49 protein-coding genes, 12 tRNA genes, 1 pseudogene and 1 other annotated feature (1 of these 63 running past the window's edge) are annotated in these 57,671 nt (G+C 58.5%); of the genes and pseudogenes, 47 read left to right on the top strand and 15 right to left on the bottom strand.

Annotation, left to right across the window (positions count from 1 at the left end; genetic code table 11):
• From trpCF to ABD827_RS03270, 4 genes and pseudogenes are all read right to left on the bottom strand, one after another.
• Positions 1–1,109, bottom strand: the 5' portion of a protein-coding gene (gene trpCF, locus ABD827_RS03285; protein ID WP_344962284.1) for a bifunctional indole-3-glycerol-phosphate synthase TrpC/phosphoribosylanthranilate isomerase TrpF. It extends 280 nt beyond the left edge of the window; the window shows 1,109 of its 1,389 coding nt (coding positions 1–1,109); its start codon is at positions 1,107–1,109; the stop codon falls past the left edge of the window.
• Positions 1,103–2,098 (bottom strand): anthranilate phosphoribosyltransferase, encoded by a 996-nt coding sequence (gene trpD, locus ABD827_RS03280; protein ID WP_344962316.1) that lies wholly within the window; start codon positions 2,096–2,098, stop codon positions 1,103–1,105. The genes trpCF and trpD overlap by 7 nt, the downstream gene beginning before the upstream one ends.
• A 9-nt stretch (positions 2,099–2,107) precedes the next feature.
• Positions 2,108–2,716 (bottom strand): annotated as a pseudogene (locus tag ABD827_RS03275) (aminodeoxychorismate/anthranilate synthase component II); the annotation flags it as partial.
• Positions 2,709–4,259: an anthranilate synthase component 1 gene (locus ABD827_RS03270; RefSeq protein ID WP_344962282.1), complete on the bottom strand. Its 1,551-nt coding sequence runs from the start codon at positions 4,257–4,259 to the stop codon at positions 2,709–2,711. The pseudogene ABD827_RS03275 and the gene ABD827_RS03270, both read right to left, overlap by 8 nt.
• A 177-nt stretch (positions 4,260–4,436) precedes the next feature.
• Positions 4,437–4,539: a sequence feature (Trp leader region), on the bottom strand.
• Between the two features lie 112 nt (positions 4,540–4,651).
• Here ABD827_RS03270 and rnm point away from each other — a divergent pair.
• From rnm to rluB, 3 genes are read left to right on the top strand one after another with little or no spacing between them, the layout of a single operon-like run.
• Positions 4,652–5,476 (top strand): RNase RNM, encoded by an 825-nt coding sequence (gene rnm, locus ABD827_RS03265; protein ID WP_344962280.1) that lies wholly within the window; start codon positions 4,652–4,654, stop codon positions 5,474–5,476.
• 18 nt (positions 5,477–5,494) lie between these two features.
• Positions 5,495–6,115: an L-threonylcarbamoyladenylate synthase gene (locus tag ABD827_RS03260; protein ID WP_344962278.1), complete on the top strand. Its 621-nt coding sequence runs from the start codon at positions 5,495–5,497 to the stop codon at positions 6,113–6,115.
• Positions 6,116–6,124: 9 nt separating this feature from the next.
• Positions 6,125–7,054 (top strand): 23S rRNA pseudouridine(2605) synthase RluB, encoded by a 930-nt coding sequence (rluB, locus tag ABD827_RS03255; protein ID WP_344962275.1) that lies wholly within the window; start codon positions 6,125–6,127, stop codon positions 7,052–7,054.
• A gap of 443 nt (positions 7,055–7,497) precedes the next feature.
• Here rluB and ABD827_RS03250 read toward each other — a convergent pair whose 3' ends face one another.
• The 6 genes from ABD827_RS03250 to ABD827_RS03225 all read right to left on the bottom strand — a co-directional run bounded on the left by ABD827_RS03250 (position 7,498) and on the right by ABD827_RS03225 (position 13,727).
• Positions 7,498–8,472 (bottom strand): alpha-L-glutamate ligase-like protein, encoded by a 975-nt coding sequence (locus ABD827_RS03250; protein ID WP_344962273.1) that lies wholly within the window; start codon positions 8,470–8,472, stop codon positions 7,498–7,500.
• On the bottom strand, positions 8,469–10,019 hold the full coding sequence (locus ABD827_RS03245) for an inactive transglutaminase family protein (RefSeq protein ID WP_344962271.1): 1,551 nt from the start codon (positions 10,017–10,019) through the stop codon (positions 8,469–8,471). The genes ABD827_RS03250 and ABD827_RS03245 overlap by 4 nt, the downstream gene beginning before the upstream one ends.
• A 5-nt stretch (positions 10,020–10,024) precedes the next feature.
• Positions 10,025–10,792, bottom strand: a complete 768-nt coding sequence (locus tag ABD827_RS03240; RefSeq protein ID WP_298723438.1) for an ATP-dependent zinc protease family protein — start codon at positions 10,790–10,792, stop codon at positions 10,025–10,027.
• The gene (gene cmoB, locus ABD827_RS03235) at positions 10,785–11,795 is read right to left on the bottom strand and encodes a tRNA 5-methoxyuridine(34)/uridine 5-oxyacetic acid(34) synthase CmoB (protein WP_344962269.1); all 1,011 of its coding nucleotides are present in this window, start codon (positions 11,793–11,795) and stop codon (positions 10,785–10,787) included. Before cmoB ends, ABD827_RS03240 begins: the two co-directional genes overlap by 8 nt.
• Entirely contained in the window at positions 11,792–12,520 is a 729-nt protein-coding gene (cmoA, locus tag ABD827_RS03230) for a carboxy-S-adenosyl-L-methionine synthase CmoA (protein ID WP_344962268.1), read from the bottom strand. Before cmoA ends, cmoB begins: the two co-directional genes overlap by 4 nt.
• Before the next feature lie 364 nt (positions 12,521–12,884).
• A complete protein-coding gene (locus ABD827_RS03225) occupies positions 12,885–13,727 on the bottom strand; it encodes a DUF72 domain-containing protein (RefSeq protein ID WP_344962266.1) in 843 nt (280 codons plus the stop codon).
• A 226-nt stretch (positions 13,728–13,953) separates the two neighbouring features.
• On the opposite strand from ABD827_RS03225, the gene aspS reads away from it, so the two are divergent.
• The 25 genes from aspS to nadA all read left to right on the top strand — a co-directional run bounded on the left by aspS (position 13,954) and on the right by nadA (position 27,651).
• Entirely contained in the window at positions 13,954–15,759 is a 1,806-nt protein-coding gene (aspS, locus tag ABD827_RS03220; RefSeq protein ID WP_344962264.1) for an aspartate--tRNA ligase, read from the top strand.
• Between the two features lie 3 nt (positions 15,760–15,762).
• Positions 15,763–16,248 carry a dihydroneopterin triphosphate diphosphatase gene (gene nudB, locus ABD827_RS03215; protein WP_344962262.1) on the top strand — a complete coding sequence of 162 codons (486 nt, stop codon included), beginning with the start codon at positions 15,763–15,765 and terminating at the stop codon, positions 16,246–16,248.
• Positions 16,235–16,975 carry a YebC/PmpR family DNA-binding transcriptional regulator gene (locus tag ABD827_RS03210; RefSeq protein ID WP_344962260.1) on the top strand — a complete coding sequence of 247 codons (741 nt, stop codon included), beginning with the start codon at positions 16,235–16,237 and terminating at the stop codon, positions 16,973–16,975. The genes nudB and ABD827_RS03210 overlap by 14 nt, the downstream gene beginning before the upstream one ends.
• Before the next feature lie 354 nt (positions 16,976–17,329).
• Positions 17,330–17,851, top strand: a complete 522-nt coding sequence (gene ruvC / locus ABD827_RS03205; RefSeq protein WP_298723460.1) for a crossover junction endodeoxyribonuclease RuvC — start codon at positions 17,330–17,332, stop codon at positions 17,849–17,851.
• Between the two features lie 166 nt (positions 17,852–18,017).
• On the top strand, positions 18,018–18,626 hold the full coding sequence (ruvA, locus tag ABD827_RS03200) for a Holliday junction branch migration protein RuvA (protein ID WP_298723463.1): 609 nt from the start codon (positions 18,018–18,020) through the stop codon (positions 18,624–18,626).
• Between the two features lie 3 nt (positions 18,627–18,629).
• Entirely contained in the window at positions 18,630–19,649 is a 1,020-nt protein-coding gene (gene ruvB, locus ABD827_RS03195) for a Holliday junction branch migration DNA helicase RuvB (RefSeq protein ID WP_344962257.1), read from the top strand.
• 267 nt (positions 19,650–19,916) lie between these two features.
• Positions 19,917–20,330 (top strand): tol-pal system-associated acyl-CoA thioesterase, encoded by a 414-nt coding sequence (gene ybgC / locus ABD827_RS03190; RefSeq protein WP_298723469.1) that lies wholly within the window; start codon positions 19,917–19,919, stop codon positions 20,328–20,330.
• On the top strand, positions 20,320–21,000 hold the full coding sequence (gene tolQ, locus ABD827_RS03185) for a protein TolQ (protein ID WP_344962255.1): 681 nt from the start codon (positions 20,320–20,322) through the stop codon (positions 20,998–21,000). Before ybgC ends, tolQ begins: the two co-directional genes overlap by 11 nt.
• Entirely contained in the window at positions 21,000–21,425 is a 426-nt protein-coding gene (gene tolR / locus ABD827_RS03180) for a protein TolR (protein WP_298723472.1), read from the top strand. Before tolQ ends, tolR begins: the two co-directional genes overlap by 1 nt.
• A 7-nt stretch (positions 21,426–21,432) precedes the next feature.
• Positions 21,433–22,545, top strand: a complete 1,113-nt coding sequence (gene tolA / locus ABD827_RS03175; protein ID WP_344962252.1) for a cell envelope integrity protein TolA — start codon at positions 21,433–21,435, stop codon at positions 22,543–22,545.
• A 2-nt stretch (positions 22,546–22,547) separates the two neighbouring features.
• On the top strand, positions 22,548–23,846 hold the full coding sequence (gene tolB / locus ABD827_RS03170; RefSeq protein WP_344962250.1) for a Tol-Pal system beta propeller repeat protein TolB: 1,299 nt from the start codon (positions 22,548–22,550) through the stop codon (positions 23,844–23,846).
• Between the two features lie 26 nt (positions 23,847–23,872).
• Positions 23,873–24,400 carry a peptidoglycan-associated lipoprotein Pal gene (gene pal / locus ABD827_RS03165; RefSeq protein WP_298723482.1) on the top strand — a complete coding sequence of 176 codons (528 nt, stop codon included), beginning with the start codon at positions 23,873–23,875 and terminating at the stop codon, positions 24,398–24,400.
• 16 nt (positions 24,401–24,416) lie between these two features.
• Positions 24,417–25,172 (top strand): tol-pal system protein YbgF, encoded by a 756-nt coding sequence (ybgF, locus tag ABD827_RS03160; protein ID WP_344962246.1) that lies wholly within the window; start codon positions 24,417–24,419, stop codon positions 25,170–25,172.
• A 145-nt stretch (positions 25,173–25,317) separates the two neighbouring features.
• Positions 25,318–25,393 (top strand) — tRNA-Lys (locus tag ABD827_RS03155).
• A gap of 20 nt (positions 25,394–25,413) precedes the next feature.
• Positions 25,414–25,489 (top strand) — tRNA-Val (locus ABD827_RS03150).
• A gap of 23 nt (positions 25,490–25,512) precedes the next feature.
• Positions 25,513–25,588, top strand: a tRNA-Val gene (locus tag ABD827_RS03145).
• A 23-nt stretch (positions 25,589–25,611) separates the two neighbouring features.
• Positions 25,612–25,687, top strand: a tRNA-Val gene (locus ABD827_RS03140).
• A gap of 36 nt (positions 25,688–25,723) precedes the next feature.
• Positions 25,724–25,799, top strand: a tRNA-Lys gene (locus ABD827_RS03135).
• 23 nt (positions 25,800–25,822) lie between these two features.
• Positions 25,823–25,898: transfer RNA gene (locus ABD827_RS03130), tRNA-Val, on the top strand.
• 36 nt (positions 25,899–25,934) lie between these two features.
• A tRNA-Lys gene (locus ABD827_RS03125) sits at positions 25,935–26,010 on the top strand.
• A 24-nt stretch (positions 26,011–26,034) separates the two neighbouring features.
• Positions 26,035–26,110: transfer RNA gene (locus tag ABD827_RS03120), tRNA-Val, on the top strand.
• Positions 26,111–26,144: 34 nt separating this feature from the next.
• Positions 26,145–26,220 (top strand) — tRNA-Lys (locus ABD827_RS03115).
• Between the two features lie 22 nt (positions 26,221–26,242).
• A tRNA-Val gene (locus tag ABD827_RS03110) sits at positions 26,243–26,318 on the top strand.
• 35 nt (positions 26,319–26,353) lie between these two features.
• Positions 26,354–26,429 (top strand) — tRNA-Lys (locus ABD827_RS03105).
• A 160-nt stretch (positions 26,430–26,589) separates the two neighbouring features.
• Complete coding sequence (gene nadA, locus ABD827_RS03100; protein ID WP_344962244.1) at positions 26,590–27,651, top strand: quinolinate synthase NadA; 1,062 nt, start codon at positions 26,590–26,592, stop codon at positions 27,649–27,651.
• 438 nt (positions 27,652–28,089) lie between these two features.
• Here the strand turns inward: nadA and rdgC are convergent, their stop codons facing one another.
• A complete protein-coding gene (rdgC, locus tag ABD827_RS03095) occupies positions 28,090–28,998 on the bottom strand; it encodes a recombination-associated protein RdgC (protein ID WP_298723174.1) in 909 nt (302 codons plus the stop codon).
• Positions 28,999–29,222: 224 nt separating this feature from the next.
• Between rdgC and ABD827_RS03090 the strand changes: the two genes are divergently transcribed.
• From ABD827_RS03090 to ABD827_RS03060, 7 genes are all read left to right on the top strand, one after another.
• Positions 29,223–29,681: an N-acetyltransferase gene (locus ABD827_RS03090; protein WP_344962242.1), complete on the top strand. Its 459-nt coding sequence runs from the start codon at positions 29,223–29,225 to the stop codon at positions 29,679–29,681.
• Between the two features lie 88 nt (positions 29,682–29,769).
• Positions 29,770–30,459 (top strand): phosphate regulon transcriptional regulator PhoB, encoded by a 690-nt coding sequence (gene phoB / locus ABD827_RS03085; protein ID WP_298723180.1) that lies wholly within the window; start codon positions 29,770–29,772, stop codon positions 30,457–30,459.
• Positions 30,460–30,466: 7 nt separating this feature from the next.
• Entirely contained in the window at positions 30,467–31,783 is a 1,317-nt protein-coding gene (gene phoR, locus ABD827_RS03080) for a phosphate regulon sensor histidine kinase PhoR (protein WP_344962240.1), read from the top strand.
• 131 nt (positions 31,784–31,914) lie between these two features.
• Positions 31,915–32,886, top strand: a complete 972-nt coding sequence (locus ABD827_RS03075) for a PstS family phosphate ABC transporter substrate-binding protein (protein ID WP_344962239.1) — start codon at positions 31,915–31,917, stop codon at positions 32,884–32,886.
• A 345-nt stretch (positions 32,887–33,231) separates the two neighbouring features.
• The gene (locus ABD827_RS03070; RefSeq protein ID WP_344962236.1) at positions 33,232–34,245 is read left to right on the top strand and encodes an ArsJ-associated glyceraldehyde-3-phosphate dehydrogenase; all 1,014 of its coding nucleotides are present in this window, start codon (positions 33,232–33,234) and stop codon (positions 34,243–34,245) included.
• Positions 34,245–35,486 carry an organoarsenical effux MFS transporter ArsJ gene (arsJ, locus tag ABD827_RS03065; RefSeq protein WP_344962234.1) on the top strand — a complete coding sequence of 414 codons (1,242 nt, stop codon included), beginning with the start codon at positions 34,245–34,247 and terminating at the stop codon, positions 35,484–35,486. The genes ABD827_RS03070 and arsJ overlap by 1 nt, the downstream gene beginning before the upstream one ends.
• 119 nt (positions 35,487–35,605) lie before the next feature.
• Positions 35,606–36,067 (top strand): GNAT family N-acetyltransferase, encoded by a 462-nt coding sequence (locus tag ABD827_RS03060; RefSeq protein ID WP_298723195.1) that lies wholly within the window; start codon positions 35,606–35,608, stop codon positions 36,065–36,067.
• 81 nt (positions 36,068–36,148) lie between these two features.
• On the opposite strand, the gene ABD827_RS03055 is transcribed toward ABD827_RS03060, so the two are convergent.
• Positions 36,149–36,225 (bottom strand) — tRNA-Pro (locus ABD827_RS03055).
• A 203-nt stretch (positions 36,226–36,428) separates the two neighbouring features.
• Between ABD827_RS03055 and tadA the strand changes: the two genes are divergently transcribed.
• Positions 36,429–36,917, top strand: a complete 489-nt coding sequence (gene tadA, locus ABD827_RS03050) for a tRNA adenosine(34) deaminase TadA (RefSeq protein WP_344962231.1) — start codon at positions 36,429–36,431, stop codon at positions 36,915–36,917.
• 6 nt (positions 36,918–36,923) lie between these two features.
• Here tadA and ppx read toward each other — a convergent pair whose 3' ends face one another.
• The 3 genes from ppx to ABD827_RS03035 form a co-directional block, all read right to left on the bottom strand.
• Complete coding sequence (gene ppx, locus ABD827_RS03045) at positions 36,924–38,411, bottom strand: exopolyphosphatase (RefSeq protein WP_344962229.1); 1,488 nt, start codon at positions 38,409–38,411, stop codon at positions 36,924–36,926.
• Positions 38,412–38,418: 7 nt separating this feature from the next.
• Positions 38,419–40,473, bottom strand: a complete 2,055-nt coding sequence (gene ppk1, locus ABD827_RS03040; protein WP_344962227.1) for a polyphosphate kinase 1 — start codon at positions 40,471–40,473, stop codon at positions 38,419–38,421.
• Between the two features lie 76 nt (positions 40,474–40,549).
• The gene (locus ABD827_RS03035) at positions 40,550–41,050 is read right to left on the bottom strand and encodes a glycine cleavage system transcriptional repressor (RefSeq protein ID WP_344962226.1); all 501 of its coding nucleotides are present in this window, start codon (positions 41,048–41,050) and stop codon (positions 40,550–40,552) included.
• Positions 41,051–41,216: 166 nt separating this feature from the next.
• Here ABD827_RS03035 and ABD827_RS03030 point away from each other — a divergent pair, with 166 nt between their 5' ends.
• The 11 genes from ABD827_RS03030 to ABD827_RS02980 all read left to right on the top strand — a co-directional run.
• Positions 41,217–43,448 carry an ABC transporter permease subunit gene (locus ABD827_RS03030; RefSeq protein ID WP_344962224.1) on the top strand — a complete coding sequence of 744 codons (2,232 nt, stop codon included), beginning with the start codon at positions 41,217–41,219 and terminating at the stop codon, positions 43,446–43,448.
• 14 nt (positions 43,449–43,462) lie between these two features.
• Positions 43,463–45,112, top strand: coding sequence for a phosphate ABC transporter permease PstA (gene pstA / locus ABD827_RS03025; RefSeq protein ID WP_344962222.1), 1,650 nt, complete (start codon positions 43,463–43,465; stop codon positions 45,110–45,112).
• 33 nt (positions 45,113–45,145) lie between these two features.
• Positions 45,146–45,964 carry a phosphate ABC transporter ATP-binding protein PstB gene (gene pstB / locus ABD827_RS03020; RefSeq protein ID WP_344962220.1) on the top strand — a complete coding sequence of 273 codons (819 nt, stop codon included), beginning with the start codon at positions 45,146–45,148 and terminating at the stop codon, positions 45,962–45,964.
• A 14-nt stretch (positions 45,965–45,978) separates the two neighbouring features.
• Positions 45,979–46,683: a phosphate signaling complex protein PhoU gene (phoU, locus tag ABD827_RS03015; protein WP_344962314.1), complete on the top strand. Its 705-nt coding sequence runs from the start codon at positions 45,979–45,981 to the stop codon at positions 46,681–46,683.
• Positions 46,684–47,047: 364 nt separating this feature from the next.
• Entirely contained in the window at positions 47,048–49,225 is a 2,178-nt protein-coding gene (locus ABD827_RS03010; RefSeq protein ID WP_344962218.1) for a malate synthase G, read from the top strand.
• A gap of 208 nt (positions 49,226–49,433) precedes the next feature.
• On the top strand, positions 49,434–50,819 hold the full coding sequence (locus ABD827_RS03005; RefSeq protein ID WP_344962215.1) for an MFS transporter: 1,386 nt from the start codon (positions 49,434–49,436) through the stop codon (positions 50,817–50,819).
• A gap of 118 nt (positions 50,820–50,937) precedes the next feature.
• Positions 50,938–51,096 carry a hypothetical protein gene (locus ABD827_RS03000; protein WP_344962213.1) on the top strand — a complete coding sequence of 53 codons (159 nt, stop codon included), beginning with the start codon at positions 50,938–50,940 and terminating at the stop codon, positions 51,094–51,096.
• Between the two features lie 176 nt (positions 51,097–51,272).
• Positions 51,273–52,292, top strand: coding sequence for an erythrose-4-phosphate dehydrogenase (gene epd, locus ABD827_RS02995; RefSeq protein ID WP_298723227.1), 1,020 nt, complete (start codon positions 51,273–51,275; stop codon positions 52,290–52,292).
• Between the two features lie 32 nt (positions 52,293–52,324).
• Entirely contained in the window at positions 52,325–53,488 is a 1,164-nt protein-coding gene (gene pgk / locus ABD827_RS02990; RefSeq protein ID WP_344962210.1) for a phosphoglycerate kinase, read from the top strand.
• A gap of 68 nt (positions 53,489–53,556) precedes the next feature.
• Entirely contained in the window at positions 53,557–54,636 is a 1,080-nt protein-coding gene (fbaA, locus tag ABD827_RS02985; RefSeq protein ID WP_344962208.1) for a class II fructose-bisphosphate aldolase, read from the top strand.
• A gap of 214 nt (positions 54,637–54,850) precedes the next feature.
• On the top strand, positions 54,851–57,671 hold a 2,821-nt coding region (locus ABD827_RS02980; protein WP_344962206.1), incomplete at its 3' end, for a retention module-containing protein.

Genomic DNA, 57,671 nt, shown 5'->3' with positions numbered 1-57,671 from the left:
TGCGGCAAGGCGGGCAGGCTGTCGCTTACCGGCACCGCCTTCCATACCGCCACGCCGGGCAGCTGTTGCTTCAGCTCGGTGATATAGGCGTCGTCTTCTTCGCCGTGCAGTTGCACCGCGCTCAGGCCCAGCTCGCGGGCGATGGCGGCCACCTCGGTCTGAGGCTGGTTCCGGAACACGCCCACATAGTGGAGCGGGGCGGCGGCCATGACGATTCTGGCTTGTTCCAGGTCCACACAGCGCGGGCTCTTGGCCACGAAGATCAGGCCGCCGAACACGGCACCGGCCTGGTGAGCGGCGGCGGCATCCTGCGGGCGGGTCAGGCCGCACACCTTGTTGTCACCCAAAATCAAGCGGCGCACGGCCAGCTCCAGATCGTCCTCGGCCATCAGCGAGCTGCCGACCAAAAAGCCGTCGGCGTGGGCCGACAGGGCCTTTACCTGGCTGTGCCGATGAATGCCGGACTCGGAGATCACGATGCGATCGTCCGGAATAAGGGCGGACAGCACCCGGGTACGGTCGAGATCGATACTCAGATCGCGCAGGTCCCGGTTGTTGATGCCGATAACCTGAGCGTCCAGCGCAAGGGCGCGCGCTACTTCTTCACGGCTTATCACTTCGGTCAGCACGCCCATGTTCAGGGACCGGGCCACCGCGGCCAGTTCGCGATACTGCTCGTCATCCAGCACCGACAGCATCAGCAGTATGGCGTCGGCCTGATGATGGCGCGCCAGTTTGATCTGGTAGGGATCGATGATGAAGTCTTTGCAGATCACCGGCTGGCTCACCTGACCGCGCACCCGGGTCACGAATTCGAATTTGCCCTGAAAGTACTTTTCGTCGGTCAGCACCGAAATGGCCGAGGCATGGCGGCCGTAAACGGCGGCGATGGCATCCAGGTCGAAGTGTTCGCGGATCAGCCCCTTTGAAGGCGAGGCTTTCTTGCATTCGAGTATAAAGGCCGGCTTGCCGGCGCTCAGCGCCGCCTCAAAGGGGCGGTCGCTCGGCGTCAGCTCGGCTTCAAAACTGCTCAGGGGCTGGCTCTGCTTGCGTTCGGCGACCCAGATTTTCTTGTCGGCAACAATCTTGCCGAGAACGGTACTTAACATTGGCTCAACTCCGCCAGTTTATTGGCTACTTCCATGGCTTTGCCCGACTTTAACACAGCCAATACCTGGGCTACCGCTTCTTTTAGGGTCTCGGCCTGGCCGCTCATCACCAGTAACGGCGCCACGTTCATGGCAATAACGCCTTGCTGGGCCGGGGTACCACCGCCTTGCAGCAGGCTTAAGGTAATGGCTTTGTTTTCACTGGGCTCGCCGCCGGCAATGGCGCTGATATCAAAGCGCTCCAGGCCCAGCTCTTCGGGGGTGATGCTGTATTCGCTGATCACGCCGTGGTTGATTTCCGCCACCGTGGTGGGGCCATGAATGGCAATTTCATCCAGACCGCTGCCATGCACCACCATGCCGCGTTTGAGGCCCATGGCCACCAGGGTGTCGGCAATGGGCCGTACCAGCTGCTCGGAATACACGCCCAGCAAAATAAAGTCGGGTCGGGCCGGGTTAACCAGCGGGCCCAGTACGTTGAAGATGGTGCGGGTTTTCAGGGCCTGGCGTACCGGCATGGCATTGCGCATGCCGCCGTGATAGTTGGGCGCAAACAAAAAGCAGGCGTTCACTTCGTCCAGGCAGCGGCGGGCGCGATCCGGGCTCATGTTCAGGTCGATACCCAGTTGTTCCAGCAGGTCGGAAGAGCCGGACTTGGAAGACACGCCGCGGTTGCCGTGCTTGGCTACCTTGATGCCGCAGGCGGCGGCCACCAGGGCCGAGGTGGTCGACACATTGATGGTGTTCATGCCGTCGCCACCGGTGCCGACGATGTCGCAGAAGGCATATTCGGGCCGGGGGAAGGGGGAGGCGGCTTCCAGCAAGGCCTGAGCGGCACCGGCAATTTCATCCGGCGTTTCGCCTTTCATCTTCAGCACGGTCAGCAAAGAGGCCATGGTCATTTGATCCATGTCGCCCTTGATCAGCTCACCAAACAAGGCCTGTGCCTGGCTGCGGCTGATGTGCTCGCCACGATACAGCTGGTCCATGGCCTTGGTTTCCGGTGCGCTTAAAAAGTCCAGACCTTGTGCCAGCAATTGTGCACCCTCCGTGGTCATGATGGATTCGGGATGAAACTGAAAACCCAGTACGCGCTTGGCGGTATCCTGCACCGCCATGGTCATGCCCTGATAGTCGGCAATGACCGGCAGGGTACTGGGGATTTTGGTGCCCACCAGCGAGTGATAACGGGCCACCGGCAGCGGGTTGGACAGGTTGACAAACACCCCCTGGCCGTTATGGCTGATAAGCGAGGTCTTGCCGTGCCTGATTTCGCCGGCGCTTTCTACCGTGCCGCCGTAGTGCTCCACCAGGGCCTGATGGCCCAGGCAAATACCCAGGATGGGGAAGCGACCGATGCAGGCGCGGATCAAGGCCGGCATGTTACCGGCTTCGCTGGGAATGCCGGGGCCTGGCGAGAGTACCAGAATGGGGCGCTGGCCTTGCTGCTCACCCTGCTCCATGGCGGCGACCAGTTGTGCCACCGGTACCGTGTTGCGATACACCTTGACGGTGGCGCCCAGGGTACGGAACTGGTCCACCAGGTTGTAGGTGAAGGAGTCGTAGTTATCGAGCAGGAAAATGGTATTAACTGAAGTGTTAGTCATGGCTCACCTCCGCCAGTGTGGTGCCGTGGGCCAGGGCGATGGCATTGAGTACCGCCGCGGCCTTGTTGCGGGTTTCGTCGGCTTCCGACTGGGGGTGCGAGTCATACACCACACCGGCGCCGGCCTGCACATGGGCCACGCCATCGTTAACGAAGGCGGAGCGGATCACGATGCAGGTGTCCATGTCGCCCAGGCCGTTGATGTAGCCCACGGCGCCGCCGTAGCTGCCCCGGCGCTGCTGTTCTACCTGGCGGATCAGTTCGCTGGCGCTGATTTTGGGGGCGCCGGTCAGGGTGCCCATGTTCATGCAGGCCTGATAGCCGTGCAGGGCGTCCAGATCGTGGCGCAGGGTGCCGACCACGCGCGACACCAGGTGCATCACGTGGCTGTAGCGGTCTACGCTCAGCAGGTCTTTCACGTAGCGGCTGCCGGGCTCGCTGATGCGGGCGATGTCGTTGCGGGCCAGATCCACCAGCATCATGTGTTCGGCGGTTTCCTTGGCGTCCTGGCGCAGGTCCAGCTCGATGCGACCGTCCAGATCCAGGTTGATGCTGCCGTCCGGGTTGAAGCCGCGCTTGCGGGTACCGGCAATGGGGTACATTTCAACCACGCGGCTGTGGTGGTCAAACTTGACCGAGCTTTCTGGGCTGGCGCCGAACAGGGTGAAGTCCTGATCGTTCACATAGAACAGATAGGGGCTGGGGTTGGTCTGCTTGAGCTTGCGATAGGCGGCCAGCGGATGCGGGCAGGGCAGGCTGAAGCTGCGCGACGGCACCACCTGAAAAATATCGCCCGCCAGAATGTGCTCTTTCAGGTTGACCACGTCGGCCCTGAATTCGGCATCGCTCTTGCTGGCCTGTATCTTGCCTTCGAGTCGCTCGCCGGCCCTGGGCTCGGGGTGAACCTGGCCACAGGCGCCGGCCAGTTGATCCAGCCGGGCCTGCAGGCGGGGCTGCTCGGCCGGGTCGAAGACGCTGGCAGACAGGCGACCGGTTTCCTGCTTGTGATCCAGGGTTACCAGGGTTTCGGCTAGATAGAAGCAGAAGTCGGGGCAATTGTTGATGCCCTCGGCAACCTCGGGCAACTGCTCGAAGGAGGCGATGAGATCGTAAGAGAAGGTGCCGGCCATAAACAGGTGCTGCTGGCCCTGGCTGGCGGTAAAGCGAGTCAGGATAAGGCGCAGGGTGTGCAGCACGGACGGCGCCTTGAGGCGGCTGTCTTCGTCCAGATTGTCATCGGCCTGGGGCAGGGTCACCAGCAGCTGGTGCCCGGTACGCTCGCCGCCCAGTTCCTGCTCAACCAGGTCAAGAGCGGGCAGGCCGTTGGCGTTGAGCGCGGTCAGGGTCACCTGATGGTGCCGGCATACCAGGCGCACACAGGCGTCCAGCATCAGCAGGCTCTGGGTTCCGGCCTTGGTGTCGATTTCGGCAGACTCCAGCAGCATGCTGTTGTCGCCCGGTTGGGTGAGGGCTGCGAATAACGCGAGCGGATCGTCGGTATAGGGTGCATCTTGCAATAACACGTGGAGCTGACCATGCGCCATCTTGTTTTCCTTTTTTAGTTAGTCGCGGTCATCAGGTATTTGCCTGATCACCTGGCTGGCAATGTCGTCATCGGTAATGGACACGAATGCCGTTGGTAGCGGCGTAAAACCCGGCCCGGCTTGCCATCGCCAAAAAACTCTTCTGCTCGGTTTCATCGCATCACCTTTTGCTGGATAATAAAAAAGCCCGCAAGGTTGCGGGCTTTTATGTTCGCTGAGACTTTAAGACGAATACAGCAAATCACACCACCCGAGATTAGGGAGTGTGCCACCACCAAATAATGCGTAGAGTGGAATTTTGCTGAAACATCGCGCTCTTCTCGTTAATCAGAAACTGGATACAGTTAAACGATAATCGGGGGTGCAAGTCAACCCTGAACACAGGATTTTTTATGCGAATCGATCTGCACAGTCATTCCACCGCCTCCGATGGCCAGCTGACGCCGACCGAGTTGATGGCTCGGGCCGCCGAAAAAGAGGTGGATGTGCTGGCGCTGACCGACCACGACACCCTGGCCGGGCTGGAAGAAGCGGCCCAGGCGGCCGAGGCCCATGGGGTGCGCCTGATCAACGGGGTGGAGATCTCCTGCCTGTGGCAGGCGCTGGAAGTACACGTGGTGGGGCTGAACATCGAGCGGCACCATGCAGGGCTGAATGCGCTTTTGGCCGAGCAGCAGGAACGGCGCGAACAGCGTGCCCGGTTGATGGCCGAGCGGCTGGAAAAGGCGCGTTTTCCCGGTGCCTATGAAGGCGCCCGGGCGCTGGCCGGTGATGCGCCCATTACCCGTACTCACATGGCCAAATGGCTGCTGAGCCAGGGGGCGGCGGATTCGATTCCCAAGATCTTCAAGAAATATCTGAGCCGGGGCAATACCGGCTATGCGCCGCCCAACTGGTGTTCGCTGAACGAGGCGATTGGCGCCATTCAGCAGGCCGGTGGGGTGGCGGTGCTGGCGCACCCGACCCGCTACGAGTTATCCAACAAGTGGGTCAAGAAAATGCTGGCGGCCTTTGCCGAGGCGGGCGGCGATGCGATGGAGGTTTCCATGGCACAGCAGAGCCCGCAAGAACGTGCTACGTTGGGGCAATGGAGCAAGGATCATCAGCTGGAAGCCTCGGTGGGCTCCGACTTTCACTACCCCAGCCAGTGGCGGGAGCTGGGTCGGCAGCTGTGGTTGCCGAAGGAAGCCACACCCGTATGGACACGCTTTATCTAAATCATTCCGGGAGGAATTATGAGTCAATATTTTGAACTGCACCCCGACAATCCACAGGCTCGTCTGATCAATCAGGCGGTGGCCATTGTGCGTCAGGGCGGGGTGCTGGTGTATCCCACCGACTCCGGTTATGCCATCGGCTGCCTGGTGGGCGACAAGAGCGCCATGGAGCGTATCTGTCGCATTCGTAAAATCGAAAAGGATCACAATTTTACCCTGGTGTGTCGGGATCTCTCCGAGCTGTCTTTCTACGCCCGGGTCGACAATGGCGCCTTTCGGTTGATGAAAAACAACACCCCCGGCGCCTATACCTTTATTCTGCAGGCCACCAAGGAAGTGCCCAAGCGGCTGCAAAACCCCAAGCGCAAGACCATAGGCCTGCGGGTGCCCGATAACGCCATCAGCCTGGCGCTGCTGGAGGCGCTGGGCGAACCCCTGATGTCCTGCAGCCTGATCCTGCCCGGTGAAACCGAGGCGGAATACGATCCGCATCTGATCCGTGAAAAGCTGGAAAAACTGGTCGATCTCATCATCGACGGTGGCGTGCTGGATCCCAGACCCACTACCGTGGTGGAGCTGTATGATAATACCCCTGTTATTGCCCGCGAAGGCGCCGGCGATATCCGTCCCTTTGAATAAGTGAATGACATGACTGAAAAACTGCAAAAAGTGCTGGCCCGAGCCGGCAAGGGCTCACGCCGCGAAATTGAAACGCTGATAAGCCAGGGACGGGTCAGCGTAAACGGCGATGTGGCCCATCTGGGTGACAGGGTCACCGGCAAGGAGCAAATCCGGGTCGACGGTCACATGGTGGAAACCCAGCCCGAAGGTGAAATCATCTGCCGCGTGCTGGCCTATCACAAGCCGGAAGGCGAGGTGAGCACCCGCAAGGATCCGGAAGGTCGCCCTACTGTATTCGACCGGCTGCCCAAGCTGCAGGGCTCGCGCTGGGTGGCGGTAGGCCGACTGGACGTGAATACCTCGGGTTTGCTGCTGTTCACCACAGACGGCGAGCTGGCCAACCGCCTGATGCACCCGCGTCACGAAATCGACCGGGAATATGCGGTGCGGGTATTCGGTGAAGTGAACGAAGCCATGCTGCAACGGCTGCGCAAGGGCGTGATGCTGGAAGACGGCATGGCCAAATTCGACACCATCAAGTACAACGGTGGCGAAGGCATGAACCACTGGTTCCACGTTACCCTGAAAGAAGGCCGTAACCGGGAAGTGCGTCGCCTGTGGGAGTCGCAGGAGATGCAGGTCAGCCGGTTGATCCGGGTGCGCTACGGCAAGATTGAACTGCCCCGCAACCTGCCGCGTGGCGGCTGGGCCGAAATGCCGCTGGACCAAGTGAACTACCTGCGTAATGAAGTCGGCCTGACCAACGAAGAGCAGAGCAAGGTCGACGTACACGCCACCGAGCGCTACAAGCAGGTGGCGCAAATCCGCAAGGCCGTGCGCAAGCATAACTCCCGCGTGAAAGGCGAGGGCGCAGGCGCCGGAGCGGCGGCCAAAAAGCCGGCCCCGGCTCGCGCGCGCAGCACCGGCCAGCGCCAGAAGCGCAAGACCCGGCTGTAAGGGCAGCGGTAAGCTTTAAGCGGTAAGAAAAACGGCGCCGGGGGCAAACCCCGGCGCCGTTTTTTTGGCCTTGTTCCCTCCCCTTTGGCTCGGCTTGTCGGAATGACAACGGGGTGCAAGGCAAGGGGAGGGTTGGGGAGGGGTTACGGCACCCGGTCAAAAGTGACACCCCCTCCCAGCCTCCCCCTGGAGAATATCTTCTGTTATGTCTGTGACTCCGCTGCCAAGGGGGAGGGGCTTTTAGCTCCCTCCCCTTGAACCCGTGATCTACAGGATGACAGCGGAGTGCAACGCAAGGGGAGGGGTGGGGAGGGGTTACGGCACCTAGTCAAAGTGACACCCCCACCCAGCCTCCCCCTGGCGAGAAGCCGCTGTGATACCTGTAACGCCGCTGCCAAGGGGGAGGGGCCGCTCGGCGCCGTTTGCGGGCGCACGCCTCACCTTCACACCACTTCGGTCGCAAACTCCTTGCGCGAGAAGGTAACCCGCTCTTCCGGCGCCATGGTGAACTTCTTGCCCAGCTTTTCGATTTTGTGCAGTCGCGGCACCAGTCCGGCGCCGTTGGCGGTTTGAATGGCCAGGCCGGGGCGGGCGTTCAGCTCCAGCAGCATGGGGCCTTTTTGCTTGTCCAGCACCATGTCGGTACCGATATAGCCCAGGCCGGACATTTCGTAGCAGGACGACGACAGGCTCAGCAGTTGTTCCCAGTAGGGGACTTTCAGCTCCAGCAGGTCGCGACCGGTGTCCGGGTGATAGCGAATGGGCAGGTTGAACTGCACCGCCCGAATGGCACGGCCGGTGTTGATGTCCAGCCCCACGCCCACGGCGCCCTGGTGCAGGTTGGCCTTGCCGTCCGAGGCCTCGGTCGACAGCCGCATCATCGCCATCACCGGAAAGCCCTTGAACACAATCACCCGAGTATCGGGTACGCCTTCGTAAGAGAAGCCGTCGAACACGTCATCGAAGTTGATCAGCGCTTCTATCAGTGCCACGTCCGGCTTGCCGCCGAGCGAGAACAGTCCGGCCAGAATGTTGGATACGTGTCGTTCCAGGTCATCGATGGTTTCGGTCTTGCCGCTGGGCTTGACGAAGTTTTTCTGATCGTGATTGACGATCACCGTTATGCCCTTGCCGCCGGAGCCCTTGGCCGGCTTGATACAAAAGCCCGGCCAGTCCTTGATCATGTCCCACAGGTGTGAAACCTGATGCTGAAACTCGATCACCCCAACCAGATCGGGCACGGTGACGCCGGCATCCAGCGCAATTTTCTTGGTTTGCAGCTTGTCGTCCACCAGCGGATAGAGCCGGCGCGGATTATAGCGGCTGATATAGGAAATATTGCGCCGGTTCATGCCCATGATGCCCATCTTGTCGAGGGCAAAGGGCGAGGCGTATTGTGCAAGCCAACGCTTAATCATTTCTTCTGCCCGTCAACTTTTTGTTCATCAAGTTTCTGTTCATCAACCAGGGGCTTGAACCGCTTGAGTTCGGTCAGGCGATAACCGGTGTAGTTACCCAGCAGCAGTACCACGGCCATCACGATCAGCTGCAGGCCGAGGAAGTTGAAGGTGAGGTGACGAACCAGCTCGCTGTTCATCGCCAGAAACGCGACCACGGCCACCATCAGCGAACCGCCGCCCTGCTTGACCACTTCCTTGGGGCCTTCTTCTTCCCACAGAATCGACATCCGCTCTATGGTCCAGGCCAGGATGATCATCGGGAAGAAGGTGATCTTCATGCCCTCGGTCAGGCCCAGCTGATAGGCGACGATGCTGAAGAAGCCGATCATGCCGATCACCATGATGATCACCGCCGATATTCGCGCCACCAGCAGCAGGTTGAGGTGCGACAGGTAGGATCGCAATACCAGACCGGTACCCACGATAATCAAAAAACCCACCAGGCCGGTAAGCAGGCTGGTCTGAATAAAGGCCATGGCAATCAACACCGGCATGAAGGTGCCCGAGGTCTTGATGCCGACGATAATGCGCAGAAACACCACCACCAGCACCCCGATGGGGATCAGCAGTATGCCCTTGAACAGGGCCTGTTCTTCCAGCGGCAGGTTGTAGAGCGAGACGTTAATCCAGTGCGGCTGATCGAATTTATTCGCCAGCGCCACGTTGACCGGTTGCTCTTGCTCCAGCATGGTAAATGTGACCCGGGAATTGCTGCCGCCCACCAGATCCAGCACCGGGGCGGAGTGATATTCCCACAGCAGCAACTGCTCTTGCCGACCCTGATCACCGGTAACCGGGTTGAAAATTTCGTACTGCCCGTTCTGTTCACCGCTGTACACCTGCACTATGTTGATCAGCGGCTGACGACGACGGCCATCTTCCAGCTCCAGTCCCTTGAGCAGTCGCGCCGGTACATTGGCGCGGTGCAACAGCTCCACCAGCAGCGGGCCCGGGGCCTTGTATTGAGCCAGCAATTCGGCGTTCTGGCCGCGGTTGTTCAGCTCTTTCAGCAGTTCCCGGGTCAGGGTAATGCCATCGGCAGAGCGTTCTTCGGCCAGTGACAGCACCTGATCCATGGCGGTGGCATAGGGCTCGGCCACGTCGGCCTGCATCATGGTCGGGATCTGGGTCGACAGCGGGCCCCTGGCGAAGGGATCCAGCATCATGTCGACCTTGTAATACAGCTCCTGCGGACCCGAGGCGTTGCGAATCGACCACTCGGCGCGGCTGGTGCCGTTGGCTTCGATAAACGAGAGGCCATAGCCCGGAGAGGCGGCGGACTCGTTCATCAGGGTAAAGCCGGGCTGACTGCCGGGAATGGCCAGCGAGGCCTTCACCGGTTTGCCGTTGGCTTCAAATTCCACCTTGGCCTCGATGGACCAGATCTGGCGTTTTTCGCCCGGCAGCCAGGGCACCTCGTACACAAAGTAGCGGTGCAGCATCAGGGCCAGGCCGACCAGAAACAGCGCGGCCACAATCAGATAAAACGGCTTGCGTGAGTACATGACGTTTACTCGCTGGCAGGAGTCGGACGCTTGGGCTTGCCCTGCACGTTCTGGCGGGCAATATCGACCACAGCGATGTCTTTCAGGAATTCACGGCCCAGCAGCACCGGATAGGTCATCTGGCTACGGTCGGTGAGGGTAAATTCGGTTTTTTCGGACAAGCGGCCCAGACGCATGGTCAGTGCCACCACCGGGCGACGCTCGACGCTGTCGGCCGACGCCTGGCGAATGCGCACATAGCGAACCAGCGGCGTTTCGACCGACAGTTTTTCATCCACGCCCTCGTGGGCCAGGTTGAAGCTGACCCAGGGCTTGCCATCTCGCTCGAACACCGTGATGTCCTGTGCGCTGAGCGAAGAGGTGGTGGCACCGGTGTCGATACGGGCGGGGAAGCTGTCGTTGACCGCATCCAGCCAGACGGTTTCGGTTTCGCCGACGACCAGTTTGCCGTCCCGGGTTTCATTTTCCGGGTAGTCGGCCGTTTCGGCCGGCTGCGCTATGGGCTGTGCGGCGGGAGCGGGGGCGGGGATCTGCTTTTTCAAATTTCGAATATCCTGTTGCAAGGCTTTCATGAAGGCGTGATGGTTGCTGTTGAGCTGCGCATTTTGCCGGACCATGGTGTCGGTCAGCCGGGATTCCAGGCTTGAAAGGGTAGCATCGAGCCTGGCCTCGGTAACAGGCTGCGGCTCGGGCTGCGCGTCCATCGGTGACGTCTGACTGACACAGGCGGTCAGTAACAGCGGTAATACCAGTGATGTCGCGACCTTATTCATAGCTTCCCTCTTGTTGTTGGTATTGCGGGTCTATCGGCTTGTTGGCGATGATTATCGTCCGTTTGGGTGCCGGATAGCCCTCGATGGTTTTAGTGGGGTCTTTCGGATCCAGAAAGTCCGCCAGTGATTCGTTGCGCATCCAGTCGGTGCGTCTTTGTTCCTGCAGTGTGGTCGCACTTTCGTCCACCACCCGTATGTTTTCGAACCCGCATTTGTTCAGCCAGCCGACCAGCGCGGCGGAGCTGGGAATAAACCAGACGTTGCGCATCTTGCCGTAACGTTCGCCCGGTACCAGTACCTGATGCTCGTCACCGTCGATGACCAGGGTTTCCAGTACCAGCTCGCCGCCGCCGCGTAACTGCGCCTTGAGCTGCAGCAGATGATCGATGGGCGAGCGACGATGATAAAGCACGCCCATGGAGAAGACGGTATCGAACGCCCGCAATTCGGGCAGCTCTTCTATTCCCAAGGGTAATACCTGGATCCCGTTATAACCATTGGCGAAGTGTTTTATCGCCTCAAACTGGCATAAAAACAGCTGTGAAGGATCGATACCCACCGCCATTTTGGCGCCGGCACCCATCATGCGCCACAGGTGGTAGCCGCTGCCGCAACCCACATCCAGCACATAGCGGTGTTTCAGCGGGCTGATGTGCGGCACCAGGCGATCCCACTTCCAGTCGGAACGCCATTCGGTGTCGATGCTGATACCGTGCACTTCAAACGGCCCCTTGCGCCAGGGATGAAACTGGCCGAGCAGGCTGGCAATTTTTTTGGTCTCGCCGGAGCTTATCTCGCCGGGGCGACCGATGCTGACGCTGTTGGTCAGCTCGACTCGCTCGGTACTGATCTTCGGCAGCTTGTGCAGCGCCCGAACCCAGCGTGCCAGATCACCGTGCAAATGGGTTTTCTGCCAGTCGTGCAACTGACCGGGCAGGCAGTGCAACCAGTGGCTGAGGCGGTTTTTGGCTATCTGCTGATAGAAGTCGCTGAAGTCGATCATTTGATGGCCACCATGGATCCGAAGTTGAAACACTGAAACCACAGATCCACATGCTGGAAGCCGACCCGTTTCAGTCGTGTCTTGTGCAGCTCCGGGGTATCCGGGCGCATCACGTTTTCCAGCGCGGTGCGTTTCTGGCTGATTTCCAGTTCGCTGTAACCGTTGGCTCGCTTGAAGTCGTGATGCAGATCGATCAGCAGTTCGTTGACGGTGTCATCGGCACTGACGAACTTTTCGCTCAATATCAGCACGCCACCCGGTTTCAGCCCCCGGTAAATCTTGTTTAGCAGGGCTTCGCGCTTGTCGGGGTCGATAAACTGCAGGGTGAAGTTCAGCACCACCACGGAGGCGTTGTCGATCTCGATATCGCAGAGATCCGCTTCGGTCAGGGTGACCGGCACCTCCGACTTGAACGCGGCCAGGTGACTGGCGGCTCGCTCCAGCATGGCGGCAGAATTGTCCACGGCGATAATGCGACAACCCGGTTGCGTCAGGTTGCGGCGCATTTCCTGGGTGGCGGCACCAAGCGAACAGCCCAGATCATAGAGCCGGCTGTCGGGCTGGGCGAAGCGGGTGGTCATCATGCCGATGGCGGAGATGATATTGGAATAACCGGGCACGGATCGTTTGATCATGTCCGGAAACACCTCGGCGACATTCTGATCGAAACAGAAGTCACCGAGCTGGGCGATGGGGGTGGCGAAGATATGATCTTTTGATTGCATGGCTTTAGTAATGACGACCCTGGCTTACGGCAGCAGGTGGCTGCAGACAATGGGCGCCATTGTAAAATAAGCACCGGGTCTTGTCTTGCAGGCGGCAAGGGGCGACGAAAATATATTTTGGCTGGAAGAGCGGTGAGGGGTGAGGAGTGAGGGGTGAGGGGGGCGAACTCCCTCCCCTGAACTCGTGATCAGCAGAACTGCTGCGGGGTGCAACGTAAGGGGAGGGTTGGGGAGGGGTTACTGCACCCGGTCAAAAGTGACACCCCCACCCAGCCTCCCCCTGGCGAAACTTCGTAGCCATGCCTGTGACTCCGCTGCCAAGGGTGAGGGGCAAACAGCCCCTCACCCCTCACGTCTCACAGGTTTAAAATAACGAGCCCTGAGGGCCGGGAGCCAGACCGGGAAAGTCGGGCAGCGGCTGCTGCAGAGCCGTCGCTATTTCTGCCGCCAGCAGCGGGGCCAGTTGGTTGTCGGCGGTATGCACGAACAGGTACACCGACTTGCCCTCATCCAGCCAGGCGTTGATACGCGGCACCCAGGGCTGCCAGAAGGGTTTGTTCACCTCCGGATCGGGATGGCCGATGAAGCGAATCACCGGCGCCGGGCCCGTGCTGATGATATGCACCGGGACCCTGGGTTTTTTCTGCTGGGCATCCGCCAGCGCCGGGGTAGATGGCGGGCAGGAAAACACCGGGCGCGAGTCCATGATGATGCGATTGGCGCCCCGCTCCAGCAGCAGTCGGTTGAGCTGGCGTTCGGCCTCGCCCTTGGCGAAGAAGGCGGGATGGCGTACCTCTACCCCGTATTGAAACCGATCCGGCAGGGCAGCCAGCAGTTGTGCCAGGCCGTCCAGTTGCTCGGGGCCGCAGACGGCGGGCAGTTGCAGCATCAGCATGCCCAGCTTGTGCTGCAACGGGTCCAGCTGTTCGATAAAGTCCAGAGCGGCCCTGATGTTGTCGGCCAGCCGGCCCTGATGACTGACGGCGGCGGGAAACTTGAAGGTGAAGCGAAAGTCGTCAGGGGTCTGGCTGGCCCAGCGCTGCAGGCTGTTGGCGTCTGGCACGCCATAGAAGCTGGTGTTGCCTTCCACCGAGTTGAATACCCGGCCGTAGTCGAGCAGATGCTCGGTGGTTTTGAGCTCACGCCCCAGCAACTGCCCGGGCCAGGCGGGGTGGGACCATTGGCTGAGGCCCAGATATAACGACATATTTTTCCTTTTTACAAAGGGATTAGGGACTGGGGAATGGGGAATAGGAGCCAGGAGAATGCGGGATTTGCCTTTGCCAGTCCCTATTCCCTAATCCCTATTCCCGCCTTTTAAAGACATGATTTTACGGCCCTTCGGGTTTTCCATTATACTAGCGCGCTATTTACTGACAAATTCATGACTCGCGGCCGCCGGTCGCGTGGCAACATCATCAAAGGAAGACTCCATGCGCACTCATTATTGCGGGCAGGTTGACGCCGCCCTGGTTGGCCAGAGCGTAACCCTAAGTGGCTGGGTACATCGTCGTCGTGATCTGGGCGGTCTGATCTTCATCGACATGCGCGATCGGGAAGGCATAGTGCAGGTGTTCTTCGATCCGGACAAGGCCGAAGCCTATGACAAGGCGTCTGCACTGCGTGCCGAGTTCTGTATCCAGATGACCGGTGTAGTACGTGCCCGTCCCGAGTCTCAGGTGAACAAGGACATGGCCACCGGTGCGGTGGAAATCTTCGCCCACGAACTGACCATCATCAACAAGGCCGATCCGCTGCCGCTCGACTTCAACCAGAACAACTCGGAAGAACAGCGCCTCAAGTATCGCTATCTGGATCTGCGTCGTCCCGAGCAGGCCCGTTACCTGAAAACCCGCGCCAGGGTCACCAGCCGGGTGCGTCGTTTCATGGACGATCAGGGCTTCATGGACATCGAAACCCCGATGCTGACCAAGGCCACGCCGGAAGGCGCGCGCGATTATCTGGTGCCGAGCCGGGTGCACAAGGGTTATTTCTACGCGCTGCCCCAGTCACCCCAGCTGTTCAAGCAGTTGCTGATGATGAGCGGCTTCGACCGTTACTACCAAATCGTCAAATGCTTCCGCGACGAAGACTTGCGTGCCGACCGTCAGCCCGAATTCACCCAGATCGATGTGGAAACCTCTTTCATGAGCGCCGAACAGGTGCGGGAAGTGATGGAACAACTGGTACAGGATCTGTGGCAGGACGTGGCGGGCGTGGATCTGGGCACCTTCCCGGTGATGAGCTACGCCGACGCCATGCGTCGTTACGGCTCCGACAAGCCGGATCTGCGTATTGCCATGGAGCTGGTCGACATTGCCGATCTGGTGAAGAACGTCGACTTTCAGGTGTTTGCCGGCCCGGCCAACGACGCCAAGGGCCGCGTGGCCGCGCTTCGAGTACCCGGTGGTGCCGCCCTGTCTCGCAAGCAAATCGATGAATACGGCAAGTTCGTCGGCATCTACGGCGCCAAGGGCCTGGCCTGGCTGAAGGTGAACGACGTGACCAAGGGCCTGGAGGGCGTGCAATCGCCGGTCGCCAAGTTCCTGAGCGAAGACATCGTCACCGAACTGCTGGCCCGTACCGGTGCCCAGGACGGTGATGCCATCTTCTTCGGCGCTTCTTCCGCCAAGGTAGTCTGCGATGCCATGGGCGCCCTGCGTCTGAAGCTGGGCAAGGATCTGGATCTGATCGAAAACAGCTGGAAGCCGCTGTGGGTGGTCGACTTCCCGATGTTCGAAGAAGAAGACGATCGCCTGTATGCCATGCACCATCCCTTTACCGCTGCCAAGGACATCAGTGCCGAAGCGCTGGAAGCCGACCCGACCGCGGCCGTGGCCAATGCCTACGACATGGTGATCAACGGTTACGAAGTGGGCGGTGGCTCGGTGCGTATCCACAACAACGAGATGCAGCAAACCGTGTTCTGTCTGCTCGGCATCAACGCCGAAGAGCAGCAGGAAAAGTTCGGCTTCCTGCTCGACGCGCTGAAGTACGGTACGCCGCCGCACGCCGGTCTGGCTTTTGGCCTGGATCGTCTGGTGATGCTGCTGACCGGCACCGACAATATTCGGGACGTGATTGCCTTCCCCAAAACCACCACCGCTTCCTGTCTGCTGACCGATGCGCCCAGCCTCGCCAACCCGGATTCACTGACGGAGCTGGCCATTCGTACCGAACTGCCGGCAGCCAAGGCAGGCCAATCCACAGCTCAATCCGCAGATAAGGCAGACAGCTAAGACATGGCTCACAAGCATCCGGAATCGGTGCTGATCCTCATTCATACCGAGGATCAGGTACTGTTACTGCAACGTCAGGACAACCCGGACTTCTGGCAGTCGGTCACCGGCAGCCTGGAAGTGGGCGAAACCCGCTATCAGGCGGCGGTGCGCGAACTGGAAGAAGAAACCGGACTGCGGCTGAATAACGGCCTGCAGCTGGTGGAAACCGGACACCGGGTGCGCTTTGAAATCTACCCCCGCTGGCGGCATCGTTACCGCCCGGGGGTGACCCACAACTGGGAATACGAATTTCACTTGCAGCTGTCGAGCCCGCAGGAGGTGTACCTCACCGAGCACCTTTCCCAGCGCTGGATGCCGTTGGCAGAGGCCCGGGAACAAGCCAGTTCCTGGACCAACAAGCTGGCCATCGACCGGCTGATACAGCGCAAGAATCAAGACAAGAATTTATGCAGGGACAAAGGAGACGAGACTGATGGCAGGTCATAGTAAATGGGCCAATATCAAGCATCGCAAGGCGGCACAGGATGCCAAACGCGGTAAAATCTTCACCAAACTGATCCGCGAACTGACCACCGCCGCCCGCGAAGGCGGCTCGGATCCGACGGCCAACCCGCGGCTGCGGGCGGCCATCGACAAGGCGCTGTCCAACAACATGACCCGCGACACCGTCGATCGGGCGGTGAAGCGTGGCGCCGGCGAGCTGGACGGTCAGGTGCTGGAAACCATTATCTACGAAGGCTACGGCCCGGGCGGCACCGCGGTGATGGTGGAATGCATGACCGATAACCGTAACCGCACCGTATCCGATGTGCGCCATGCCTTTTCCAAGAATGGCGGCAACCTGGGTACCGATGGCTCGGTTGCTTACCTGTTCGAGAAGAAGGGCGTGATCAGCTATGCGGGCGTCGACGAAGAGACGGTGATGGAGGCGGCACTCGAAGCTGGTGCCGACGATGTGGTGGTGAACGACGACGGCTCCATCGACGTGTATACCCAGTGGGACGAATTCGGCAGCGTCAAGGATGCACTCGATGCCGATGGTCTGGAGGCCGAGAACGCCGAAGTGACCATGATCCCCTCGACCAGCGCCGAACTGGACGAAGACACGGCACCCAGGTTCATGCGCCTCATCGACATGCTGGAAGATGCCGACGACGTGCAGGAGGTTTACCACAACGGCGAGATCTCCGACGAACTGGCGGAAAAGCTGTAAACGAGGCCCTTCGGGCAGCCGTAAGCGATAAGCTGTCAGCGTTAAGTGATGCTGCTTTGTAGGCCCGGCTTTAGCCGGGCAAGGGTGCAGCAGGTGGCATGGTTTGCCCGAATAAATTCGGGCCTACAGACATTCGTCTTGATCTGCGGTGAGGCCGTAGGCGCCACTTTAGTCGGCGCAATGTTACAAACGGCCGCATATTCAAGGCCAGCTTCGCAGGCCCTGCCGGCTAAAGCGGCAGCTACAGGCCGGAGTCCTGTCTGCAGGCGACAGAACCCTTTAATTTTAATAATTTACTTTCAGCCGGCTCGATCAGCTTACCGCTGATAGCTTACGGCTGATAGCTGGTTTTTTATGTCCATTATTCTAGGTATCGATCCCGGCTCGCGCATTACCGGCTACGGCGTGGTGCGCCAGAGCGGCAATAAAATGGAATATCTGGGCTCGGGCTGTATTCGCATGACCGACGACGAGCTGGCGCCACGACTGAAGAAAATCTACGACGGTGTCAGCGAGATCATCCTGCAATTCCGGCCAGACCTGTTCGCCATCGAGCAGGTGTTTATGGCCCGCAACCCGGACTCGGCGCTCAAACTGGGTCAGGCCCGGGGCGCGGCGATTGTGGCCGCCGCCAATGGCGGCTTGGAGGTGGCGGAGTATTCCGCCCGCCAGATCAAGCAGGCGGTAGTGGGGCAGGGCGGCGCCGACAAGTCCCAGGTGCAGCACATGGTGGTGAAGCTGCTGAGCCTGCCCGGCACGCCTCAGGCCGACGCCGCCGATGCCCTGGCGGTGGCCCTGTGCCACGGCCACACCCGCCAGAGTCTGGTCAGCATGGCCGGCCAGGTTCGAGGCACGGTACGAGGGCGGCTGCGTTGAAATCGAGGATTTGGGACTGGGGATTCGGGATTGGAATACAGGAGTCCCAGCCTACCGCGGTTCGAGTCCCCATTCCCTGTTCCCGAGTCCCGGTATTGATACATGGATATTTATCCAGTTATTCATTATTCTTGGTGCAACTCAGATTGGTTAGCGGGGATCCCCAGTGATAGGTCGGTTGAAAGGTATTATCAGCGAAAAACAGGCACCGGACATTCTGCTGGATGTCGGTGGTGTCGGTTATGAAGTGACGCTGCCGATGAGCTGTTTTTACGAGTTGCCCAATATCGGCGAGGCGGCGACCTTGCTGATCCATTTTGTGGTGCGTGAAGACGCTCAGCTGTTGTTCGGCTTTAATACCAAAACCGAGCGTGCGCTGTTTCGCGAGCTGATCAAGACCAACGGCGTGGGCCCCAAGCTGGCGCTGGCCATTCTGTCCGGCATGACCGCCGATCAGTTTATCTATAACGTCGAGCAGGGCGAAATCGGCGCCCTGGTCAAGTTGCCCGGCGTGGGCAAGAAAACCGCCGAGCGGCTGATCGTGGAAATGCGCGACCGGCTCAAGGGCTTTGGCGGTTATGACCTGTTCAACCCGGCCCCCGAAGGCATGGGCTCTGTCGCCTCGGTGGCCGACGGTGCGCGTGACGAGGCCATTGCCGCCCTGCAGGCGCTGGGTTACAAGGCCAATCAGGCCGAGCAAATCGTCAAGAAAATTGCCAAGCCGGGGCTGGATGCGGAACAGCTGATCCGTGAAGCCCTGCGCAGCATGGTGTAAGGCATGATTGAAGCGGACCGTTTTATCAATCCCGCGCCCCAGCGGGAAGAAGAAGTCATCGACCGGGCCATACGGCCCAAGGCCTTGTCCGATTATCGTGGTCAGGATCATGTGCGCAGCCAGATGGAAATTTTCATCGAGGCGGCCCGTCGCCGGGAAGAAGCGCTCGATCACCTGCTGATCTTCGGCCCGCCGGGGCTGGGCAAGACCACCCTGGCCAACATCGTCGCCAATGAAATGGGTGTCAGCATCAAGACCACCTCGGGCCCGGTGCTGGAAAAGGCCGGCGATCTGGCGGCCATGCTCACAAATCTTGAGCCGGGAGATGTGCTCTTTATCGATGAAATTCATCGTCTGAGCCCGGTGGTGGAAGAAATTCTCTATCCGGCGATGGAAGACTATCAGCTCGACATCATGATTGGCGAGGGGCCGGCTGCGCGCTCCATCAAGCTGGAGTTGCCGCCCTTTACCCTGGTGGGTGCAACCACCCGGGCCGGCTCGCTGACCTCGCCGTTGCGTGATCGCTTCGGCATCGTGCAGCGGCTTGAGTTCTATCAGGTTGGGGATCTGGCCCACATCATCAGCCGCAGCGCCGACAAACTGGGCCTGACCATCAACGACGACGGTGCCTTCGAGATGGCGCGCCGGGCTCGGGGTACGCCGCGTATTGCCAACCGCCTGTTGCGCCGGGTGCGGGACTTCGCGGAGGTGAAGGGCAGCGGCGATATCGATGCCTCCATTGCCGCCCAGGCGCTGGACATGCTGGATGTCGACAAGCAGGGCTTCGACTACATGGACCGCAAGCTGTTGACCGCGGTACTCGACAAGTTCATGGGCGGCCCGGTGGGGCTGGATAATCTGGCGGCGGCCATCGGCGAAGAGAAGGAAACCATCGAGGATGTGATAGAGCCCTACCTTATTCAACAGGGCTTTCTGCAGCGTACCCCCCGTGGCCGCATCGCTACCCCCAGGGCCTATCTGCATTTCGGCTTCGATCTGCCGGAGTCAAGACTGGGGGAATAGGGAATGGGGAATGGGGAATAGGGACTGGGTCTCTAATCCCCAATCACTCTTTGGTCGAATAAATTCGACCCTACACTTTGCCGCTTCACGCTTCACGCTTCACGCTTCACGCTTCACGCCTCACGCCTCACGCCTCACGCCTCACGCCTCACGCCTCACTCCTCACTCCTCACGCCCTTTCCTGTCGTGCGCTAAAAGCGTTCTCTTCTTTCCTAAATTTGACTCAGGTATAGTAATGCCATCTTTTTAGCCCCTATGGCTGAGCGAATGACGTCTGACACAAGCTTTGACTGGCCGGTGCGTATCTATTACGAAGATACCGATGCCGGTGGTATTGTTTATAACGCTAATTACTTGAAATTCATGGAAAGAGCACGCACCGAATGGTTGCGCAGCCTGGGGGTTGAGCAGGACACTCTGCTCGAACAGGGGGTGGCCTTCGTGGTGCGGCGGGTAGAGCTGGATTTTCAAAGGCCCGCCCGTTTCAATGATGCATTAACTGTCACCGTGACGGTGAAAAAGCTGAAACGTGCCTCTATTGTATTTGAACAGGAAATTCTGGATGATGCCGGCCTTTCGCTGGTTCGGGGAATGGTGCAGATTGCTTGCGTCAAAATTCCTCACATGAAACCCTTTGCCATTCCTGAGCCGCTGATGGGAGTATTGTCAGGTGCACGCTGAAATATCGTTTTTAGGTCTGTTTTTACAAGCCAGCTTGCTGGTGAAACTGGTGATGCTGCTGCTGATGGGCATGTCTATTCTGTCCTGGGCGATGATCCTCAACCGGCGCAAAATACTGACCACAGCCCGGAATGACTCGGCGCAGTTTGAAGACAAGTTCTGGTCCGGTGCCGATCTGAGTCGCCTGTATCACGAGAGCAATGCCCGCCGTGACAACCTGGCCGGCATGGAGCAGATTTTTTACGCCGGCTTCAAGGAGTTTGTGCGGCTGCAAAAACAGGGCCGCTCGCAGGAGAGCATGCTCGAGGGCACCTATCGCACCATGCGCGTGGCGCTGTCGCGGGAAGTGGATCGCCTCGAGACCAACCTGTCGATGCTGGCGACCATCGGTTCCATCAGCCCTTATATCGGTCTGTTTGGTACCGTTTGGGGCATCATGAATGCCTTTATCGCCCTGGCGGAAGTGCAACAGGCCACGCTGTCGATGGTGGCACCGGGTATTGCCGAGGCGCTTATCGCCACGGCACTGGGCCTGTTTGCGGCCATTCCGGCGGTGATTGCCTATAACCGGTTCAGCTATCAGGTTGAGCGCCAGGAAAACCACCTGGCCAACTTCATGGATGAGTTTTCTACCATTCTCAACCGCCAGGTGGCGGCGGGTGGCAACTGATGCACGGCTATCAACGCAGACGTCGTAAACGCGTTGCCGAGATTAACGTGGTGCCTTATATCGATGTGATGCTGGTGCTGCTGATTATTTTCATGGCGACTGCGCCGGTGATCACTCAGGGCGTCAAGGTGGACTTGCCGCAGGCCGAAGCTGAAATGATGCCGGAAGACAGCGACAAGCCGCTGGTGGCGTCCGTCGATGCCGAAGGACGTTACTTTCTCGACATCGGCGAAAACCGGGACGAGGCGGTAGATTTGCTGGCGCTGGCGAATATGGTGCAGGCTCAGCTAAAAACCACCCCCAAGGCACCGGTGGTGGTGAAAGGCGACGCCAACGTACGTTATGACGCCGTCATTCAGTTGATGGCCACGCTGAAGGCGGCCGGCGTGCCGACCGTTGGCCTCATGACGCAACCGGAGCAGTAGCGGACTCATGACGGAGCAAGGCGGTATTCGCAAATCGTTATTGATTTCGCTGGCGTTACATCTGCTGATTGGCGTGGTGTTACTGGTCGGAATCGATTTTAGTGCGCCCAAGCGGCCTGCTCAGGCGGTGTCGATCATCGAAGCCACCATGATCGATGATGGCATGGTGGCGGCTCAGGCCGAGCGCCTGGCCGAAATGCAGGCGCAGCAGGAGCGCGCGAGGGCCGCAGAGCAGGCCAGCGCCGAGGCAGAGCAGAAAGCGGCAAAAGAGGCCGAGCGTTTGGCTGAGCAGCAGCGAGCAGCCGAAGAGGCCAAGCGTGTAGCCGAACAGCAGCAGGCCCTGGCTGCCCAGCAGGCCAAGGCCGAAAATGAACGGCAACAGGTGATAGAACAAGAGCGCAAGGCTCAGGAAGCGGCACAAGCGAAGAAACAGGCGGAAGCCGAAGCGGCTCAAAAGGCGGCCGAGGCCAAGGCACTGGCGGCCAAAAAGCAGGCAGAAGCCGAGGCCAGGAAAGCCGAAGAGGCGAAGAAACAGGCCGAGGCCAAGGCGGCGGAGGCGAAGAAACAGGCCGAGGCCAAGGCGGCGGAAGCGAAGAAGCAGGCCGAAGCCAAGGCGGCGGAGGCGAAGAAACAGGCCGAGGCCAAGGCGGCGGAGGCAAAGAAACAGGCCGAGGCCAAGGCGGCGGAAGCGAAGAAGCAGGCCGAAGCCAAGGCGGCGGAAGCGAAGAAGCAGGCCGAGGCCAAGGCGGCAGAGGCGAAGAAGAAAGCCGAAGCCGAGCAGGCGCTGAAGGATCTGGAAGCCCTGATGGGGGCGGATGGTGGCGGTAGTTCACGACCGGCCTCGGCGGCGGAAGTAAACAAGTATACCGGCATGATCGTGGCCGCCATTCGGCGTAACTGGCTGGTAGGGCCTACCATGGTAGGCAAGCAGTGCGTGATTAATATTCGGGTAGCGACAGACGGCTTGATCCTGAACATAGGGGAGGGTCAGGGAGATTCGGAGGTGTGTCGTTCGGCCCGGCTGGCGATTCGCAAGACCGGTACTCTGCCGATGCCCAAGGATCCTGAAGTGAACAAGCAATTACAAAATCTGAATCTGACGCTGATACCGAGGCTCTAGTGATGACAAAACGATGGATATGGTTATGGTTGCCGCTGCTGTTGCTGGCAGGTCGGGCACAGGCGGCACTGGATATCGTGATTACCGGCGGCATCGACAGTGCCCGCCCGGTGGCGGTTGTGCCCTTTAAATGGACCGGCGGCGGTGCGGCCCCGCAGGATCTGGCCGAGGTGATTGGCAACGACTTGCGCAACAGTGGCATGTTCCGCCCGCTGGATCGCAGTCGCCTGCCCCAGCAGGTGGCCAGCGCCGCCGAGCTGAATGCGACTCTGTGGAGTCCGCACCAGGTCGAGGCCGTGCTGGTGGGCTCCATCGAGCCGGCCGGTGGCAACCAGTACCGTATCAGCTTCGAGCTGGCGGATGTATTGGGTAAAAACGGGGCTCAGTTGCTGGAAAGCCGCAGTGCCACCGTACCCGCGGCCCAGCTGCGCCAGTATGCGCATCGAATGGCCGATATCGTGTTTGAAAAGCTGACCGGCATCAAGGGCGCCTTTCTGACCCGCATCGCCTACGTCAACGTGCAGCATGGTGCCCAGTATCCGTTTCAGCTGATGATTGCCGACTACGACGGCTTCAATGAGCAGGTGCTGTTACGTTCGCGCGAGCCCTTGATGTCACCGGCCTGGTCGCCGGACGGACGCAAGCTGGCCTATGTATCGTTCGAGAACAAGAAAGCCGAAATCGTGGTGCAGGATATTTACAGCCAGCAGCGTCAGGTGGTCAGCTCTCAGCCGGGTATCAACGGTGCGCCCCAGTGGTCACCGGATGGCAGCAAACTGGCACTGGTACTGTCGCGGGACGGCCAGCCGGAAGTCTATGTGCTTAACCTGTCCAGTCGACAGTTGAGCCGGGTGACCAATAATCGCACCATAGATACCGAGCCGAGCTGGGCGGCCGACGGCAAGGCCCTTTATTTTGTGTCCGAGCGGGGCGGTCGTCCCCAGGTGTATCGAGCCGATTTGAACACTGGCGATACGCGTCGCGTCACCTTTCAGGGTGATACCAATTTAGGTCCCCGTGTGACCAATGACGGCAACAGCATGGTGCTGGTCAGCCGTTCACAGGGACAATACCGAATTGCTCGTCAGGAGCTGGATGGAGGTCAACTGCAGGTGTTAACAGAAACCCAGCTGGATGAATCGCCAAGCCCTGCACCTAACGGCACTATGATCATCTATAGTACCACCTATCAGGGGCGCCAGGTGCTGTCTCTGGTGTCTATGGATGGTCGTTTTAAGGCCAGGCTGCCCGCACGAAGTGGTGATGTTCGTGCACCGGCATGGTCACCATATCTCAATTGATCCAACGTGATTTCTAAGGAAATACAATGCAAATGAAAAAACTGCTTCAGAGTCTGGCCGTTGCTCTTCCGATGTTGACCCTGGCGGCATGTAGCTCTACCACCGACTCTGATGCCATGACCGGTACCGACGGCAGCTATCAGAACGGTGGCGCTCAGACTGGCGGTGCCCAGACCGGCGGCGCCCTGTCGGCCGAAGAGCAGATGCGTCAGCAGTACGAAGCGCTGCGTCGCGAGAACGTGATTTTCTTTGAATTCGATCAGGACGAAGTGACCGGTCATTACGCCCAGGTACTGGAAGCGCATGCCAGCTTCTTGCGTTCCAATCCGTCCGTCAGCATTCTGGTAGAAGGCCATGCGGATGAGCGCGGTACTCCCGAGTACAACATCGCTCTGGGTGAGCGTCGTGCCAAGGCCGTGACCAGCTATCTGCAGAGCCTGGGCGTGAGTGGTTCCCAGCTGGCTATCGTCAGCTACGGTGAAGAAAAGCCGGCCGACACTTCTCACACCGAGTCTGCCTTTTCCCAGAACCGCCGTGCGGTTCTGGTCTACTAAGGTTTAATTCGACGATATGAAATTTAAATTAGCGGCCATTTCGATGGCCGCTGTTTTATCCACATCAAGCTGGGCACAGGCACCTGTGAGCAGTGTGGGTAGCAGCGGCTCCGTCAATGATCGCCTGGCAGAGCTGGAAAGGGCCTTCAGCGCCAGAAGCCAGGCTCAAATAGATCAGCAGCGACAGTTAAACGCCATACAGCAAGAGGTGAGTGAACTGCGTGGTTTGCTGGAAGAGCAGAGTTATCGTCTGGAACAGGTGATAGAACGCCAGCGAGGCCTGCTGATGGCACAGCAGGACGCGGCCGATAAGCCTCAGCAGGCGGCTTCGGCGGCTCAGTCTGGCGCAGAGAGCGCCCAGCCCTCGCCGAGCAAGGCGCCCGCTGCACCGGCCAGCGGCGATGAGCAGGCAGCCTATGATAATGCGGTCAACCTGGTGTTGCAGGATAAAGACTACGATGCAGCCATTCCTGCCTTTGCCCGTTTTATCACCCAGTATCCGCAATCCAGCTATGTGCCCAATGCCCATTACTGGTTGGGGCAGCTGTTGTTCACCCAAAAGCGGTTTGATCAGGCCAAGGCGCAGTTTGCCCGCGTGGTGGAAGCCTACCAGACCTCCAACAAGCGAGCAGATTCACTGCTGAAGCTGGGGCTGATCGCCCGTGAACAAAATGATAATGCGCAAGCCAAACTGTATTTTGAGCAGGTGGTAAAAGAATACGGCAACACCGGCGCGGCACGGCTGGCTCAGGAAAACCTCAACGGCCTCTGAATCGGGGGCTGAGTTGTCGATTTTTTGAGAGAGTCGCTTGTTCCTTAATCAAGCAGAATAAAATGATGATTTAGCTGTTGCGCCACAAAATTAAATCCGTATTATAGGCCGCCGTTGGCAGGGTGCTTTAGCAACCCCGCCGAATGGGTCGTTAGCTCAGTTGGTAGAGCAGTTGACTTTTAATCAATTGGTCGCAGGTTCGAATCCCGCACGACCCACCAGATTTGAAAAGTAAGTCCCAGGGTGATTAGCTCAGCTGGGAGAGCACCTCCCTTACAAGGAGGGGGTCACTGGTTCGAGCCCAGTATCACCCACCAGTTTTAGTAAAAAGAAAATCCCAGGGCGCTTAGCTCAGCTGGGAGAGCACCTCCCTTACAAGGAGGGGGTCACTGGTTCGAGCCCAGTAGCGCCCACCAGTTTTAGTAAAAAGTAAGTCCCAGGGTGATTAGCTCAGCTGGGAGAGCACCTCCCTTACAAGGAGGGGGTCACTGGTTCGAGCCCAGTATCACCCACCATCTTTGATAAGATGACACAGTAATACCGAGAATTTCGGGTCGTTAGCTCAGTTGGTAGAGCAGTTGACTTTTAATCAATTGGTCGCAGGTTCGAATCCCGCACGACCCACCAGTTTTAGTAAAAAGTAAGTCCTAGGGTGATTAGCTCAGCTGGGAGAGCACCTCCCTTACAAGGAGGGGGTCACTGGTTCGAGCCCAGTATCACCCACCATCTTTGATAAGATGACACAGTAATACCGAGAATTTCGGGTCGTTAGCTCAGTTGGTAGAGCAGTTGACTTTTAATCAATTGGTCGCAGGTTCGAATCCCGCACGACCCACCAGTTTTAGTAGTAAAGCAAGTCCCAGGGTGATTAGCTCAGCTGGGAGAGCACCTCCCTTACAAGGAGGGGGTCACTGGTTCGAGCCCAGTATCACCCACCAGTTTGCAGTGAAAAGTAGCAGTGCCGAGATATTCGGGTCGTTAGCTCAGTTGGTAGAGCAGTTGACTTTTAATCAATTGGTCGCAGGTTCGAATCCCGCACGACCCACCAGTTTTAGTAAAAGTAAGTCCCAGGGTGATTAGCTCAGCTGGGAGAGCACCTCCCTTACAAGGAGGGGGTCACTGGTTCGAGCCCAGTATCACCCACCATATCGAAGTAAAAAGTAAGCAGTACCGAAATACTCGGGTCGTTAGCTCAGTTGGTAGAGCAGTTGACTTTTAATCAATTGGTCGCAGGTTCGAATCCCGCACGACCCACCATTCTCTCGTTATTCCCCCTTCTTGTTGCAGTAATCCCCCTTAGTCTTCGTTATTTCTATTCGTTCATTGTTAATTCCGTACCCGACTTGGGTTTAACGCCACTGTAACGGTATAATGCCCGTCATTGATGTTATCCGGATGGATCAACTGGAACCAGGACATGACTGAAGCTGTCGATATTTTCGAGTTTGACTACCCCTTTCCCGCCAAGCCGGCTCCGCTGACGAATGATCAGCAGCAGGCACTGAAAGATGAAATCAAGGCCCTGCTACGCGCCCGCAATGCCGTACTGGTGGCTCATTACTATACCGACCCCGAGATCCAGGCATTGGCCGAGGAAACCGGTGGTTGCGTGTCCGACTCGCTGGAAATGGCGCGTTTTGGCAAGGAGCATGAGGCCGAGACCCTGATCGTGGCCGGTGTGCGCTTCATGGGGGAAACCTCGAAGATTCTGAGCCCGGAAAAAACCGTGCTGATGCCCACACTGGAAGCCGAGTGTTCACTCGATCTGGGTTGCCCGGCCGATGAATTTACCGCCTTTTGTGATGCGCATCCGGACCATACCGTGGTGGTGTACGCCAATACCTCGGCGGCGGTGAAAGCCCGGGCCGATTGGGTGGTGACCTCCAGCATAGCGCTGGAAATCGTCGAGCACCTGGACAGCGAGGGGCACAAGATCATCTGGGCCCCGGACCGGCACCTGGGTGCCTATATAGAGAAGCAGACCGGCGCCAAGATGCTGCGCTGGCAGGCGGCCTGCATAGTGCACGACGAGTTTCGCGCCAAGGCGCTGAAGGAGCTGAAGGCGCAGAACCCGGATGCGGCCGTGCTGGTGCACCCGGAGTCTCCGCAGTCCGTGGTGGAGCTGGCAGATGCCGTGGGCTCCACCAGTCAGCTGATCAAGGCGGCCCAGACACTGCCGCATCAGAAGCTGATTGTGGCCACCGACAAGGGCATCTTCTACAAGATGCAGCAGGCCTGCCCGGACAAGGAAATGGTTGAAGCGCCGACCGGTGGTAACGGTGCCACCTGCCGCAGCTGCGCCCATTGCCCCTGGATGGCCATGAACGGCCTGGTGGCCATTCGCGATGCCCTGCGTGACGGCGGCAAGAGCCACGAGATACAGGTGGATGAAGAAACCCGTATCAAGGCGATGATCCCCCTGAACCGCATGCTGAACTTTGCCGCCGAGCTCAAGATGAAGGTCAAGGGTAACGCTTAACTGAGAGCTTTAAGCCGTAAGCGATCAGCTTGAAGCTAAAACAAAACCGGCGCCAAGATTAATCTTGGCGCCGGTTTTTTTATTGTTTGCTGTTAACTTATGGCTTTCAGCTTCTCGCTTTCAGCTTTCATACCAATCTGTAAAACTAACTGATCTGTTTGGCTGCCCCGAAAAGGTCGAACGAAGGGTCGACTCCACCGACACGCTGAACCGCATCCCTGCGACGCTCAGCACATGACGTCCTGTCATGTGATGGTCGCTGGAGTAGAACCCTTCATCCGCCCCTCTGCTGCGGCGTCGCCTGTGGGAGCGTCCTGCAGACAACTCGGTGTTTAAGGAGAGGCGACTGTGTTGCCTCTGATCCCGGGGTTAAAATGATCAGATGTTTATTCAAATTGGTATAACTTACAGCTTAAAGCTGATGGCTTATGGCTGTTGTTACCGGTTTTCTTCGCCGCCGAGGGCTTCGATAAGGTCGGGCACAAAGCGAGACAGTTCGCCGGTAACCAGGGCAAAGTCGGCGTCGAAACGGGCCGCCACGTCTTCGCTGGTGACGTCGTCATTCTGCTCGCGCAGCTCTTCGGAAAACTTCAGCCGCTTGACGCTCATGTCGTCACTCAGCACGAAGCTGATGGTTTCGGCCCAGTTCAGCGCCAGCTTGGTCACCAGTTTGTCGGCTTCCAGATGGGCCTTGATTTCTTCACTGAGCAGATCCTGCTGCTTGGCACGAATAATGCCGCCGTGTTCGAGAGCGGAGCGCAGCTCGGCTTCATCTTCCAGCGCAAAGCCGGCCGGCGCGGCGCCTTCTTTCAGCCAGTCGGTCAGGGTCAGCTCGGGCGGGGTTACCATGGCCAGCGGCACCACCGGCAATGAGCCGATGCTCTTGCGCAGCAGCGCCAGCAGATCTTCGGCCCGTTTGGCTGAGCTGGCATCCACGGCGATAAAGCCGTCTTTGGGATTGATCCAGGCATAGGTTTGCTGAAAACGGCTGAAGGCCCGGGGCAGCAGGGTGACGATGATCTCTTCTTTTATCGATTCTTTTTCTTTTTTCTTCAGCGCGCGACCCTGCTCGATTTCCAGCGCCTCCACTTTTTCGGCCACCATGTCGTTGACCACGGAGCCGGGCAGCATTTTTTCTTCTTTCTTGGCACAAATCAGGATCTGGTCGTCGGCGACGTGGGTCAGGGCATGGCCCTGTTTGCCCAGCGGTGATATCCAGCCGAATTTGGCCTGCTCCTGACTGCCGCAGGGGCTGAAGGGCAGGGCTTCAAGCTGCTTTTCCAGGTCTTCAAGGGTGACATCGAAAGGGCGGGTAAAACGATAAATCTGCAGGTTCTTAAACCACATAGCGTCCTCGGTAACGAGCCGGAAAAAACGCATTGTACTGCAAAGCGGCTTTGTGATCAGGTAGTCATTCCCGGTCAATAAAGGCCGATCCTGCTCACAGTGCCTGATGAAAGCCGATTCGATGTGGCACCGTCTCTATACACTCAGGTAAACAACTCAGGTAAACAACTCAGGTAAACAACTCAGGTAAACAATTCGGGTAAACCCAAGCCGGAGATAAAGTGATGATACGACAAGCTACGCCCGATGATACCGATGCCATTCTGGATATCTGGCTGTTGGCGTCGTTGCAGGCTCATGATTTTATACCGGCGGCTTTCTGGTGGCAGCAGCAGGAAAAGATGCGTGCCCGTTATTTGCCCCGGGCACAGATATGGGTGTGCGAAAGGCACGGCGAGGTGCAGGGTTTTGTGGCGCTGGTGGACGAGTATCTGGCGGCGCTTTTTGTACGACCCGACTGTCAGCAAAACGGCATTGGCAGGGCGTTGCTGGACATGGCCAAGCACCAGCGGCGGCGGTTACTGCTCAAGGTATTCTGTGAAAACGACATTGCCGTGAATTTTTATCGTCAACAGGGGTTTGCCATCACCGCAGAAAGTACGGATCCCACCACGGGCGAGCCGGAGCTGCACATGAACTACCGCGCCGGCGTAGTCCAACATGACTGTTGCCCTTCTGGTTGACATGGTGGTGTCATAAATTCATAAAACTGTCACACTTGCTGCCAATAATGGTCGTATGCGTAGCCATATCCGTAAGGACAGTTGAACCATGACACGGAAAATACTGGTAGTTGAAGACGAAGCCGCTATCCGCGAGATGCTGTGCTTTGTGCTGGAACAGAAGGGGTTTACCACCGAGTCGGCGGAAGATTACGATCAGGCGCTGGCCATGCTCCAGGAGCCCTATCCCGAGCTGATTCTGCTGGACTGGATGCTGCCCGGCGGCAGCGGTATCCAGCTGATCAAGCACCTCAAACAGGATGAACTGACCCGGCAGATCCCGGTGATCATGCTGACCGCCCGTGCGGAAGAAGAAGACAAGATCAAGGGGCTGGATGTCGGCGCCGACGATTACATCACCAAGCCGTTCTCTCCCAAGGAGCTGACCTCCCGTTTGAAAGCGGTATTACGTCGGGTAGCGCCGACGGCGGTCGATGACGTGATTGAAGTGCAGGGCCTCAAGCTGGATCCGGTGAGCCACCGCGTCAGTGCCAATCATTTACAACTCGACATGGGGCCCACCGAATTCAAGCTGCTGCATTTTTTCATGACCCATCCGGAGCGGGTATACAGCCGCGAGCAGTTGCTCAATAATGTGTGGGGTACCAATGTATACGTGGAAGACAGAACCGTGGATGTGCATATTCGGCGGCTGCGCAAGGCGGTGTCGGAGTCGGGCCACGACAAGTTGATCCAGACGGTACGTGGTGCCGGGTATCGCTTCTCCACACGCCTATGAGGCCTGTATGCAGTTACACGAATCCAGTCATGGCCTATGGTGGCGGTTAGTCGGCTACTATCTGGCGTTTTTTCTGCTTGGCCTGTTATTACACCGCGTCACGCTGGGGCTGCTGGTGGCCACGGTATTGCATCTGTTATGGCATTACCGTTTTCAACACAAGCTGGCCGTCTGGTTGTGGCGCGACCGCAGCCTGACGCCGCCTCAGGGTCAGGGCAGCTGGGAAGCCATTTTCAACGGTATTTACCGCTTGCAGCAACGCCAGCGGGCTCGTCGCCGTGAGCTGGCCAATCTGATCCGTCGTTTTCGGGAAGGCGCCGAGGCGTTGCCCGATGCGGCGGTGGTGATCCGTCGCGACGGCAGCATCATCTGGTGCAACAAGCTGGCACAGCAGCTACTGGGATTTCGCTGGCCGGAAGACGCGGGTCAGCATATCGGCAACCTGATCCGCGCGCCCCTGTTTATCGCCTACATGGAGCGGGGAGCCTTTCACGAGCCGCTGGAGCTGCCATCGCCCATCAACGAAGAAAAATTGATTGAATGCCGTATCATGCCCTACACCGAAGATCAGGCGCTGCTGGTGGTGCGTGATGTTACCCGGCTGCGAAGCCTGGAGCAGATGCGCAAGTCGTTCGTGGCCAACGTGTCTCACGAGTTGCGCACCCCGCTGACGGTGCTCAAGGGCTATCTCGAAATGCTGGAAGATCGCCCCTCGGAGGCGATGTGGCATAAAACCCAGAGTGTGATGCTGGAGCAGACCCAGCGCATGGATGCCCTGGTGAACCAGCTGATGACCCTGACCCGAATTGAAGCGTCGGCTACCATCGATACCAGCAAGATTGTCGATATTCCGACCATGCTGACCATGCTGGAACAGGAGTCGCTGGCCCTGAGTGGCGACCGGCATCATGAATTCAGCTTCCGGGTGGATACCGGCCTCAAGGTGCGGGGCGATCAGGAACAACTGCGCAGCGCCCTTTCCAATCTGGTCTACAACGCCATTCGCCACTCGCCGCCCGGCACCCGCATCACGGTGGAGTGGGGCCGGGTAGGCCCGAATGCCCGCTTTGCGGTAACGGATAACGGTGACGGCATCGCGCCCGAACATATTGCCCGCCTGACCGAGCGTTTCTATCGGGTCGACAAGGCACGCAGTCGCCAGACCGGGGGCTCAGGGCTGGGACTGGCCATCGTCAAGCATGCGCTGGGTCATCATGACGCTCATCTCGATATCAGCAGCAAGGTGGGGGAGGGCAGTTGTTTCAGTTTTATGCTACCCGAACGGTTGCTGGTGCTGGATAATCCCAACCGGGCCATTGCCTGATGCCGAAAACCGCGGCCGCGGTTTTCTGGTCTGCTTGTCATAAATGTGTCACTTCGAGTTCATATAGTTGTCATCACCGGCGGCAATACTGACCGCGTCTTGAAAGACCGAACTCAGATTGGAGATTAAGGATGAAACTGAACAAACTGGTAACAGCACTTGGTTTGACTGCAGCACTGGCTTCCACCACTGCGCTGGCCGCCGTAGACAGCTCCCTTGTGGATTACGAGAAAGTGAGCGGTATTTCCGGCAACCTGTCTTCTGTGGGTTCCGACACCCTGGCCAACATGGCGACCCTGTGGGCCGAAGAGTTCAAGCGCAACTATCCCAACGTCAACGTGCAAATTCAGGCTGCCGGTTCTTCTACCGCACCTGCTGCCCTGACCGAAGGCACCGCCCAGTTCGGCCCCATGAGCCGTTCGATGAAGAGCAACGAAATCGAAGCCTTTGAAAAGCGCTACGGTTACAAGCCGACGCCGGTTCGCGTTGCCATCGATGCCCTGGCGGTCTTCGTACATAAAGACAATCCCATCGAAGGTCTGAGCATCGATCAGGTGGATGCCATCTTCTCCAGCACCCTGAGCTGTGGCAACAACGAGCAAATCACCAAATGGGGCCAGACCGGCCTGACCGGTGACTGGGGCAGCCGCGATGTGCAGCTGTATGGCCGCAACTCGGTATCCGGCACCTACGGTTACTTCAAGGATGAAGCGCTGTGCAAGGGTGATTTCAAGAACAACGTCAACGAGCAGCCCGGCTCTGCCTCCGTGGTGCAGTCGGTGTCTTCTTCGCTGAACGCCATCGGTTATTCCGGTCTGGGTTACAGCACCTCCAGCGTGCGTGCGGTTCCTCTGGCTGAAGCGGGCTCTACCGACTACGTTGCCGCCAATGCCGAGAATGCCATCACCGGTAACTACCCGCTGTCACGTTTCCTCTACGTATACGTGAACAAGCACCCCAACAAGCCGCTGGGTCCGATGGAAGCCGAGTTCGTCAAGCTGATGCTGTCCAAGCAGGGTCAGGAAATCGTCGATAAAGACGGTTATGTACCGGTACCTGCCGCCGTGATTGCCGCCGACCTGAAAAAACTGGGTCTGAACTAATCCAGCCCATGCACTGACCGTCGTAGTGAAGATTCCCCGGGGCCTCCCGGGGTTTTTTTGCGTTCTATTTATATGATTTTTCATATATTCTTTTTGACGTTCTGAGTTGGCTGTTGGCGTTATCATCAGGCGATATCAAGATTTTGGGAGGGCAAAGGGATCTGCTCAGCCGACCATCTGACTGCCATGGATGGCGGGAATGCCGGGACGGCAGGAGCATTTCCCGGCCGCGCTACGGATGGCGCGGCTGAGTCTCCATGGATGGATTCACGACGAGTCGGCGGAGCGGGCCCTTTGGCCGATATGCGAATGTCTGGCTAAAACATTAAACAAGGAATAGCAGCAATGAGTATTAGAGTCGGTATCAACGGGTTCGGTCGCATGGGGCGCCTGGCGCTGCGGGCGGCCTGGGAGTGGGACGAGCTGGAATTTGTACAGATCAACGATCCGGCCGGTGATGCGGCGACTCTGGCGCATTTGCTGACCTTTGATTCGGTACACGGTCGCTGGGCCCATGAGGCGGTGGCCGACGGTGACGAGATGCTGATCGGCGAGCGGCGCATTCGCTGCAGTCAAAACAGCACCATCACCGAGACCGACTGGTCCGGCTGTGATCTGGTGATTGAAGCCTCCGGCAAGATGAAAACCACGGCGCTGCTGCAGGCGTATCTGGAGCAGGGGGTGAAGCGGGTGGTGGTGACGGCGCCGGTCAAGGAAGACGGCGTACTCAACGTGGTGATGGGGGTGAACGATCACCTTTATAATCCGGCCGAGCATGCCATCGTGACCGCCGCCTCCTGCACTACCAATTGTCTGGCGCCGGTGGTCAAGGTGATCCACCAGCAGCTTGGCATCAGGCACGGCTCCATGACCACCATTCACGATATTACCAATACCCAGACCATACTGGACGCGCCCCATAAAGATCTGCGCCGGGCCCGGGCCTGTGGCCAGAGTCTGATCCCCACCACCACCGGCTCCGCCACCGCCATTACCCATATCTTTCCCGAGCTCAAGGGTAAGCTGAACGGGCATGCGGTACGGGTGCCGCTGGCCAATGCCTCGCTGACCGACTGTGTGTTCGAGCTGGAAAGGGCGACCACCGAGGGGGAGGTAAATGCGCTGCTCAAGTCCGCCGCCGACGGCGAGCTCAAGGGCATTCTCGGTTTTGAAGAGCGTCCGCTGGTGTCGGTGGATTACAGAACCGATCCGCGATCCAGCATCATCGATGCCCTGTCGACCATGGTGGTCAACGGCACTCAGCTCAAGCTCTATGCCTGGTATGACAATGAATGGGGTTATGCCAATCGTACCGCCGAGCTGGCGCTCAAGGTGGGCCGACTGGATCTGGCCGGTTAATGCAGTCCCGATTGTCACCCGAGCTGCGCCAGTATGGGCTTATCACCGGCAACTACTGGGCTTTTACCCTGACCGACGGCGCGCTGCGCATGCTGGTGGTGCTGTATTTTCACCAGCTTGGTTATGCGCCGCTGCAGATTGCCCTGCTGTTTCTGTTTTATGAACTGTTCGGAGTCATTACCAATCTGGTCGGTGGCTGGCTGGGCGCCCGTCTGGGGCTGAACCGCACCATGAACATCGGGCTGGGGTTGCAGATACTGGCGCTGGCCTTGCTGCTGGTGCCGGTGAGCTGGCTGACGGTGCCCTGGGTGATGGCGGCCCAGGCGCTGTCGGGCATCGCCAAGGATCTGAACAAGATGAGCGCCAAGAGCGCCATCCGGTTGCTGGTGCCCAGGCAGGGGCCGGCAGCGGAGACCGAGGGCCGGCTCTATCAGTGGGTTGCCCTGCTTACCGGCTCCAAGAACGCCTTGAAAGGGGCGGGCTTCTTTCTGGGCGGCCTCTTGCTGGCCTGGCTCGGCTTCGCGGGGGCCGTGGCGGCCATGGCCGCCATGCTGGCACTGGTATGGATATTCAGTATCATCATGCTGAAACCCGATCTGGGCCGGGTCCGCCACAAGCCGAAGTTCACCGACATTTTCTCCAAGAGCCGGGCCATCAACGTGTTGTCGGCGGCGCGGTTGTGTCTGTTCGGGGCCCGTGATGTCTGGTTTGTGGTGGCGTTGCCGGTGTTTCTGGCCAGTGAATTCGGCTGGGATCATTGGCGGGTAGGCGGCTTTCTGGCGTTGTGGGTGGTCGGCTATGGCCTGGTGCAGTCGCTGGCACCGTATGTCACCGGCAAGCGGGCGGGGCGGGTGCCTGATGGCCGTACCGTGTTCGGCTGGGCGCTGGCGCTGACCCTGGTGCCCGCCATGATTGCCCTGGGCGTAGGGGGCGAGTCATACCCCCATGAAACCCTGATAGGAGGCCTGCTGCTGTTCGGCGCGATTTTTGCCATCAATTCCTCGCTGCACAGTTACCTGATCGTCAGCTATGCCAGTGACGATGGCGTATCGCTGGATGTCGGTTTTTATTACATGGCCAATGCCATGGGGCGTCTGCTGGGTACCCTGCTGTCCGGCTGGGTTTATCAGCAGTCGGGGCTGGTGGCCTGCTTATGGTTTTCTGCCGGTTTGCTGCTGCTGGCGGCGATGTTGTCGCTGAAATTGCCGAGGTGGCGAAAATCGCTCGCTGAACGCGAGTAAATTAGTCTATATGGGCAATAAATATGGTAAAGCGGCAGTGATGCCGCTTTTTTATTTCGAGTAACTGTGGCTAGATAGAGGACGAATAGGAATCTATACGGGTATCGGCAGGAGTCAGCATGGAAATCAGGAAGATCCGCAGCGGTGAAACAGGCAATATCTGGCGTTTGTTCCATGACACCGTACACCGCATCAACCAGGCCGACTACAGTGCGGGTGAGTTGGCGGTATGGGCGCCTGATGAATATGACGAGCCACGCTGGGTCAGCCGTTTTATTCGTACCCGCCCGCTGGTGGCGATGGACGGCAAGTTTCTGCTGGGCTTTGCCGAGCTGGGAGACGATGGCCGAATCGGACTGTTTTATGTACATCATGCCCACCAGGGCGAGGGAGTTGGCCGGGCGCTGATGCAGCGACTGAAAGCCGAGGCGGCTTCGCGTGGCCTGAGCCGACTTTATTGCGAAGCCAGCATTACCGCGCAGCCGTTTTTCGAGCGCATGGGGTTTGTCTGTCTGGAGCAGCGTGAGCTTGAGCGCAGAGGCGAGCAGGTACAAGTGATTGTGATGGAGTACAAGGCATGAGACGGAGCCATGTACCGAGTGACAGGGTACCGAATGACAGGCAATAAAAAACCCACCTTGCGGTGGGTTTTTTATTTGATTTGGTCGGCGTGAGAGGATTCGAACCTCCGACCCCTAACACCCCATGCTAGTGCGCTACCAAGCTGCGCTACACGCCGAATCGGTGGCCACTATATAGCGCCGGATGGGGTGCTGCAAGCCTCTTTTCTTCATTCGGGCGCGTTTGCCGAGTTCTTGTGCAGTCGAGTGCTTTTCTCAATCTTTTCGGCGCCCAGAGGGTCCTCTTCCTCGGGTGTTAATGACAACCCCTGCTTGCAGCCGGTTCGGCTTTTGCCATAATACGCGGCCAACGGAGGCGGTAATGAACGAACAAGACGAATACTGGATGCGCCGGGCCATGATGCTGGCGGCAAAGGCCGAGGCGGAAGGCGAAGTGCCGGTCGGGGCCCTGGTGGTGTATAACGGCGAATGCATCGGCGAGGGCTGGAACAGGTCCATCGGCAGCCACGATGCCACCGCGCACGCCGAAATCATGGCGCTGCGCCAGGCAGGTCTTGCCATCGGCAATTACCGGCTGCTGGACTGCACCCTCTATGTCACCCTGGAGCCGTGCATGATGTGTGCCGGGGCCATGGTGCACAGCCGCATTCAACGGCTGGTATACGGTGCCGCCGATGCCAAGACCGGGGCGGTCGACTCGGTGCTGCAGCTGCTGGCCACCCCCGGGCTGAATCATCTGGTGGCCTGGCAGTCGGGCCTGTTGGCCGAAGACTGTGCCACCCAGCTCAGCGCCTTTTTCAAGCGCCGCCGGGCCGAGAAAAAAGCCGCCCGCAAACAGGCGGCGGAATAGCCGCCATTACACCTTCATCAACTCCAGTTTCCAGTCGATCTTGGTCTGATAATCCCGCTCTCGCCGCAGTGTGGCCAGTAGCAGCGGATTATGCTCACACCAGTCGGCAGGCAGCCGCAGCCGTAATGCATCCTGCTCGCCCAACTCCAGCACCAGCGGGGGCAGGGCGTGGTTCTGACGGCGGCGGTGCAGTGCCACCGCCAGCCGCAGCAGGCGTACCAGGCGCCACAGCTGCGTTTCCGGCAGCGTGCCGAGCGGCTCCAGTTCCGACAACTTGAGCGCCTTGCGATGAAAGCGCACCAAGGCGGCCAGTATCTTTTGCTGTTCCAGGGTAAAACCGGGTAACTCGCTGTGGCGCAATATATAGGCGGAGTGACGATGAATACCGGTAAAGTTGATATGCAGCCCCACCTCATGCAGCCGGGCCGCCCCGGCCAGCAAGTCGGCGGACTCGTTATCCAGCTGCCAGCTGTCGCGCATTTGCTCAAATAATTCGAGGACGGTGGCGTTAACCCGCTCGGCCTGCCGGGTATCGACCGCATACTGACTGGCTAGCGCCTGCAGGGTACGGATTTGCACCGAGTGATGGTCGAGTCGGCCAAAGGCGCTATACAGCAGCCCTTCGCGCAGGGCGCCGTCGGAAAAGTCCATTCTTGCCAGATTCAGGCTTTGAAACAGGCCGAGCAGGATGGACAGACCGGCGGCGAGCAGCGGCTTGCGATCCTCGCCCAGCCCGCTGATGTTGACCCGGTCGATGTGACCGGCATTAATCATTCGGGCCCGAATATGCAGCAGGCCCGGCAAGTCGATGCACGACTCACCGGTGACGGCACTGCACATTTCCAGCAGCGTCTTGATGGTGCCGGAACACCCCAACACTCGCTCCCAGCCCAGGGCAAGATAAGCGCCCAGCTTGGGTGCCAGCAGGTACTGCGCCGCATCGGCCGCCTGCTGAAACTGCCGTTCGCTCAGCTTGCCATCGGCAAAATACCGTTGCGTGAAACTTACACAGCCCATGCCGTGGCTGGAGACCAGCCTGCAATCGAGCCCCTGACCGATGACCAGCTCGGTACTGCCACCGCCGATGTCGACAACCAGCACTCGGCCCTCAATCTGCTGGGTGTGGGCCACGCCCTGATAGATAAGGCGGGCTTCTTCATTGCCGCTGATGATGTCGATGGGAAAGCCCAGTATTCGGCGGGCCTGATGCAGAAAGTCGTCGGCGTTGGCGGCTTCGCGCAGGGTAAAGGTGGCCGCGACTCTTACTCGACTGGCAGGAAAGCCGCGCAGCCGTTCTGCAAACAGGGCCAGGCAGGCGAGGCCGCGCGCCATGGCCTCCTGACCGAGTTGTTGCTGTTCATTCAGTCCGTCGGCCAGCCGAACCCGTTCTTTTATGCGATCGACGATACGCAGGGTATTACCCTGATAGCGGGCGATGACCATGTGAAAGCTGTTGGAGCCGAGATCTATGGTGGCTACGTCGTGTTCGTCCATGAAAAAATTATCCCTCCAGGGCTTTCAGATAGTCATAGATAGCGGTCTGGGAGCGGATTTTACGCCGGTTACCTCTGTCCACGTAATGATTGTTTTGTGCCTGATCCAGCACCCGGGCCTTGGTGGTGTCGTTCAGCTGGATCTGCAGAATATCGATGATGCGGTCTTTCAGGATCGGATCCAGAATGGGCGTGGCCACCTCGATGCGAAAGTCGATGTTGCGGGTCATCCAGTCGGCGGAAGAAATATAGACTTTGGGCTGACCATTGTTGTGAAACACCAGCACCCGCGGGTGTTCCAGATGACGGTCGACGATGCTGATGGCGCGGATATTATCGCTGACGCCGGGCACGCCGGGCATCAGCGAGCACATGCCCCGCACTATGATGTCGATTTTGACCCCGGCCCGGCTGGCGCCGTAGAGGCGGTTGATCAGTCCCTTGTCCACCAGGTTGTTGATTTTGAGGGTCAGGGCCGCCGGCAGCCCCTGCTTGGCGTTGGCGATTTCGTTGTCGATCATGCTGTACAGGTTGCGCCGGGCATTGAGCGGCGACACCAGCAGATGATTGAACTTGACCCGGCGATAGGGCTGGCGGATAAAATCGAACACCGCCGCCACCTCGCTGGTGATCTCGGGGTTGGCGGTCAACAGCGAGAAATCCGTGTAGATTTTGGCTGTTTTCTCGTTGAAGTTGCCGGTGCCCACGTGGGCATATTGCACCAGCTGTTCATTCTCCCGGCGGGTGACCAGACACAGCTTGGAATGCACCTTGAGGCTGGGCACGCCAAACTCCACATCGATACCGGCGTCGGTCATGGTTTTGGCCCACTCGATGTTGGCGGCCTCGTCGAAACGGGCGCGCAACTCGATGACTACCGTCACCTTCTTGCCGTTGCTGGCCGCATCCATCAGTGAATAGATGATGCGCGACAGGCTGGCGACCCGGTAAACGTTCATCTTGATGCTGACCACCGCCGGATCGAACGACGCCTGGCGCACGAATTCGGTGACGTGGCTGAAGCTGTGATAGGGGAAATACAGCAGAATATCGCGCCGGCGGATGGCATCGAAGGAAGAGGGGCTGTCACGGAACTCCCGGCATTTCAGCGCCGGCAGCGGCTTGTTGACCAGATGACGGCGCCCTATGTTGGGAAAGCCGATAAAATCCTTGAAGTTGTGATAACGCCCGCCGGACATCACCGCATCGTGTCCCTGGATCCGGAGTTTTCGCACCAGGGTCTGCACCATTTCCGCCGGCATGTCCCGGTCGTGCACGAAGCGCACCGGCAGCGCCGTCAGCCGTTGCTTGAGGCCGTCGCTCATCTTTTCGAGCAGGCTCTGGTCGAGCTGATCGGACAGGTCGTATTCCGCATCCCGGGTCATCTTGAAGGAGTAGGCGTGAATGTCGTCATACTCGAAGAAACCGGCGAACAGCTCGTTGAGGCAAAGCCGGATCACGTTGTCCGTGATGATGATGCTTTTCTTGCGTCGGCTCTTGCCCGGGGGGAGCACCACGAAGCGGGGCAGTACATCGGTGGGAATTTCCACCAGCGCGTAATGACGCTCTTCGTTTTTTATCATGCCGACGCACAGGTAGGTATATTCATCCTTGAGGAAGCGGACCGGATCGATGTCGGCGCGCAGAATGATGGGCGACAGATAGGCGCGAATTTCATTGTCGAAATAGCGTTTGGCCCAGGCTTCCTGCTCGGGCTCGAGCTGAGACTCGTTGAGCAGAAAGATATTCTGCCGGGCCAGGGTGACGATCAGCTCCTTGTAGACTTCGTCGAAGGTGTCTCCCAGGGTGATGACCTTCTGCTGAATGTCGCGCAGCAGGGTGGCGGCGCCATTGGTCTTGCCCTGATCGGCGTCGATCATGATCTGACGCTTGATATCGGAAACCCGTACCCGAAAAAATTCGTCCTGGTTATTGGAGAAAATGCCCAGAAAGCGTACTCGCTCTATCAGCGGTACGCTCTTGTCCATGGCCTCCTGCAATACTCGCTCGTTGAACGACAGCCAGCTCAGTTCTTTTTGCAGATACCACTTGTCCGTACTCATTATTATTCCTGTCAGGCGGGTCAGTTCATGTTTTCCGCTCCTTTATGACAGATTCATATGACATTTTTATTACGACTCAAATGAGATCTATATCTACCACCAGATCGTCGCTGAGGGCCTCCAGCCGGGACTGTAAATCGCTCAGGGTCTGGCCGTGGGGCAGGGTGAGGGTACTGTTGGCCTCAAACAGCATGATGCCGGTAATGGGCGCCGGATGGCTGTCGGTCTTGAGGGTTTTCACGCTGATATTGAGCTGGTTCAGTATGTCGGTGACTTCATCGATGATGCCCAGCCGATCGTTGGCGGTGACCGTCAGCTTGAGCGTCTGCCCCTGCAGCGGCTGATGACTGCCTTCTACCAGCTGTACCTGAAAGTTGGGCAACTTGCCCAAAGCGTGACTCAGTGACTCTCTGTGCTCTTCCGGCACCCGTATTTCCACTATGCCGGCAAAGTAACCGGCCAGTTCGCTCATGGCGCTGGCCTGCCAGCTGCCGTGGTGTTGCTTGATAAGCGTGGCCAGTTGTTTGACCAGACCGGTTTTGTCGGGCCCTATCAGGGTGGCGACCAGAGTTTTCATGGGCTCTCTCCTTGTAAACATATACGGGTAAAAGGCATGACTGCCTGTTCAAGATAGATGGTTTCGATATTTTTTACCGCCATCCAGCTCACGCTTCATGGATGTAACAATACTGTCATTTATCTGCCATATACTGAGCGCAACTGGACATTTATCGAGGTGACTGATGTCAACCGAAACCCAAACTCTGGCGCTGTCGGGCAGCCGCAGACGCTGGTTTAAAGACCGGCTGGCGCACATAGGCGTGACCACCGGTGGCATACTGGTGCTGGTGGCGCTGCTGCTGATCTTCTTCTACCTGCTGTATGTGGTGAAGCCGATTTTTGATGATGCCCGGGTCGAACCGGGCCAGGAATTCAGTCTGGTCGAGTCTGCCTCCTCCATGGGCAACACGGTACTGCTGGGCGTTGAAGAGCAGAATGAGCTGGTATATCGCTTCAACGACAGGGGCGAGGTGAATTTTTACTCGCTACCCGAAAAAGGCAAGCGGATTTACAGCGTTCAGGTAGAAGGTGACGTGACCAGTGTCGCCCGTAACATCGGCGACAAAATGGTGGCCTATGGGTTTAACGACGGCCGGTTCATGGTGCTGTCGCCCAAATTCAACGTCAGTTACCCGGACAATGTGCGTACCATCAAGCCCGAAGTGGTGTTCCCCTTCGGCGAACAGCCGCTGGTGCTGGATGAGCAACAACGCTCCCTGAGTCAGCTCAGCATAGCGCGCAACGGCGACGATCTTGCGGCTGCCGCGCTCACCGCCGACGGTACCGGCGTGCTGACCCGCTTTGCCGGCAAGGAAAACTTCATCACCGGCGAAGTTGAACTCACGCCGACCCAGGTGACGATTCCGGGCTTGCCCGAGCAGGTGGATCAGCTGTTGCTGACCCCGAACCTGCGCTTTTTGTTCGTGCGCAGCGCCAACGAGGTTTATATCTATGACGTACGCAACATCAACAAGCTGCGTCTGCGCAATGTACTGACCATGAACGCCGTTGGCGGCAACATCAGCAGTCTGAGCCTGCTGTCCGGTGGCAATTCGCTGCTGGTAGCCAACGACAACGGCAAGGTGTCCCAGTGGTTCGAGGTCACCCGTGACGGCAAGCGCGAGTTCACCTTTATTCGGGAGTTCGAGGCCAATGGAACCATCGAGCAGATAACGTCCGAAGTGAACCGCAAGGGGTTCATTACCGCCTCGAGCAACGGTAGCCTGGATATTTTCCATACTACCGGCGGCACGCGTCTGTTCTCCGAAAAACTGGCCGGAGACCAGGTGTCGGCGTTGGCGATATCGCCCCGCAATTCCATGCTGCTGTTGCTGGAAGGCAACACCCTGTCCACTTTCCATGTGGAGAATGAGCACCCGGAAGTGACCTGGCGCGCCATGTGGACCAAGGTGTGGTACGAGGGCTATCCCGAGCCGCAGTATGTGTGGCAGTCCACCTCCGGCAGCAGCGATTTTGAGGCCAAACTGAGTCTGGTTCCCATCTCTTTCGGCACCATCAAGGCGGCCTTCTATGCGCTGTTGTTTGCGGTGCCTATCGCCGTTGCCGGTGCCGTTTATACCGCCTATTTCATGTCGTCGGGACTGCGCAAGGTGGTCAAGCCGACGGTGGAAATCATGGAAGCGCTGCCAACGGTGATCCTCGGTTTTCTGGCCGGTCTCTGGCTGGCGCCGCTGATTGAAACGCATCTGCCGGGCATGGTGATACTGCTGGTGATGCTGCCGCTGTCGATATTGCTGATGGCCTTTGTCTGGCATCACCTGCCCAAGCGCATCCGCAATGCGGTGCCCGAGGGCTGGCAATGCATTCTGTTGCTGCCGCTGGTGGTCCTGGTGGGCTGGATGTCCTTTGCCTTCAGCCCCCTGGTGGAAACCGTGTTTTTCGGTGGCAATGCCCGCAGCTTTCTCACCAACGAGCTGGGCATCGGCTTCGATCAACGCAACTCGCTGGTGGTCGGTATCGCCATGGGCTTTGCGGTGATTCCGACCATCTTCTCCATTGCCGAAGACGCGGTGTTCTCGGTGCCCCGCCACCTGACCAATGGCTCGCTGGCGCTGGGTGCCACCACCTGGCAAACCCTGACCCGGGTGGTGATGCTGACCGCCAGCCCCGGTATTTTCTCGGCGGTGATGATGGGCCTGGGCCGGGCCGTGGGCGAAACCATGATAGTGCTGATGGCCACCGGCAATACCCCGGTGATGGATTTCAGCATCTTCAACGGCATGCGTACCCTGGCCGCCAATATCGCGGTGGAAATGCCGGAAGCCGAGGTCAACAGCTCCCATTATCGGGTCTTGTTTCTGGCGGCGTTCGTATTGTTTGTTTTCACCTTCTTGTTCAACACGGTCGCGGAGTTTGTTCGTCAGCGACTGCGTGACAAATACAGCTCAATGTAAGGGCGGGACGACTCATGAGAAAATGGTTTAAATCGGGAGCGCCCTGGATCTGGATGACCGGCGGCGCGGTCAGTATCAGCCTGGTAGCGGTGCTGGGGTTATTGTTGCTGATTGGCTGGCGTGGTCTGACGTTTTTCTGGCCGCATGCCATCTACGAATGGCAGGTCAGCTCGCCGGCGGGGGAGCGTCAGACCGTCATCGGTGAAATTCATGATCGGGAAGTGGTGCCGGTGGCGCAGTTGCGCGGCGCAGGCCTGACACTGGAAGGCGTCACGTCCGAGACCCTGACCCGTTATCTGGTCAAGACCGGTAACCGGGAGTTTGTGCAGCTCGATTTTCGCTGGTTGCTGGAAACCGACATCGTTTCCCGCCAGGAGCCAACCGATGTGGTGGTGCTGGAGCGCTCTACTCACGGTAACTTCTACGGTTATGTCGAACGGGTGCTGGAAGGTGAGCGGCCGGTGGCCGGCGAGGTGCGCGAGCAGCTCAAGCAGCGTATCGAGCGGGTAAGTGAACTGAACAGCCAGATGAAGAGCCTGCAGCGGGGCGAAATCGGCACCATCAACTTCGAGCTGGAAAAGCTGCGTCTCAAGCAACGTCGACTGGAGCTGGACGGCGAGGCGACCGACGAGGCACTGGCCGAGATTCAGGCCGAAGAGCAACGGCTCAGAGCCGATTATCAGGTGCTGGAAAAGCAGCTGTTTGCCCTGCGTGAAGAAGCCCGCCGCGATAATGTGGTGGTGCGGGACATGCGTGGTGAAGAGGTCACGCTGTCATTGGGTCATGTGCTGGATGCCACCTGGCCCAACGACATGGGGCCGGTGGCCAAGGTACTGCACTGGTTCTCGCAAATCGGCAAGTTTGTCAGCGGCGAACCCCGTGAAGCCAATACCGAGGGCGGTGTGTTCCCGGCCATCTTCGGCACCGTGTTCATGGTGATCCTGATGGCCATTATCGTGACCCCGCTGGGGGTGGTGGCGGCCATTTATCTGCACGAGTATGCGGGCAAGAACAACCTGACCAAGATTATCCGCATTGCGGTGATCAACCTGGCGGGGGTGCCGTCCATCGTGTACGGGGTGTTCGGCCTGGGGTTCTTCGTCTACATGGTGGGGGGATCGCTCGATCAGCTGTTTTATCCCGAGTCGCTACCGACACCGACCTTTGGTTCGCCCGGCGTATTGTGGTCGGCGCTGACGCTGGCCATTCTGACCCTGCCGGTGGTGATTGTGTCTACCGAAGAAGGGCTGTCGCGCATTCCGAGCGCGGTACGCCAGGGCTCGCTGGCGCTGGGCGCCACCAAGGCGGAAACCCTGTGGCGCATCGTGATCCCCATGGCCAGCCCGGCCATCATGACCGGTCTTATTCTGGCGATTGCCCGGGCGGCGGGTGAAGTGGCGCCACTGATGCTGGTGGGGGTGGTGAAGCTGGCGCCCAGCCTGCCGGTAGATGGTAACTTCCCCTACCTGCATGTGGAGCGTAAATTCATGCACCTGGGCTTTCATATTTACGATGTGGGTTTTCAGAGCCCCAACGTCGAGGCGGCGCGACCACTGGTTTACGCCACCTCCTTCCTGCTGGTGACGGTGATTGTCGGTCTTAACCTGACCGCCATCGGTATTCGTAATCACCTGCGTGAAAAATTCCGCTCTCTTGATCAGTAAGTTCAGGGCAGCCCATCATTTTGAGGTAATAAGATGATTAATGTAGCAACCACCATGAACGAGGATGCGACCCTCGATCTCGGCAAACTGACCGACGAGCAGACGGCGCTTAAGATCCGTGACCTCAACCTGTTCTACGGCAGCAAGCAGGCGCTGTTCAACGTGGACATGAACATCGCCAAGGGCCAGGTGACCGCCTTTATCGGGCCGTCGGGCTGTGGTAAATCGACGCTGCTGCGCTGTATCAACCGCATGAACGATCTGGTGGACAACTGCCGCATCGACGGCGAAATTCTGCTGCACGATCAGAACATTTACGGCAAGGGCGTGGATGTGGCGGCCCTGCGTCGGCAGGTCGGCATGGTATTCCAGCGGCCCAATCCGTTCCCCAAGTCGATTTACGAGAACGTGGTCTACGGCCTGCGGCTGCAGGGCATCAACGATCGTCGTCGGCTGGACGAGGCGGTAGAGCGTTCATTGCGCGGTGCGGCGCTGTGGGATGAGGTCAAGGATCGTCTGCACGAAAACGCCTTTGGTCTGTCGGGCGGTCAGCAGCAGCGACTGGTGATTGCCCGGGCCATTGCCATCGAGCCGGAAGTGTTGCTGCTGGATGAACCGACCTCGGCGCTGGATCCGATCTCGACGCTGGTGATTGAAGAGCTGATCAGCACCCTCAAGCAACAGTTCACCGTGGTGATCGTGACCCACAACATGCAGCAGGCGGCGCGGGTATCGGATCATACCGCCTTCATGTACATGGGCGAGCTGATAGAATATACCGATACCAATACCCTGTTCACGACGCCGGCCAGGAAAAAGACCGAAGATTATATTACCGGCCGCTACGGTTAAGGAGCACAGCGATGATGGACAACAACAATCTCAAGAAACACATTTCCGGCCAGTTCAATAGCGAGCTGGAAGGTGTTCTGAACCAGGTACTGGTGATGGGCGGTCTGGTGGAGCAACAGCTGACCGACGCCATTACCGCCATCCACAAGCAGGATCTGGACATGGCCCGGCAGATAGTGGCCAACGATCACAAGGTGAACGGCCTCGAGGTGCAGATCGACGAAGACTGCACGCGAATCATCGCCAAACGCCAGCCGGCGGCCTCGGATTTGCGACTGGTACTGGCGATCATCAAGACCATTACCGATCTGGAACGCATCGGCGATGTGGCCAAACGTATCGGCATGATGCTGCTGGATAACGCCAACAAGAAGCAGCCACCGCTGGTGTCGATGGAAAACATGGGGCGACGTACCGTCAAAATGCTGCATGACGCGCTGGATGCCTTTGCCCGCATGGACGTGGAAGCGGCGATAGAAGTACACAAGGAAGACTCCAAGGTCGATCGGGAATATGAGTCGATCATTCGCGAACTGATGACCTTCATGATGGAAGATCCGCGTTCTATCCCGCATGTGCTGAATGTGCTCTGGTGCGCGCGCTCGCTGGAACGGGTAGGGGATCGGGTACAGCATATCTGTGAATACATCATTTATTTCGTCAAGGGCAAGGATGTGCGTCACACCAGCGACGAAGACATTCACAGCATGCTGGATTGATAATAAACGATTGTTTCAGCTCGGCCGGGCTTGCTTTCGGTTGCTTGAAAACGCGCATTGGCGCGTTTTTTTGTGCGAGCCATATAGCCAGGATCGTCTTGCCATAATCCTGCTCAGGACAGCGCCTGCGGCAGAGGTGGATGAACTTAACCGGAGCTCTGTGGACATTTATATCATTGAATTATATGTAATATTATAAAACAAATGACTTTTTATGCACAATTTGTAAAGATCATGTGAGTACTCATTGCAATTCCACTTTGCCTCTGCCTCCCTTCACGAGGTAAACTGTCGCTCCCAAGCGATTAGGGTTAGTGATCGGTCTTAAACATAACTACTGACAACTAGAATAGAAGAAGCAACTATGACGGAACGTACTCACCTCGGCACTTTGCAAGTCGCTACCGTTCTTCATGATCTGGTAGTAAATGAAATCATCCCCGGTACTGGCGTTGAGCCGGCCGACTTCTGGGCCGGTATGGAACAGATCGTTAACGATCTGGCTCCGAAGAACCGTGCTCTGCTGGAAAAACGGGATCAGCTGCAACAGCAAATCGACCAATGGCACCAGGCCCATGCCGGCCAGACCTTCGATGCGGCGACCTACAAGCAGTTTCTGACCGACATCGGTTATCTGCTGCCGGCCGTTGACGATTACAAGGTCACCACCACCAACGTGGATGCCGAACTGGCAACCCTGGCAGGTCCTCAGCTGGTAGTACCGGTCAACAATGCCCGTTACTGCCTGAACGCCGCCAACGCACGTTGGGGCAGCCTGTACGACGCCCTGTATGGCAGCGACGCCATTCCCGAAACCGATGGTGCCGAAAAAACCAAGGCATTCAATCCGCGCCGTGCCGAAAAAGTCATCGCCTGGGGCCGCAACCTGCTGGATCAGGCCGCACCACTGGCCAATGGCAGCCACGCCGATGCCACTGGCTATCGGGTCGTTGATGGTCAGCTGCAGGTCACCCTGGTAAACGGTGAGACAACCACTCTGGCCGACGCCGACAAGTTTGCCGGTTACAATGGCGACTCCGCCACTCCGGCCGCCGTACTGGTGCGTAACAACGGCCTGCACATCGAACTGCAGTTCGATGCCAGCAACCCGGTTGCCCAGCTGGACAAGGCCGGTATCAAGGATCTGATCGTTGAAGCCGCGCTGTCCACCATCATGGACTGTGAAGACTCCGTTGCCGCCGTTGACGCCGAAGACAAGGTCGGTGTGTATCGCAACTGGCTGGGCCTGATGAAAGGTACCCTGACCCAGACGGTACAGAAAGGCGACAGGGAAATCGTTCGCAGCTTGAACCCGGATCGCGAATACCTGAGCCCCCAGGGTGAAAAATTCAGCCTGCACGGCCGCAGCCTGTTGTTCGTGCGTAACGTGGGTCACCTGATGACCAACGAAGCGGTGCTGGACAAAGACGGTAACGAAGTGCCGGAAGGCATTATCGACGGCCTGGTAACCTGTCTGATCGCTATTCACGATCTGAAAGGCAGCGGCACCGTTAAAAACTCCCGTACCGGCAGCGTTTATATCGTTAAGCCCAAGATGCACGGTCCGGAAGAAGTGGCCTTTGCGGTGGAGCTGTTCGAGCGCGTCGAGCAGGTACTGGGTCTGGCCAGGAATACCCTGAAAGTGGGTATCATGGACGAAGAGCGCCGTACCAGTGCCAACCTGAAAGCCTGTATCTATGAGGCTCGCGAACGTGTTGTGTTCATCAACACCGGTTTCCTGGACCGTACCGGTGATGAAATTCACACCAGCATGGAAGCGGGCCCGGTGGTACGCAAGGGCAACATGCGCAAGCAAGCCTGGATCAGCGCCTACGAAAACAACAACGTAGACATCGGTCTGGCTGCCGGCCTGCAGGGCAAGGCACAAATCGGCAAGGGCATGTGGGCCATTCCCGACAACATGGCCACCATGCTGGAGACGAAAATCGTACACCCGCTGGCCGGTGCCAACACCGCCTGGGTGCCGTCCCCGACTGCTGCCGTACTGCATGCTACCCATTATCATCAGGTGAACGTGAAGGCGCGTCAGGATGAGCTGAAGTCCCGCAAGCCCGCCAGTCTGGATGACCTGCTGACCATTCCTCTGCTGACCCGGGCCGATAAAGACGCCCTGACTGCAGAAGAGATCCAGAACGAGCTGGATAACAACGCTCAGGGTATCCTCGGCTATGTTGTGCGCTGGATTGATCAGGGTGTGGGTTGTTCCAAGGTGCCGGACATCAACGATGTTGGCCTGATGGAAGACCGCGCTACGCTGCGTATTTCCGCTCAGCACATCGCCAACTGGCTGCGTCACGGCATTCTGAGCAAGGAGCAGGTGATGGAGTCCATGCAGCGCATGGCCGGCATCGTCGACCAGCAGAACGCCGCCGACCCGCTGTATAGCAACATGGCGCCGGGCTTCGATGGCATCGCCTTCAAAGCCGCCTGTGCCCTGGTATTCGAGGGCGCGACTCAGCCCAGCGGTTATACCGAACCCCTGCTGCACGCGTATCGTCGCAAGCTGAAAGCCCAGGACTGATACTTTCCCTGCTGCTGACAAGCTGCTGCTAAAAATCCCCGGCCAGTCCGGGGATTTTTTTGCCTGTTCGCCGCTCAAAAAACTCATGAGCCCATGTTTTATAATCGTGATCGAAGCCGGATAAAAAAGAGTATCTTTGCTGTTAACCATGGGGGTTTCCTGTCAATCTGACGGCAACCTCATCCAGTTATTTTCACAGCGGTCGTTCATGATCAAACGTCTGGTTATCTCGCTTTCTGCCCTGATTTTCAGTGTGTTCCTGTTGATGGGGGGGAACACCTTCGTCATGACCCTGCTCGGGGTAAACCTGGGGCTCCGGGGGGTTGAGCCGACGCTGATCGGCAGCATCATGGTGTGTTATTCGGTGGGTTTTGTACTCGGCTCCCTGTATGGCCCCCGGGTGATCAAGCGGGTGGGTCATATTCGAGCCTTTGCCGTGTTCAGTGCCTTTCTGGCCAGCTCCACCCTGATTTTTCCATTGACCGACAGCATCTGGGTGTGGGCGCTGTTGCGTGCCTTTGCGGGTATCGCGGTCGCCGGTAGCTTTGTGGTGATTGAAAGCTGGTTCAGTGCCGTAGCCACCAATGAATACCGGGCGACGCTGTTTTTTACCTATCAGATTTGTACCTATCTGGCGGCAACCGCTGGCCAGTTGCTGATTGGCCTGACCGATCCGGCGGCCTTTGTGCCCTTTACCCTCGGGGCCATCGTGCTGACCGCCGCATTGGTGCCGCTGTCGCTGAGCCGGGTAGAAGCGCCAACCATAGAGCACAATGAGCGCATCAGCGTGAAAGCCATTATCAAGGATGCGCCGGTAGGACTACTGGCGGCCTTGTGCAGCGGCGTCCTGATCAGCAGCTTCTATTCGATGGCGCCTGTTTATGCCATTGAGGTTGGATTGCCGGTGAACCAGTTGTCTTATTTCATGGCGGCTTCGGTCTTTACCTTTATTCTGTTCGCCTGGCCACTGGGCCGGTTATGTGATCGGCTGGATCGCAGCAAAATCATGGTCTGGCTCAATACCATGGTGGTTGGCAGTGCGCTGGGCGTGGTGTTTATGGGTCACATGAACCTCTGGTTACTGATCGGCTTTTCTTCACTCTATATGGGCATGGTGGCGGCTATCTATCCGGTGGCGGTGGCGATCACCAACGACCGCATCGAGGCCCATCATATCGTGGCGGCCAGCACCACCCTGTTGCTGAGTTACGGTCTGGGCAGCACCCTTGGGCCGCTGTTCAGCTCCAGCATGATGACCTGGCTCGGCGCGCAGGGGCTGTATTACGGTTGTGCGGGGGTGGCGCTGCTGCTGGGAACCTATACCTGGATCTGGCAGTGGCGCAGTACTTCGGTGCCGGTGCAGGAGCAGGCCCACTATATTCAGACCCCGGCGGAAACGGCCGGTATCATTGTCGAGCTGGATCCTCGAAACGAAGAATTTGTGGATGTGCCGATGGAAGAGGTGTTCCCGTATCTGGAAGCCGAGGAAATTGCCGAAGCGCAGGCCAGCCAGATGGAGCTGGACTTGTCCGAGCCTGAGCCCGAACCCCGGCTCGAGAGTGAGCTAGAAGAGCCATTGCTGGTGCCGCACTGAGTTGCGACAGCACCACACCTGTTATGCAGCACTGCTTATTCCGTCATAAAACCGTCAACCGGGGATGCTAGCGTGTAACGACCAACTTGAACTTTGTTGCACCAGCGAGGACAAGATCATGGATTATAGGCCGCAGATAATACCCCACCTGTCGTTACCGCCTTGCCTGTCGGCGGCGGATGACTGTTACCCGGCGCAGTTGCTGTGCTGGTTGCAGCACCAGGCCGACAACTCCCTTCAGGCCAACCGGCGAGAAATCGAGCTGGAAGGCGTTTGATCCCCCCGTTTTGATGACTTCCCCGGCGGCCCAGGCGCCGGGGTTTTCCTTTTTAGGGCGCCATCACTTACCCAGCCATTCCCCTTGGTTTCAATCCCCGTTAGACTTGTGCCTGACTTGAGTACCGGAAGGGAAATGCCCGGTGCTGCCATTATGCCCAGCAGGAACAAGTGTAAATGATTCGACTCGCCATCAACGGCTACGGCCGCATCGGACGCAGTGTATTACGGGCTTTTTACGAACGTGATCTGCACCGGTATATGAAGATCGTCGCCATTAACGAACTGGCCGAGCCAGACGCCATGGCCCACCTTACCCGCTACGACTCCAGCCACGGACGCTTCGGTCGTGAAGTGACGCTGTTGCCGGGTGCCTTTGAAATTGAAGACGATATCATTCGCCTATGCCATGAGCCCGATCCTGCCCGCTTACCCTGGGCCGAGCTGGGCGTCGATCTGGTGCTGGAATGCACCGGCGTTCTGTCCAGCCGGGCCGATGCCCGGTTGCACCTGCAGGCCGGCGCCAAAAAGGTGCTGTTTTCCCACCCGGGTGACAACGACCTGGACGCCACCATCGTTTATGGCGTCAATCATCAGCAACTGACCGGTAACGAGACCATCGTCTCCAACGCCTCCTGTACCACCAACTGCGTGGTGCCGGTGATCGAGACGCTGCACCGGGAGTTCAATATCAAATGCGGCAACATCACCACCATTCACTCGGCGATGAACGACCAACAGGTGATTGATGCCTATCATGCCGATCTGCGCCGCACCCGCGCCGCCAGCCAGTCGATCATTCCGGTAGACACCAAGCTGGCCAAGGGCGTTGAGCGCATACTGCCGCACTTTGCCGGCAAGTTCGAGGCCATTTCGGTGCGAGTACCCACCATCAACGTGACCGCCATGGATCTGAGTGTGATTGTGGAGCATCCGGTCACGGTCGAGGCGGTCAACCGGGTATTGCGCGAAGCCGCCGCCGGGCCACTCAAGGGCATTCTCGGCTACACCGAGGCGCCGCTGGTGTCGGTGGATTTCAATCACGATCCCCATTCGTCCATCATCGATGGCACCCAGACCCGGGTCAGTGACGCCAACCTGATCAAGATGCTGATGTGGTGTGATAACGAATGGGGTTTTGCCAATCGCATGCTGGATACCAGCCTGGCCTGGCTGAAGCCGGCCGACCTGTTTTAACAACACTAATAATGCAATATAGAGGACGCCTTATGTCTGTCATCAAAATGAATGAACTCGACTTGTCCGGCAAGCGGGTGCTGATCCGTGCCGATTTGAACGTGCCGATCAAAAACGGTGTCGTCGGCTCCGATGCCCGTATTCTGGCGTCACTGCCCACCATTGAAACGGCGCTGGCTCAGGGCGCCCAGGTCATGGTGACCTCTCACCTCGGACGCCCCACCGAAGGTGAATACGCCGACGAGTTCTCGCTGCAACCGGTGGTGAATTATCTGCAGAAAGCCTTATCTGTGCCGGTTCGTCTGGCCAGGGATTACCTGGACGGCGTAGCGCTGGCGGCCAATGAACTGGTAGTTTTGGAAAACGTGCGCTTCAACAAAGGTGAGAAAAAAGACGACGAGACCCTTTCTCGCCAGTACGCCGCCCTTTGTGATGTGTTCGTGATGGATGCCTTTGGAACCGCCCACCGGGCCCAGGCCTCCACCCATGGCGTGGCCAAATTTGCCCCCGTGGCTTGCGCCGGCCCCTTGCTGTCTGCCGAGCTGGACGCCCTGGCCAAGGCGCTGGATAATCCCGCCCGGCCGTTGGTGGCGGTAGTGGGTGGCTCCAAGGTTTCTACCAAGCTGACCGTGCTGGAATCCCTGTCCGGTATCGCCGATCAGCTGGTGGTGGGCGGCGGTATCTCCAATACCTTTGTGGCCGCTGCCGGTCACAACGTGGGCAAGTCGCTGTATGAAGCGGATCTGATCCCGGAAGCCAAGCGACTGATGGCCAAGTGTGACATTCCGCTGGCGACCGACGTGCGCACCGCCACCGAATTTTCCGACACCGCAGCGGCGACGCTCAAGAATGTGTCCGAGGTGGCTGACAACGAGCAGATCCTGGACCTGGGTGACGCGTCGGCCGAGCAGCTGGCCGAGATCCTGAAAAATGCCAAGACCATCATCTGGAACGGCCCCGTGGGGGTATTCGAGTTTGAAAACTTCCGCCGTGGCACCGAGATTGTGGCCCAGGCCATTGCCGAGAGCGACGCCTTCTCCATCGCCGGTGGTGGTGACACCCTGGCGGCCATCGACTTGTTCGGTATCAAGGACCAGATTTCCTATATCTCTACCGGTGGCGGCGCCTTCCTGGAGTTTGTAGAAGGCAAGACGCTGCCGGCGGTGGCCATGCTTGAGCAACGCGCGCGTGGCTAATTCAGGTTATTGATTCAAATCGGCCGGCACGGGTTGCCGGCCGAACGCTTTCCAACAGGAGCAAGATAATGTCTCAGAAGATTTTAGATGTGGTACAGCCGGGTGTGGTCAGCGGCGACGATATGCAGAAGATTTTTGCCATCGCCAAAGAACAGGAATTTGCCCTGCCGGCGGTAAACGTGGTGGGCACCGAGTCGGTAAATGCCGTGATGGAAGCCGCCGCCAAGGTCAAGGCCCCGGTGGTGGTGCAGTTTTCCAACGGCGGCGCCGCCTTTTTCGCCGGCAAGGGCCTGAAGCTGGAAGGCCATCAGGCTGCCATTCTGGGTGCCATTTCCGGTGCACGTCATGTGCATGCGCTGGCCGAAGCCTACGGGGTGCCGGTTATTCTGCATACCGATCACGCTGCCAAGAAGCTGCTGCCCTGGATTGATGGTCTGCTGGATGCCGGCGAGAAGCACTTTGCCGAAACCGGCAAGCCGTTGTTCAGCTCGCACATGATTGATCTGTCGGAAGAAAGCCTGGAAGAAAACATCGAGATCTGCGCCCGGTACCTGGCGCGCATGAGCAAAATCGGCATGACCCTGGAAATCGAACTGGGTTGCACCGGCGGTGAGGAAGACGGCGTCGACAACACCGGTATGGACAGCTCGCTGCTCTATACCCAGCCGGAAGACGTGGCCTATGCCTACGAAAAACTGAGTGCCATCAGCGACAAGTTCACCATTGCGGCCTCTTTCGGTAACGTGCACGGGGTATACAAGCCGGGCAACGTCAAGCTGACGCCGCAGATCCTGGATAACTCCCAGAAGCATGTGTCCGAAAAATTCGGTTTGCCGGCCAAGTCGCTGAACTTCGTGTTCCACGGTGGCTCCGGCTCTTCCGCCGAAGAAATCAAGGAGTCCATCGGTTACGGTGTGATCAAGATGAACATCGACACCGACACCCAGTGGGCAACCTGGGCCGGCGTGATGGCGTATTACAAGGACAAGCAGGATTACCTGCAGGGTCAGATCGGCAACCCGGACGGTGACGACAAGCCCAACAAAAAATATTACGACCCGCGAGCTTGGCTGCGTGAAGGTCAGAACAGCATGATTGCTCGCCTGGAGCAGGCATTCAAAGAGTTGAATGCGGTTGATGTGTTGTAACTAGCTAATTGTTTATCTTTTCAAAATACCGGCCTCGTGCCGGTATTTTTGTTTTACCCGATAACGGTGGGGTAAAACTGAGCATTCATTCTAAAAAATAGAAATAACAGGGTGAAGACTCGTAGGAATACTTCGATAAAACAGGATAGAAGGCTTCAATCGCGACCTATAAGATTGTAGTCATAAAAAATCGTATCCGTCACGGGAGTGAAACATGGCACAAGTGCAACAAGCAGCAACGATCACCGTTTTGGTCGGTAAGGCTTTCATGCTGAATGAAAGCGGTGACAAAGTGGCTTTGAAGCAGGGTGATATGCTTCCTCCCGGCAGTGTCATCATGACAGAAGCGGGCAGCAGCCTGGTCGCCATGGGTGATGACTTCAGGTTGCAGCTGAATGAAAACAGCCTGACGGAAATTCCCCGCGAGCAACTTGAACTGGCGTCTGCTCCTCTCGTATTAAGCAACGCCGAAAATGATGTTGCCGCGATGCAGGCCGCCATCTTGCAGGGCCAGGATCCTACCCAGGCTTTTGAAGCCGCGGCCGCAGGCCTGACACAGAATATATCCAGCAGTATCGGTAGTCTGAACGGCAGCGGTAATGGCGGCTTTGTGCAAATTTTTCGTACCGGAGACAGCCGTATTGCCGAAGCCGGATTTGATACCGGTGTGGCGCAGGATACGTTTGAAAATGAACAACCGGAGCAAGGAGCAGAAGGCGGCGGAACGGTTCCACGTAATGCTGTGATCACCTTGAGTACGTCCGATACCGTGGCGGAAGGTGGCCTTATTACCGTTTTTGCCAATGTGGATATTGCTTCAGAGACCGAGCTGCAAATTACCCTGAACAACGGTCAGGTTATTATCATCCAGGCTGGTGAAACGACAGGCAGCGTGACGTTTGAAAGTCGCCCCGATGATGCCTACGCACAGGGCGACGAAACACTGAACCTGGGTATCAGTAATGTTCAGGGGGGTAATTACGATACCCTCGATACCAGCTCTACGACCCAGACTACCCAGCAGGATGATGCCGACGTCACCACCGTGATCCTGACAGCACCGGAGCAGGTAACCGAAGGCGAGGCTATCACCATTACGGCGACGGTCGATCGGGCCCCGGCAACGGATCTGATCCTGACCCTGAGCAACGGGGAAACCATCACCATCGCGGCCGGTGAGAGCGCCGGCAGCGTCAGCGTTGCCAGTCGTCCGGACGATGGCTTCAACCAGTCGGACGGCACGGTGGCCGTGAGCATCACCGGCAGCACGGGCGGCAACTTCGAGAGCCTGAACACCAGAAGCACCGCCAGCACCCAGGTGGTGGACGATGCCGACGTCACCACCGTGACCCTGACAGCACCGGAGCAGGTAACCGAAGGCGAGGCCATCACCATTACGGCGACGGTCGATCGGGCCCCGGCAACGGATCTGATCCTGACCCTGAGCAACGGGGAAACCATCACCATCGCGGCCGGTGAGAGCGCCGGCAGCGTCAGCGTTGCCAGTCGTCCGGACGATGGCTTCAACCAGTCGGACGGCACGGTGGCCGTGAGCATCACCGGCAGCACGGGCGGCAACTTTGAGAGCCTGAACACCAGCAGCACCGCCAGTACACAGGTCGTGGATGATACGGACACCACGACGCTGACGTTCGATAACATCACCGTCAACGAAGGCAGTGGCACGGCCACCGTCACCGGTACCTTGAGCCAACCGGCGGGCACGGCCTTCACCGTGACCCTGAGCAACCAGGCGACCCTGAGCTTTGCCGCGGGGGCGACCGAGGCGGTCTCTACGCCGTTCGCCATTCAGGGCGATGACGTCTATCAGGACGGTGAAACGATCACCGTGAGCGTCACCGATGCCGGTGCGCATGACTTTGAGAGCCTGGACATCAGCGACAGCGCCACCGTGACGGTGGCCGACACCGTCGACACCACGACGCTGACGTTCGATAACATCACCGTCAACGAAGGCAGTGGCACGGCCACCGTCACCGGTACCTTGAGCCAACCGGCGGGCACGGCCTTCACCGTGACCCTGAGCAACCAGGCAACCCTGTTCTTTGCGGCCGGGGCGACCGAGGCGGTCTCTACGCCGTTCGCCATTCAGGGCGATGATGTATATCAGGACGGTGAAACGATCACCGTGAGCGTCAGTGACGCCGGTGCGCACAACTTCGAACAGCTGGACATCAGCGACAGCGCCACCGTGACGGTACAAGACACCCCCGATCACACCACGCTGACCCTGGGTGACATCACCGTCGCCGAAGGCAGCCGCAGCGCTACCCTGATCGGCACCCTGAGCCAGCCGGCCGGTCAAGCCTTCACCGTGACCCTGAGCAACGGCGCCACCCTGAGCTTTGCCGCCGGGGCCACCGCGGCCACCTCCAGTGAATTTGCCATTCAGGGCGACGATGTTTATCAGGACGGTGAAACGATCACCGTAAGTGTCACCGATCAGGGGGACCACGACTTCGAGCAGCTGGTGAGCAACAGCGCCACCGTGACGGTACAAGACACTCCCGATCACACCACGCTGACCCTGGGCGACATCACGGTCGCCGAAGGCAGCGGCACGGCCACCCTGATCGGCACCCTGAGCCAGCCGGCCGGCAGCGCCTTCACCGTGACCCTGAGCAACGGCGCCACCCTGAGCTTTGCCGCCGGGGCAACCGCGGCCACTTCCAGTGAATTTGCCATTCAGGGTGACGACGTCTATGTCGACGGCGAGCAGCTGACCGTCACGGTCACCGATCAGGGTGACCATGACTTCGAGCAGCTGGTAAGCAACAGCGCCACCGTGATCGTACAAGACACTCCCGATCACACCACGCTGACCCTGGGCGACATCACGGCCGCCGAAGGCAGCGGCACCGCCACCCTGACCGGTACCCTGAGCCAACCGGCGGGCAGCGCCTTTACCGTGACCCTGAGCAACCAGGCGACCCTGTTCTTTGCGGCCGGAGCGACCGAGGCGGTCTCCACGCCGTTCGCCATTCAGGGCGACGACGTGTATCAGGACGGGGAGA

The sequence above is a fragment of the Oceanisphaera sediminis genome (genome assembly GCF_039539745.1).
GTDB classification, from domain to species: Bacteria; Pseudomonadota; Gammaproteobacteria; order Enterobacterales; family Aeromonadaceae; genus Oceanimonas; species Oceanimonas sediminis.
The sequence above is the reverse complement of the archived record's forward strand: the minus strand, read 5'-3'. Positions and strand labels throughout refer to the sequence as shown.

Bases quoted from the DNA above. Each gene is read 5' to 3' on its own strand.
- ppx (WP_344962229.1), bottom strand. From the start codon at position 38,411: ATGGACGAACACGACGTAGCCACCATAGATCTCGGCTCCAACAGCTTT.
- pal (WP_298723482.1), top strand. From the start codon at position 23,873: ATGCAAATGAAAAAACTGCTTCAGAGTCTGGCCGTTGCTCTTCCGATG.
- nudB (WP_344962262.1), top strand. From the start codon at position 15,763: ATGGCTCACAAGCATCCGGAATCGGTGCTGATCCTCATTCATACCGAG.
- phoR (WP_344962240.1), top strand. From the start codon at position 30,467: ATGCAGTTACACGAATCCAGTCATGGCCTATGGTGGCGGTTAGTCGGC.
- ABD827_RS03245 (WP_344962271.1), bottom strand. From the start codon at position 10,019: ATGTACTCACGCAAGCCGTTTTATCTGATTGTGGCCGCGCTGTTTCTG.
- cmoB (WP_344962269.1), bottom strand. From the start codon at position 11,795: ATGATCGACTTCAGCGACTTCTATCAGCAGATAGCCAAAAACCGCCTC.
- phoB (WP_298723180.1), top strand. From the start codon at position 29,770: ATGACACGGAAAATACTGGTAGTTGAAGACGAAGCCGCTATCCGCGAG.
- ybgC (WP_298723469.1), top strand. From the start codon at position 19,917: ATGACGTCTGACACAAGCTTTGACTGGCCGGTGCGTATCTATTACGAA.
- ABD827_RS03035 (WP_344962226.1), bottom strand. From the start codon at position 41,050: ATGAAAACTCTGGTCGCCACCCTGATAGGGCCCGACAAAACCGGTCTG.
- pgk (WP_344962210.1), top strand. From the start codon at position 52,325: ATGTCTGTCATCAAAATGAATGAACTCGACTTGTCCGGCAAGCGGGTG.
- ABD827_RS03090 (WP_344962242.1), top strand. From the start codon at position 29,223: ATGATACGACAAGCTACGCCCGATGATACCGATGCCATTCTGGATATC.
- tolR (WP_298723472.1), top strand. From the start codon at position 21,000: ATGCACGGCTATCAACGCAGACGTCGTAAACGCGTTGCCGAGATTAAC.
- ABD827_RS03010 (WP_344962218.1), top strand. From the start codon at position 47,048: ATGACGGAACGTACTCACCTCGGCACTTTGCAAGTCGCTACCGTTCTT.
- cmoA (WP_344962268.1), bottom strand. From the start codon at position 12,520: ATGCAATCAAAAGATCATATCTTCGCCACCCCCATCGCCCAGCTCGGT.
- ABD827_RS03075 (WP_344962239.1), top strand. From the start codon at position 31,915: ATGAAACTGAACAAACTGGTAACAGCACTTGGTTTGACTGCAGCACTG.
- rluB (WP_344962275.1), top strand. From the start codon at position 6,125: ATGACTGAAAAACTGCAAAAAGTGCTGGCCCGAGCCGGCAAGGGCTCA.
- ABD827_RS03030 (WP_344962224.1), top strand. From the start codon at position 41,217: ATGTCAACCGAAACCCAAACTCTGGCGCTGTCGGGCAGCCGCAGACGC.
- tolA (WP_344962252.1), top strand. From the start codon at position 21,433: ATGACGGAGCAAGGCGGTATTCGCAAATCGTTATTGATTTCGCTGGCG.
- fbaA (WP_344962208.1), top strand. From the start codon at position 53,557: ATGTCTCAGAAGATTTTAGATGTGGTACAGCCGGGTGTGGTCAGCGGC.
- phoU (WP_344962314.1), top strand. From the start codon at position 45,979: ATGGACAACAACAATCTCAAGAAACACATTTCCGGCCAGTTCAATAGC.
- pstA (WP_344962222.1), top strand. From the start codon at position 43,463: ATGAGAAAATGGTTTAAATCGGGAGCGCCCTGGATCTGGATGACCGGC.
- ABD827_RS03210 (WP_344962260.1), top strand. From the start codon at position 16,235: ATGGCAGGTCATAGTAAATGGGCCAATATCAAGCATCGCAAGGCGGCA.
- ppk1 (WP_344962227.1), bottom strand. From the start codon at position 40,473: ATGAGTACGGACAAGTGGTATCTGCAAAAAGAACTGAGCTGGCTGTCG.
- ABD827_RS03000 (WP_344962213.1), top strand. From the start codon at position 50,938: ATGGATTATAGGCCGCAGATAATACCCCACCTGTCGTTACCGCCTTGC.
- ABD827_RS03005 (WP_344962215.1), top strand. From the start codon at position 49,434: ATGATCAAACGTCTGGTTATCTCGCTTTCTGCCCTGATTTTCAGTGTG.
- ruvB (WP_344962257.1), top strand. From the start codon at position 18,630: ATGATTGAAGCGGACCGTTTTATCAATCCCGCGCCCCAGCGGGAAGAA.
- tolB (WP_344962250.1), top strand. From the start codon at position 22,548: ATGACAAAACGATGGATATGGTTATGGTTGCCGCTGCTGTTGCTGGCA.
- ABD827_RS03240 (WP_298723438.1), bottom strand. From the start codon at position 10,792: ATGAATAAGGTCGCGACATCACTGGTATTACCGCTGTTACTGACCGCC.
- aspS (WP_344962264.1), top strand. From the start codon at position 13,954: ATGCGCACTCATTATTGCGGGCAGGTTGACGCCGCCCTGGTTGGCCAG.
- trpD (WP_344962316.1), bottom strand. From the start codon at position 2,098: ATGGACCAGCTGTATCGTGGCGAGCACATCAGCCGCAGCCAGGCACAG.
- rdgC (WP_298723174.1), bottom strand. From the start codon at position 28,998: ATGTGGTTTAAGAACCTGCAGATTTATCGTTTTACCCGCCCTTTCGAT.
- arsJ (WP_344962234.1), top strand. From the start codon at position 34,245: ATGCAGTCCCGATTGTCACCCGAGCTGCGCCAGTATGGGCTTATCACC.
- tadA (WP_344962231.1), top strand. From the start codon at position 36,429: ATGAACGAACAAGACGAATACTGGATGCGCCGGGCCATGATGCTGGCG.
- pstB (WP_344962220.1), top strand. From the start codon at position 45,146: ATGATTAATGTAGCAACCACCATGAACGAGGATGCGACCCTCGATCTC.
- ABD827_RS03250 (WP_344962273.1), bottom strand. From the start codon at position 8,472: ATGATTAAGCGTTGGCTTGCACAATACGCCTCGCCCTTTGCCCTCGAC.
- ABD827_RS03060 (WP_298723195.1), top strand. From the start codon at position 35,606: ATGGAAATCAGGAAGATCCGCAGCGGTGAAACAGGCAATATCTGGCGT.
- ABD827_RS03260 (WP_344962278.1), top strand. From the start codon at position 5,495: ATGAGTCAATATTTTGAACTGCACCCCGACAATCCACAGGCTCGTCTG.
- rnm (WP_344962280.1), top strand. From the start codon at position 4,652: ATGCGAATCGATCTGCACAGTCATTCCACCGCCTCCGATGGCCAGCTG.
- ruvC (WP_298723460.1), top strand. From the start codon at position 17,330: ATGTCCATTATTCTAGGTATCGATCCCGGCTCGCGCATTACCGGCTAC.
- ABD827_RS03225 (WP_344962266.1), bottom strand. From the start codon at position 13,727: ATGTCGTTATATCTGGGCCTCAGCCAATGGTCCCACCCCGCCTGGCCC.
- nadA (WP_344962244.1), top strand. From the start codon at position 26,590: ATGACTGAAGCTGTCGATATTTTCGAGTTTGACTACCCCTTTCCCGCC.
- ABD827_RS03270 (WP_344962282.1), bottom strand. From the start codon at position 4,259: ATGGCGCATGGTCAGCTCCACGTGTTATTGCAAGATGCACCCTATACC.
- epd (WP_298723227.1), top strand. From the start codon at position 51,273: ATGATTCGACTCGCCATCAACGGCTACGGCCGCATCGGACGCAGTGTA.
- ybgF (WP_344962246.1), top strand. From the start codon at position 24,417: ATGAAATTTAAATTAGCGGCCATTTCGATGGCCGCTGTTTTATCCACA.
- ABD827_RS03070 (WP_344962236.1), top strand. From the start codon at position 33,232: ATGAGTATTAGAGTCGGTATCAACGGGTTCGGTCGCATGGGGCGCCTG.